Origin of the sequence: Prevotella sp. HJM029 (genome assembly GCF_000599605.1) — a bacterium.
In the GTDB taxonomy this organism is placed as follows: domain Bacteria; phylum Bacteroidota; class Bacteroidia; order Bacteroidales; family Bacteroidaceae; genus Prevotella.
The window spans coordinates 1-57,671 of sequence record NZ_KK082677.1; the positions used below are offsets into that span (position 1 = coordinate 1).

Consider the following 57,671-nt stretch of genomic DNA (forward strand, 5'->3'; position numbering starts at 1 on the left):
ATCCCATTACGCCCACACCAGGCACACGTGCTGTTGTGGCATGGACGCGTGGCCGTTTCTCCTCGACAGGTATGAATGGCACGTCGCAAACGGCTATGACCAACCAGTGGTTTGACAGCGAGCCCACGCAAGGCGACGGGACACTCGATAACCTTCACCGCTGGACCTGGCAAAAGCCATGGGGACGTTTCTTCGCCGTTTATCCCGAAGTGACTAACTCCTACAGCAAGATAGCACTCTCGCCAGCAGGCCATCTGCCCACACCTTATGTGGATTTTGAGGTCGAGGCCAACGTGCAAAACATGAAGGACTTGATGATTGCACGCTCAAACGATGCGCAATATGTGTCGCAGGGCGATGCACCAGCCACGAGTTTGCAATTTCAACACGCCCTCACGGCTGTGAAATTCTCGGTGGGCGACAACCTTTCGTTGGGCACCATCACCAAGATTGAAATCACAGGTGCACTCAGCAAAGGCCGCTACACCATGTCGGATGCGCCCATAACACAAGGCACATGGACTTATCCCTCCACCGATCGTTCACAAGTTAACAGCCTCGATGGCGTGAGCATTGCCGTGTCACAGACCCCTAATGCAGCCATTGCAGGCACAGATGGTCGCAACTACACGTTCTACATGCTGCCCCAGCAATTGGATGGGCAAAACGTGAAGGCGATGATTTACTACACTACGCCCGACAACAAAAAGCATAAGCTCACCATTCGTCTCAAAGGACAATGGGAAGCTGGCACCACCAGCGAATATAAACTCTCGCAGAGCAACTCCAACTGGCAGTATCACTTCACGGTGACCAACGACAATTTAGAGTTTGCTTATAACGAAGCTACGCCCAAAGCCTTCCAGGTAACCAGCTGGCGTGAAAACGGAGCCGTCAAACAACCCGTAGCTTGGAAGGTAACAAAAATGGAGGTGATGAACCCCGATACCGAGCTGTGGGAAGATTTAAACATGACTCGCCCTGCATGGCTCACCAATTTAATCACAGAAGGATTGGGTGATGCCAATGGTGCGGCTCAGGCTTGCAACACCACAGTTCAGCCCGAAGCGCTCATCGATAAGAAAGCCATTTATAACCAAGAATTGAAAGCTGCACCCGAAGTGGGAAGCCCAACGAGATATTGGAACTTAGCCAATCCCATCGATGGTGGCGACCTCAACATCGAAACAGCCAACTGCTATGTTATCTCTGCACCAGGCTATTATCGCATACCTTTGGCTTATGGTAATGGTGTGAAAGCCAGCACGGGTATAGAAGGAATCAATGGTACCAGTGTCAACAAATTCTCTTATCTCTATAATGGTATGCGTCCATTTCCTGCCGTTCCTGCAAAGTTAGCAGTGATGGAACATCTCGTAGACCACGAGGACAAACTCATCACAAGCCCTTACATCAACGAGCAGATGGCACCCTCAGCAACCTATCCTGCGAGAGCCACTACACCGGTAACCTATGCCAATTATTCATGGAGCGACATACCCAGCCCCATCGAAGGCAATGCGAGTGAACCTAATGGTGCATTCACCATTCAAGGCTCGGGCAAAAACATGTTTATCGCTTTCCACGTAACGCGTGAGAACATCCAGAGTGGTAACCTCACCATCAATGTGCGCAATGCGGGCTATACCGTGATGTGGTCCTATCACTTGTGGTTTGCACAAAAGAAAGACGTGCAGCCCGTCACCATCAAGCTCCATTCTGGTGCCTATTACAAAATCATGCGCCGTGCATTGGGCAACCGCTACGTTGACTGGCGTGAAACGAGCTATTTGGACGACCGCAAGGTGCGGCTCACGCTCAAGCCCAACATAGGCAATGCCAATCATCCCAGTGTAGCTTATGTTACCATCACACACAAGGCCGAAATCATTCGCGACTTCAGCCCCATGCTCTATCAGTTTGGTCGCAAAGACCCCTTCCCCGGACACGGACAATATGTCACTTGGAACACAACTCATACCTATGGTGGTCGCACGGTGGGTTATGGTGCGCTCTTCCCCTGGGAGATGTTCCCCATGGTCAACACAGCTTCCGGTACGGGCAACGAGTGGGGATGGACCAAGGATACATCTTATCTCAACCTGTGGTCGATGAACAACTGCGAAGCATCATTCAATGGCAACGAAGTGATTAAAACCATCTACGACCCCTGTCCTGCAGGTTTCGAGATGCCCGTATCACTGGCCTTCACTGGCTTCACCACAACAGGTGAGAACTCTAACACGCCATCCGAATACAATGTGCGCCGCTATCGAGGCTGGCACAATGGTTGGTTCTTCAAAACGGCCGATGCACAAACCCCATTGCTCTACATCGGCACAACAGGAGCCGTAGCCCACTCTTCGGGTACGTTCATTCCAGCCACATTCGGAACCTATTGGACAGCCATTCCATTGAGTGGCAACACAGGTTGTGACTTTGTAATCAACGAAAATTCCATTATGCCCAAAGGCAACGACCATGCCGCTATGGCCTATGCCATTTGGCCAGCCTACGAGCGTCCCAACAAGCATGGCGCTACCAACGACCGCATGCAAAGCGGTGGCGTAATTCGCTGGTAATGTGCAGGCAAAAAGAATATGATTTACGACAAAATATAAACGACAATGAAAAGAAATATCATACAAACGATTTCCTTTGCTGTAGCAGCGCTGTTTTTAACAGCCTGCGGCAGCGACGACAACCTGTCGCCCAGCACCACGGAAACAGGCACTATCGACAAATCGAAATACACAACATTCACCTCGGTGAACGAGGGCATGACGCGTTCTCACTACATCTTGAACCACAGCCTCAACACCGGAGCCGACATTTGGTGGCAACCCGGCGACAAGTTGTGGCTCTATATCTTAGACAACTTGCGCATCGGTAGCGTCACCAGCAATCTCACCAACGTTTCGGCTTCGGCTGAATTCTATTTCACCTACGACTTCGATCAGCCCCATTATAAAGTCAACTACTTGGGCAACCAAAACAGCACCGATGGCTATTTCGTTACGTTCGGTGAATACCAGTGGCAATATCCACCCAACAACACCGACCACCTGCAGAATGTTGGCGATTGCGCAGAAGGCACAGCTACACGCGTGGCACAAGGACAATACAAGGTAACCATGCACCGCTTGCCTGCCTACCTTTGCATCATGCCCTATTGCTCTGACCCCGACCTCCGCACGGGCGCCATCCTCAAAGGCGTAACCATCACGGCCGACAACGCCCTGCGCGGAAAGTTTGATGTGGGACGCTATGGACTCTTCGACAGAACCCACGCCGAAAACTTAGGCAACAACATCAACATGGTGCTCAATGGCGGAAACGGATTCCCAGTAGACAACGCCACAGAAGACCAAAACCGCAATGCCATCTTCACCGTGATGCTGCCGGGCTGGCACACGCTCACGCTGACCTTCGAGTTCACATCGCCCAAAATCCCCGGCCAGACATTGCGAGCCGTCAAAACACTCGACAACATCGACTATCATCCCAACACGATAACCGACATTGTTGCCGACGTGGCCAACTATTATAATGCTGACAACAATTTGATTGGCGATGGTGGAACGATTGCATTTTCAAAGAAACAAACAGGTGTCATAGTACGTGCACACAAAGATTGGGGAACATTGTTCAACAAAAAAAGTAAATAACATATGAAAAGAAATATAGGTTTATGGGCAACGGCCGCACTACTCTTTTGTAGCTGTGCCAACGATGTGAGCGAAAGCACTACCCAACCAATTGATGAAAGCCAATACACCACCTTTATGGCACAAGATGGTGGGCTCACACGAAATCCACATATATGGGATAACAACAACAACACGTGGACACCCCACTGGCAGCAAGATGACCGCTTGTGGCTCCACGTTTCTGAAAATGATCGCATAGGCAGTGTAGGCAACAACATTGCAGCAGGTGCAGTAGTGCAGCAAGCTAAGTTCTATTTCCCTGCAGGCTACAACAATCCCACCTATGGCGTGCACTATTTGGGACACCCCTCACGCACCGATGGTCGCTATGTCACCATTCATCCATCACAATGGCAAGCTTATGCCTACAACAACGACCACATTCGCTACGTGGGCGATTGTGCCTTTGGCACGGCCTATCGCAATGCAGCCAAAGCTGGTGTTTACGATGTGAAGTTCACTCGCTTGCCCGCTTACCTTTGCATCACGCCCTATTGCTCAGACGAGTCGATACGCAATGGCGCAATGTTAAAGATGGTTCGCATCTATTCTGACAATGCTATTACAGGAAAATTTGACATTGCTCAGCATGGTCTCGACACGAACTTTGCCACAGACTTAGGCACCTACATTGAATCGGGCTTAGGTGTAGGCAATGCAGGATTCCCTGTAAATAATGCCTCTATCAACAAATCCTTAAATGCCATCTTCATTGTGATGGTTCCTGGCGTACATACGCTCACGTTTGAATTTCAATTCACTTCGCCACAACAAGCAGGACTTATCACTCTTAAGAAGACTATAGATGCATATGATTATCGCCCCAATACTATGACAAATATTGTGGCAAATCTCACAACATCCTTCGATGCAGAGAACTTAATCATTGAGGCAGGTGGCAGTATTGCTACTGCGAAGAAACAAGGGAGCATACAAGTACAGGAAGATAAGGATTGGGATGGTTCATTCTAATTATAAGCATAAAGATTATAAACAATGAAAAAATATATATTTTCAATAGCAGCTTTTGCAGCCTTTTCTGTGTTGCTTAGCAGCTGTATCAATGATGCTGGGACTGATATTCAGCAAAAGGAAATAGAAAAAGGAGATACAGCACACTATACTGCTTTTGTTACCCAGGAGGCAACTCCAACCCGTGTAGCGATTACAGACCATGTACCCGAACGAGGCGCTGTGGTTAAATGGCAAACTGATGATAAAATATGGCTCTATTTGTCAGATACCTATCGTCTCGGAAGTTCGTTCAATAATGTCACAACACCATCGACACGCGCGAAATTCTATTTTGAGCCTGGTCTTGGTAACGCATCTTACAAAGTAAACTATTGCGGCCATACCACGCGCACCGATGGCCGCTATGTCACCATCCATCCCTTGCAATGGCAAGGCGTAGCTAACAACACCGACCACTTGCAATATGTGGGTGACTGCGCCGAAGGCACGGCTAATCGAACAGCAAGTGGGACTTATTCTGTGCAATTGCGACGCCTACCTGCTTATTTGTGCATCATGCCCTATTGTACAAATGAGTTGATTAGACCAGGGGCAAAGGTTACTAAGATTGTAGTGCGCTCTGACAATGCCATCACTGGTACGTTTGATATCGCTAAATATGGTCTTAATATGGCATATGTTAGCAATCCAGGCTATACGATTGAGAACGGACTAAATAACGGCAATGGTTTCTCATTAGAAAACAATGCACCCAACCAAGCGCTCAGCGCCGCCTATATTGTGATGGCTCCTGGTGTGCATACCCTTTCGATTGATTATTATTACACATCGCCACAAACACCTGTGCAACTCAAACTCACTAAGAATATGGCGGCACGCAACTATCTGCCCAATACTATAACTGACATCTATGCGAATTTAGACCAGTTGGCATATGAACCAAAATTCTATATGTGGGATGCACGAGAGAATGTTGCTGTTGATAGATATACGCCTATAGATTGGCCTACTATCAATACTGATTTACGCTGGTGTAACGAACAAACTGGAAGTGCAACTCAATCAGCAAGTACTGCTCCAAATATCAACCAGGCACAATGGTATCTCAATAGCGATATCTATTTTGATTCCAACACCACTTGGACTTATCAAGGAATAGTACATTATGGTGGAATCTGGCTGAAAAAATTATCTGTTCAGGCTGCTCAACGTGGAGTAGATGTAAACAATTGGCGTTGGTCTTTCGAGGATGGGAAAAATTATATTGATGAAATGGCTGCAGGGAGACAACCCTACATACAAGGATCTGTCAGTTATGGCGGCAATGCCCATAGTGGAATGATTCAATTGGGAAAACCGAGCAGCCCTCAAAGTGGATATAAAGGAGATAACGAAGCCTATTATATGTTCATACCTGCAGTAAGGCTATTCAGAAAGGACGGCAACCCATCTTATTACTCGTTAAATGGTCAACAAGAATGTGGTTATTGGATTGGAAATTCAAAAGGAGATATGGCCTTTTACCTGAAATATTTTTGGGAAAATAATAGTAATAGTGGTTATGGCAGACATTCAAATTTCGGATCAACTTTATCAATAACTACAACAGATAAAAAGACAACAATAATGCCTATATTCCAAGTGCAATAAGCATCTCTGTTTTGCTATTGACTTTCAAAATATCCTGATAGGCCATTCCCTATCAGGATATTTTGTATAGCGGGTGTAATCGAGGCGAGCCGATGGCGCACAACATGGCTTGATGGGCATTGCCGAATGTGCTATCGCGCTGAGGTTGATGGCTGGAAAACAGATGGGCAATGCCTCGGCCAACCACCACAAGGCGAATGGGCGTTTGGGCGGCGGGGTTGCTGGCATATTCAACCACGGAGCACGTTTAGGCGGAGGCGTCGCCGAATGGGCTCATCCCCAAAAACAAGTTGGAATTGCCCTCGCTCGCGATAACCAACTCTCGTTATCGCGAAAAATACCCTCGCCCGCGATAACCAACTCTCGTTATCGCGAAAATTACCCTCGCTCACGATAACCAACGCTCGTTATCGCGAAAAATACCCTCGCCCGCGATAACCAACGCTCGTTATCGCGAAAATTACCCTCGCCCGCGATAACTACCTCTCGTTATCGCGAAAATTGCCCTCGCTCGCGATAACCAACGCTCGTTATCGCGAAAAATGCCCTCGCCCGCGATAACCAACCCTCGTTATCGTGAAAATTGCCCTCGCCCGCGATAACCAACACTCGTTATCGCGAAAATTGCCCTCGCTCGCGATGTTATGTGCACGAGGATAAAAAAAAATTGCAATTTTTTGGCTCGATTTTTGGTTTTGTGCGCAGAAAAGCATACTTTTACATCGCCTTGGATTCGGATACAGAGCAAAAACTAATCTCATTGCACATCTGATACAAGACAATTTATTAGCGTCGCTATTGGCGCATAACTTTTTTATGTTTAACTGATGAAAGACAAAAATTTACAAAACCCCCGCTACGTGCGGGTGAACGCCGGTATTACAACACATACCAGTGCGATGCACACAGAGTTGCATCAACGTCTTTACGCTCTGGTTTCGGAGCCCGACAAAGTGAAACTGCACCTCACCGAGGAGCTGTTGAAAAGTTGGCGCGCGCTGATTGACCAAGAGCTCGATTTGAACCATGCGCAACGGGCTTCGGAGGTGACGGCTCAGCTGCAGCAATTGGACGAAGAGCGCGATGGGCTCCTCACCCAGCTCTTTTCAGCCATTCGCAGCAATGCCCATTCGCCCATCAAGGCGTTGCGCGAGCCGGGCGAGAAGCTGTTGCCGCTGGTTGGCTCCTACAAGGGCATTCAAAGCGAGCAGTTGGAGGCCGAGAGCGCGCATGTGGACGGGCTGCTGATGGATTTGGCCAAGTTGCCCACGCAGACAGCGGCTTTGGGGCTCACGGTGATTATCGATGCCTTGAAAACCAACAGCACCCAATTTGGCGAGCTTAGCAAACAACGGGTGGTGAGCCAGAGCAAACGCACGGTGTCGTCGATGAAGCAGGTGCGCCCCATGACCGACGAGGCTTTCTATGAGGTGCGCAGCAACATCGAGGCAGCCTATATCTTTGCTACCGATGATGCCGACCGCAAACTGATTGCAGCGTTGGTGAAGGCCATCAATCTGCTGATTGAGAGCTATTCAACCAATCGCAAATCGAGCAAAGCGCAATTGGGCATTGCCAAGCAAATGGAGTTGGAGAACAACCACAAACTCATCGACCCCTTGTTGCCCAAATTGGCAGCTTCGGCAGGCTATGGCTCAGACGACCTGAGTTTCACTGGGCGCACAAACACGGCCAACAAGGAAACGCGCTACGAAGTGTTGACCAGCAGCACGGGCAAAAAGCAATGGGCGCGACTTGTGGGCGGCGAACTGATGTTGGTGAAGACGCGGACGAGCGGAAAAGGCAACGGCTCGGCCAAGGTGAAACCCAAAAAGAACGAGAAGCCCACCGACGAGAACACGGCGCCGAAAGAGGAGCCTAAATCGAAGGACGAAGGGCAGGGTTCGGCCACGGTGACGCCGAAATCATAACAATTTTTTATTTCCATATTGATATCAAGGGGGGTGGAAATGCGCGATGCATTTCTGCCCCTCGCTTTGTTTCACCGCGCAGACCAGCGCAGCCTTCGTGAGGCATTGTGCGTGGCCATTTTGCGGTTGGACGGCATCCAGATGAGGAATGATGGAAAGAAATGGGACGATGTGGGCGATAGTTGGCCAAAATGCACTACTTTTGCAAGCAAAATAGCAATTGACAACGATGACAGAGAACGAAATTTTGATGGTGAATGCGTTGGAGACAGCGTTGCAACACACGTTGGAGCGGTTGTCTCCCGACCGTGTGTTTGTGCTGACCGATGCCAACACCCATCGGCTATGCTGGCCGCGTGTGGCTTCGGTGTCCGCACTACAAACCGCAACTCCCTTGACGATTGAGGCAGGCGATGACCACAAAAATCTCGCTACGCTCACACAGGTGTGGACGGCGCTGAGCGAGCAGGGAGCCACGCGCCATTCGTGTTTGGTGAACGTGGGCGGTGGCATGGTGACCGATTTGGGTGGGTTTGCCGCCAGCACCTTTAAACGTGGCATTGCTTTTGTCAATCTGCCCACTACCCTTTTGGCTATGGTCGATGCCTCGGTTGGCGGGAAGACGGGCATCAACTTCATGGGTTTGAAAAACGAAATCGGTGCGTTTTGTGAGCCCCGGGCCGTGCTCATCGACAGCCGGTTTCTTGCTACGTTGGATGCGCGCAACCTGCGTTCGGGCTATGCCGAGATGCTCAAACATGCGCTCATTGCCCAGCCCGAGAAGTTGCATGCGCTGTTGTCGTTTGATTTAGAGCAGCCCCATTTGACACGCTTGCCACCGCTGATTGAGGCTTCGATAGCGGTGAAGAAACGCGTTGTGGAGCAGGATGTGCGTGAACAGGGGCTGCGCAAGGTGCTCAACTTTGGCCACACCATGGGGCATGCTTTCGAGAGTTTTGCCATGCGCCGCACGCCCATTTTGCATGGCTACGCGGTGGCCTATGGCATGCTGTGCGAGCTCTATCTGTCGCACATCAAATGCGGATTTCCACTTCAAGAGCTGCGCCAAGTGGTGCAATTCATTCGCGAGCACTATGGACAGCTGCCCATCAGTTGCGACGACTACGATGAGTTGCTGCAATGGATGTTGCATGACAAGAAAAACACCCACAACCGCATCAATTTTACATTGCTACGTGCAGTGGGTGACTATCAACTTGACCAAACGGCCACTGAAGCCGAAATCAAAGCGGCATTAGACTTTTTTCGCGAGGGTTAGCAATGCGGTGCGCGCCACCTTGCCCGTGGGCGTGATTGGCAACACATCGGCATGCACAAAAACATGGGGTTGCCAATATTTGGGAAGCTGCGCAACACAAATGGCTTTCACCTGCTCTAAATCTGTCGCTGTGGTGACCAGCACCACGACCTCGCCAAACTTTTCGTCAGCGCGTTTGGTGATAGCAAAAGGCGCTTCGAGCCATGGCTGTAAACGTTGCTCAATGGCTTCGGCCTGCAACTTAATTCCGCCACTACAAATGACATTATCGCGTCGCCCCAAAATGCGGAAACAGCCATCCTGCCGCAAGGTGGCGATATCGTGCGTGTGTAAAGCGCCATCGTGCACAGCGGGAGCATCGATGACCAAACAATCATGTTCATCGAGCGACACCTTCACACCGGGCATCGGCTGATACCACAACGAAGCACAAGCGCCATTGACGCGGCGCAAAGCCACATGAGACAGGGTCTCGGTCATGCCATAACTGCTCCAAATCGCATTGGGAAAGCTCTGCAATTGGGCTTCGAGCTGCGCATCGATTGCACCTCCACCGATGATGACATGGGTGAAACGTTGTAATTGCTCGCGCTCGGCTGGCACTTGCAACGAATTATAAACTTGTAAAGGCACCATGGCTGCTAACGAGGCTCGTGCTTGCGACACCGCAGCGCCATGCAAAGGATGACCCGATGGTGGTACTTGTATGAGCTGCAACTGGCGTTCGAGACTGCGCACCACCATCATTTTGCCAGCAATATAATCGACCGACATACAGAGAAAAGCGCCATCGCCAGGCTGCAGACCTAAGAAATCGCAGGTGGCGCGTGCCGAATTACGCATGTGCTGTTTCAAAACATACATGGGCTTCGGCGTGCCTGTGGTGCCACTTGTATGCACCCAGATTCCCTCAGAATTGCTATGCCAATCGGCTAAAAAATCGTCAACCGTCATTTTTTATCTTTCAGGAGAAAACCACAACTGCTCGCCACGCACCTGCAACGGCACATCAACATTATCGGTAAATAGCTGCCCCGTGCCTAATCCTTGAGGTAGAGCAATGGCTGAACCATAGCTATGCGCACAAAATTGTGCTATGGCATTGAGCCCCACATTGCTTTCTAAAGCACTGGTCATCCAGGTGTCAATGTGACGTGCTTGCGCCAAAGAAATCCATTCTTTCGTACCATACATTCCACCATGCAGCGAAGGTTTCAGCACCAGATAATGGGGCTGAATGGTATCCAACAAAGTCGTTTTCATCTGCAGTGTGTTCACGCCTATCAATTCTTCGTCTAAGGCAATGGGAATAGGCGACGCTTTGCACAACTGCGCCATTGCCTGCCATTGACCTTGCCGAATGGGCTGCTCTATGGAATGCAGATCATAGGGTGCCAGTTGCTCTAACCGTTGCAAAGCATCTGTGGCACTGAAAGCACCATTGGCATCGACGCGTATTTCAATTTCCTTTGCCGAATAACGCGCACGAATGCGAGCCAGCAATGCTAACTCTTGTTCGAAATCGATGGCGCCAATTTTAAATTTGATGCAATGAAAACCTTGCGACAATTTTTCTGCAAGTCGTTGCAACATCTCATCATAACGCCCCATCCACACTAACCCATTCATGGTGATGCCCTCCATGCCATGCGCAAAGGGTGTGTCGAATAGCTGCCAACTTCCTGCAGCATGGAGTTGTGCCCACGCTGTCTCAATACCAAACAGCATACTGGGATAAGATTGCAGCAAAGCATAAGGAATGCGCTTGGTTTGTGTAACCAACTGACAAAATTGTGCTAAAAGTGCTGGATAATGAACCACATCATCGCACGACAGACGTGGCAACGGAGCACACTCACCCACGCCCTTGCAATGGGGTTTCTCCGTGTCATATAGCGTTACGAAATAGCTCTTACGCTCGGTGTAGACTCCACGTGACGTTCCTGCAGGTTGCTTAAAATGGAATGTACGTGGCTGAATCTCAAACTGCAACATTAGGGAAACAGTGGATATTGATCAAAATCGGGCTTTCGCTTCTCCAAAAAGGCACGTCCGCCCTCTTGCGCTTCATCCATTGTATAATAAAGCATTGTTGCATCACCAGCCAGTTCTTGTATTCCAGCTTGTCCATCGAGTTCAGCATTCAGGCCAGCCTTAATCATACGCAATGCCAATGGACTTCTCTCCATCATCACTTCAGCCCACTCCACACAAGCATCTTCAAGCTGCTCAAAAGGAACAACTCGATTCACCATGCCCATAGCTTCGGCCTCGCGTGCCGTATATTGTTTACAAAGGAACCATATCTCGCGTGCTTTCTTTTGCCCAACCATGCGCGCAAGATAGCTTGCTCCAAAACCAGCATCGAAGGAACCCACTTTAGGTCCAGTTTGCCCAAAGATAGCATTTTCACTGGCTATAGTAAGGTCGCACATCACATGCAACACGTGCCCACCACCGATGGCATAACCATTGACCATAGCAATGACGGGCTTGGGCAAACGGCGTATCTGCATCTGCACATCTAACACGTTAAGACGTGGCACACCATCACTGCCAACATAGCCACCACGGCCTTTAACGTGCATATCTCCTCCCGCACAAAAAGCCTTGTCGCCTGCCCCTGTCAAAAGCACTATGCGGATGTCTTGGCATTCACGACAATAACTAAAGGCCTGGCTCATTTCCCAGGTAGTCAGAGGGGTAAAGGCGTTTCGATAGCGTTCTCGATTAATGGTAATCTTGGCTATGTGATGAAAACTTTCAAATAAAATCTCTTTAAAGTTGAAGCCTGCTATCGGCTTCCATTCTCGTTTTTCCATCCTTATTTCATATTAAAAATTTCTTTTACATCTGCAGACACAAGCGTTTGGAAAAAAGATTCATATGCTCGCATATCATCTTCGGCCTTGGTAAAGACTTCCAAAAGTACTGGACGCTCACGCTTCTGAGTTAACAGGATAGGCAACATTGCCAGACTATCAGCAGAAGAAGTCGCAGCATAATAATCCACGTGGCAAGCCATGCAAATACCTTTTGCCGAGGTTTGGTGAACACCCATTACAAACTTTTCGCGTGCTTCACTTTGACGAAGTCCTTCAAACTTACTAAAGATGGCACCACCACCATTATTAAGTAATAGGATACGTAGGTTGCCACGAAGGTTTTGATTCCACAACGCATTTTGATCATAGAAAAAACTGAGGTCGCCGATGATGCAAAACACGTTTTCCTCTGTGCCCAACGATTGACCAGCAGCCGTTGACAAGCTACCTTCAATGCCATTAACACCACGATTGCAATAGATAAAGTGTCGTGCATAAAGACAACCTATACGCACCGCCATGCTGTTGCCATAGTGCACCACAGGCACACCCGGCAGTTCACTCAACAACTGTTCAAAATAGCGAATGACCTGCATGGATGAATAATGGGGTGAAAAGCTGTTGACATGATTCATTGCATGCACATTCAATGCTTGCCATGACTGCCGCCAAGTAACATCTCTACCCCAAACTAAAGCTTTAAGAATGGCACAGGGGGTAGCCTGAACTACCCCACGAAGATTTTGAAACGTGTCATAAATATCGCCTTCTTCATTTACCACCCAGCACGAAGCGTTAACAGCCCGTCGCAGAAAGGCTTTCAATTGCTTACTCACCAATGTCCCACCCACATAAAGTATAAAATCGGGAAGGGCGATATCAGCAGTTTCGGCTAAAGCCATCAAGGCATCTATTGGCGCTTCGATAGTACTACTTGAAAGCGGTTCACATAGCACCACAATGCCCTGAGACTGTAAATGAGCAACGACTGCATCCCAGTCTGCCGAAAAGGCTAATTGCCCCATGACCACGACTGGTCGCAAAGCACGATGGAGTTCTGCTTGCAATGGCTGACAAATTGCTGACTGCAAAGTGGGAGTACAAAGCGAGATAGAACGCTCTTCGGGCAATTCTGAAACAGCAAAATCATAGAGTGGCTCGTCGATATGAAGATTGATGTGCACAGGCGCACCACTACCCTGCTGTGCTTTGATCAGCGCTTCATTGAGGCACCGATTACAAAACCAATAGTCTTCTGCCGTATGGGGGGTAGAGATATCGACGGCACATCGCACAAAATGAGAAAGACTTCCCTGCTGCTGTAATGTTTGTCCATCCTGCTGTCCTATCCATGCTACAGGACGATCTGCAGAAATTAAAATTAATGGTACATGCTGATGCCATGCTTCGGCAATAGCAGGTAGCACATTAAGCAGTGCCGTACCACTGGTAACACAGATAACCACTGGCTCATGAAGCATTAAGCTTAACCCTAAAGCATAGAAACCTGCACTGCGTTCATCAGTAACAGAATAACAATGCAAGATAGCACATGCATTAAGATTATGAACTATTGGGGCATTACGGCTACCTGGGCAAAGCACAGCATATTTTACTTGATGTGCTACAAGTAAGCTCGTGAGACAATTAATATGTTCCTGATTGGAGTACATTCAACATTGTGTTTAATTTCAATTCTGTTTCGTTCCATTCACTTTGCTCATTGGATGCCGTCAGCAATCCTCCACCAGCATAGAGTATACAACGATTATCGAGCAGTTGCATACACCGCAAAGAAACAAAAAAATGGGTTGTTTTCCACACATTCAGTGGACCTGTAAACCCACTATAATAGGCACGATGGAGATGTTCTTCGCGCAAGATAAAGTCTTGTGCCAATGCCTTAGGCATACCACACACGGCTGGTGTTGGATGTAAATCGGCTATCACATTACCCAAATTAACCTGTGGTTTTAACACAAAGAGAAAGTCTGTGCAACGATGATAGAGCTGTGCTGCTTGTCGTACATAAGGCATAGACCGTTGCAATTGTACAACATGAGGCTGTAAACAAGTTTCTATATAATCGGCGACAAGACGTTGTTCCAAACAATTCTTCTCAGCCCATGGTCCACTATGATCCATTGTTCCCGCTAAAGCCATAGTATACCATTGATCCCCTACAGGTCGTTTTGCCAACAAAGTTTCTGGTGTGGCCATGAGCCATGTCCCGCTTTGAGGCGTAGAAACTAAAGAGACAAATGCATGTGGATAGAGGGTACAAGCGTGATAAAACAAAGCGACGGAATCGATTGAGTCAGAAAGCTCAACCTGAAGCTGCCGTGCCAATACCAACTTCTTCAATATCCCTGTCTCCAACGCAGCATGAAAACGCTGGAAATCGTCATGATAAGAAGCATCTTCTACTTGTTGTTTTACTACTGATATTGTTGGCTTAAGTACAGGCTTAATAGGACAAACTTGTACAAAATCAGCAGCTATCACTAAAAGTGGATAGGTAGAAGAAATATGGAACGGAGCTAAGATATAGCCCGACATTGATGCATCTAACTGCGTATAAGATGAGAGCTCATATGGAGCACGATTCGACTTAACACAAATGCATTGCGACTGCCCTGGCAGACGATAGTAAGCAAAACTACTCATTTGCGAGGAGCAGAAGATTTCATAATGTAATTCGTTACGTGTACGGTGGAGATAAGCTCGTCGCTTGAATTCACGATATCAATATGCCACTCATGCAATGTGTTGCCTTGAAATTGCAAACGCGCATGTGCTGTAACTGTATCTCCTTCACGAACAGCTCGCATATGATTACCACTTACTTGTATACCCACACAAATCTTTCCTGGACATAAAGCTAAACTACCCACGCCTGCTAAATTCTCAGCTAAAGCTAAAGATGCCCCTCCAGAGAGAAAACCAAAGGGCTGCGTATTACGCCCGTCAACTTTCATCATGGCCTTGCACGTATCGGGCTCTGGTGTTGAAAAAAATTCCATACCCAAAGTGTTAGACAGACCATCATAACGATGAACAAGTGATTTAAGCTTCTCTATATCCATACTACTAATCTTTTAAGTTTAATAATCTTGTTCGTAATCTTTTGCCAACCCACCAGTGCTGGTTTCCTTATATAAAGAAGGAAGATCATGTCCTGTTTGCTTCATTACATTTACGACGCGATCAAAACTCACACGATGGTTACCATCACTAAAAGAAGCATAAAGTTGCGCATCAAGCGCACGAGTTGCAGCAAAAGCATTGCGTTCAATACAAGGAATCTGTACCAAACCGCAAACAGGGTCACAGGTCATTCCTAAATGGTGTTCAAGTCCCATCTCAGCAGCATACTCTATTTGCGAAGGGCTACCACCAAACAACTGACAAGCTGCAGCTGATGCCATGGCACATGCTACGCCCACTTCGCCTTGACAGCCCACTTCAGCACCGCTGATAGAGGCATTCTGCTTAACCACATTACCAAAAAGTCCTGCTGTCGCTAATGCTTTGATAATACGGTCATCGGAAAAATGATGAGCAGTATGCAAATGATATAAAACTGCAGGTAGCACACCACAAGCACCACATGTAGGAGCCGTTACGATAGTCCCTCCTGAAGCGTTTTCCTCACTTGCAGCCAAAGCATAAGCATAAACAAGGCCACGACTCTGTAATGAAGGCTTATAACCTGTAGCTTTGACATAATAGGTGGCAGCCTTGCGAGGTAAATGTAAAGGACCTGGCAGCACACCCTCATGATTTAAACCTGCCTCGACAGCATTGCGCATGACATTCCACACCTCAGATAAAAAGTCCCAAATCTCAGTTCCTTCGCATTGTCCAACATACTCCCAATAGCAACTACCATTCACTTTACACCATTGCATAATCTCGCGGAGTGAATTCAAAGCATAAATATCATTACCTTCAAAACAATCGCCCATCCCTTTTCCTTCAGACAATGCTCCACCACCAACACTATAAACTGTCCAATCATCTTTCTCTACGCCTTTTTCATCAAGCGCAACGAATCTCATGCCATTAGGATGAAAAGGCAAAAAGGTTTGAGGCTGCCAGGCAATCTCTACAGGAGCAATGGGAGATAAAACATCTTCTATTGCAACGTCGGTCATATGTCCTTTCCCTGTTGCGGCAAGCGACCCATACAAGGTTACCTGAAAAGATGCTACATCAGTAGTACGCGCTGCGAACATCTGTGCAGCTCGCTGTGGCCCCATGGTGTGACTGCTCGATGGTCCTTTTCCAATACGAAAGAGTTCTCTTATCGATTCCATACACTATCTTTTTAAAAGCAAAAAAGCCCCACAAATCACTGATTTGTAGGGTCTTCTATTGTAGTCGGTACGAGAATCGAACTCGTATGCCAAGATTGAGAATCTTGTATCCTAACCGTTAGATGAACCGACCATATCTTTTGCAAAAGCACAACTCTTCAGAATGCGGAAGGAGGGGGATTCGAACCCCCGGTACGAGAACTCGCACGGCAGTTTAGCAAACTGCTGGTTTCAGCCACTCACCCATCCTTCCAAGATTAGGCTCCATTCTGATTGCCAAGCATCATTTTTAAATGCTTTGCAAAGGTAGAATTATTTTTGCACTTCTCCAAAACTTTTCAAGTTTTTTTTCCAAGAAGAATATTATACTATTATGTACTATAAGATTATAAGATAGGAATGCAAAGAAAATTAAAAAGGAATAGCCCATTTATATATTAAATTAGATTACCATCTATACCTTATTATGCCACAATACACCTCATTTTTGCGGCAAAAATATAATATATTTCTTCACCCTTACCTATGCATAGTGCAATATAGGGAGCTATCATTACTCAAAGAAAATCCTCCCCCGAACAACCTCCTGCTCACAATTAGATTTTAATTTGGTAATCTTTATATTGGCAATGAGTTCATCCTCATGCCCCACATAAAGATTTAACTCATCTCCTTCAAAACTTTCTGCCACATATGCGATCTCAAATCTTTTTACCCGATGTTTATTATGCCAACTTATTGGCCACAAATTAAGCATGTGTTCCATATATTTCATGCTATTAACATGACCATTCATATCTATATCACTATAATTCATCACCACAGATTTCAACCTTTCACCTTTCGTTGTAATTTTCAATCTTCCACCAGGTGCAATAGGAACATGCTTGTCCCTGTCAACATAATTCATTATCCGTCCGTTATTTATCTTGAGTATATCAACAGGTTGTCTTGTGTCTGTATCGATTAAAGCCCAAATACTATGCGCATTAGCACAAACATTTCCATTAATATCAATGACCCTAAAATTACGACTCGTAAAATAACGCATTACATTATCCACCCATGTTTCTATCGCAAACCCCTCATAAACATCTGGCAAATGAGAGATTTCCAAATTGAAACGCGATAGTACCCAGGTCTTATGTAAATCATTCAATACCCGAACACCATAACCACGCTCATTAGAATGGAGATCAGCTGCATTCAACAACTGATTGCATAAATGAGGCAAAAACAAATGATAAGAATTATCACAATGAAAAGGTTCCGCTTGAAAAGCATATCGCCCAACCGCTCTTAAAATCTCATCTTCCATCACAGATAAATTTATCTTGTAGACAGTATATGACACCAAAATTATTCGGCGTCAACAGCTACACTTATATATATAAAAGCCCAATGATCTTTAGACCATTGGGCTCCATATTTAATTTAAATTCTATTTCAAGATTACTTTACAAATACAACTGCGAGGCGGTTAGAAGTAGCACCTTGTACACCCTTACCATCAGCCTTTTCAACAGTTACACCCTTATTCTTAAGATAATTAGCAACAACATTTGCACGATCTTGAGAAAGTTTCTTGTTGAGTGAGCTTGAACCTTCAGGAGAAGCTGTACCAATGATTTGTACCTTTGTACCTTGAGCAATACCATCAAGAACCTTCTTAGCGTCGCTTGTAAGGTTAGACTTGCCTTGAGCAAATGTTACGAACAAAGGATTGATATCGCCATTTCCTGCTGCAGGAACTTCCTTAACAACTTCGCGAACAACCTCTTTTGGTTTCTTTGCCAACTGATCACGCAAATCACTGATTTGTGAGTTAAGTGCGTCGATCTCGTTTTGATCACGAGGAGTAACAATCTTGAAGTTATGTGTACCATTAGAAGTCTTGAACTTGTAAACCAAACCAGCGTTCAATTGAACAAAGCTGTGGTTAGCATTGTATTGAAGACCATCGTTAGCAAGATTGCGGCTAACAACATCTGTTCTATCATTCAAACCATAAATAATTGCTGGTTCTACATAGAACTGCCAAGCCTTATCTGCACCAAAGTTAAATGCTAAATCCAAAGCCAACTTATTTGTCAAATTGTTGTGGTATGTTGTTGCTTTGTAGTTAGCATCATTACCAAAGAGGTGACCCCAACCAAGACCAGCAACAGCAATAACCTCAAATGGACGAGGCTGGCCTTTGTAACCACCAAACCAGTTGCTCAAGTTAACAGTACCTAAAAGGCTGGTGTTAACGAAGCGAACGATTGTACCTGTTGATACCCAAGGCTTATTTGAGAAATAAGCATTACCCTCAACAGCCAAACCAAATACTGGAGTGAACCAGCGACCAATGCGAAGTCCTGCGTTTGGATCTAAGCCCTTCATCCAAGCGTGTCCTTTTGTTTTTGTTGCAACACCGCCGTTGATACCAACATAGATGTTATCAAATGTTTTGCTCTCCTGTACAGTTTGTGCAGAAGCTGAAACTGCCATTACAGCAGCAGCAAACAATAAACCTAACTTTTTCATGTCTCTCTAAAACTTAATTAATAATTATTGTTTTTAATCTTTTCCTAAAATTATGGGTGCAAAGTAATTAAAAATTATCGGAAACACCAAACTTTTATTCGATAATTTATGCTAAAAGGCAGAAAAAAAGGCGAAAGTCAACTCTTCTCTACCCGTTTCTTTATAAAAGAAGAATGCTTTATTCCCCTCCTTAGTTCCTATTCTACAACTTTTTTGTAATTTAGCACCATGAAAAGAATCATTCTCATTACAGGAGGTCAACGCTCTGGGAAAAGTGCCTATGCTGAGCAATTAGCCTTGTCACTTGATGCACATCCTATTTACATCGCTACAGCACACATTTGGGATGAAGAGTTTAGATTGCGCGTTATCCAGCATCAAAGGCGGCGCGGTAGGCAATGGGAGAACATTGAGGAGGAACGCCAGCTATCTAAACATTGCATATATAATAAGGTGTGCGTCATCGATTGTCTTACGCTATGGTACACGAATTTTTTCTATGGTGATGGGAAAAACACTGCAGAAGAAATAGATGTTCAAGAGGTTTTGCACAATTTAAAAGATGAATTTGATCGTTTCACCCGACAAGAGGCGACATTTATCTTTGTAACAAACGAAATCGGAAGCGGCGGCGTAAGCGACCATCTTCTGCAACGGAAATTCACCGATTTGGAAGGCTGGATGAACCAATATGTAGCGCAACGCGCTGACGAAGTGATACTGATGGTCGCAGGAATCCCCGTAAAAATAAAATAAATGATGCACACCTTTCATATAACAGCTCCGAATGGGGAGCTACGAGAAGCATTGCAACAAAAGATTGACTCTCTCAACAAACCCAAAGGAGCAATGGGGCGTTTAGAGGACTTGGCTTTGCAGATTGGATTGATTCAAGGTGCGCTATCCCCGACTTTAGCGCATCCATGCCACCTGCTTTTCGGCGCCGATCACGGCATTGCAATCGAAAACGTATCGGCGTCTCCACAAGAAGTCACTTGGCAACAAATGATAAACTTCACACATGGCGGCGGCGGTGTGAACATGTTTTGTCGACAACACCACGTAGAGTTATTCCTCATCGATGTAGGCGTAGCACACGACCTATCAAGCTACCCAATGATTCTCTCGCGAAAAATAGCATGTGGAACGAAGAACTTTCTCCATGGGCCGGCAATGACAGCCGAGCAATACGAACAAGCATTACAAACCGGAGCCGACATGGTTGACATTTGCGCACAAAAGGGATGCAACATTCTCTCCATCGGAGAAATGGGCATTGCCAACACCAGTGCAGCAAGTTTATGGATGAGCATCTTTACAAAAACACCTTTATGCGATTGCATCGGAGCTGGCTCGGGACTTAACGAGGCAGGAATAGCCCATAAAAACAAGATTCTGATGGAAGCGCTGCACCATTTCCACACACAACATCTTCCCGCGACAGCCGCACTCGCTTATTTCGGGGGCTTTGAAATGGTTGCCGCCGTAGGCGCGATGTTGCGCGCAGCAGAACAGAAAATGGTGATTCTCATCGATGGCTTCATCATGACAGCCTGCCTGTTGGCCGCCACACACATCCATAAAAACGTGCGCCACTATGCCATTTTCACCCATTGCAGCGAAGAGAAAGGCCATCGTTTGCTGCTCCAGCATTTGCGCGCCCGCCCCTTATTGTCGCTCGGCCTGCGCTTAGGCGAAGGAACAGGAGCGCTCTGCTGCTACCCCATCGTGGAGTCGGCCGTGCGCATGCTCAACGAGATGAACAACTTCGACAACGCTCACATCACCAAATATTTTTAACCCATGCAACTCCCGATACATCCCACCACGACATGGAAAGACAAGCTCTTTGCGGCGCTCATCTTCTTCACACGCCTGCCCTTTTGGCGCATCTATCAGCCGCAGAAAGAAGCCTATGCGCACGTCGTTGAACTGTGGCCGCTCACGGGGTGGCTCACCGCGACGCTCACCGCAGCCACCATGTATGGTTGCGCGCAAATCATGCCCACCACCACAGCCATCATCTTGGCCTTCGTCATGCGGCTGTTGCTCACGGGTGCGCTGCACGAAGACGGCTTGGCCGACTTTCTCGATGGTTTCGGAGCGGGGCGGAACGACGCGCAACAAACACTCCGCGTGATGAAAGACAGCCACATCGGCACCTATGGCGTGCTGGGGCTCATCCTTTACGTTGCCCTGCTCTTCACCACATTGTCGCAACTGCCCATCACCATCGCCGCGTTAGTGGTGCTCGCCGCCGACCCCTTCGCTAAGATGATGGCCGCACAAATCACCCAAATGCTGCCCTATGCGCGAACAGCCGAGCAAGCCAAAAACAAAGTAATCTACCGCGCAATGTCCACCAAAGGCAAACTGCTACTGGCCATCCAAGGTCTGCTGCCGCTCATTCCGCTATGCTGGTATGTCGGGCTGCCCTACGAATGCCTCGTTCTCCCCGGCATCGTTTTCTACATGCTCTACCAACTCATGCGCCGCAAAATCAACGGCTACACCGGCGACTGCTGCGGCGCCCTGTTCCTCATCGTCGAACTGAGTTTCGTGCTCAGCTTCGTCGTTTTCTACTACCAGAACAACCCTTTTGCAACATGAAAATAACCCTCGTGCGCCACACGCGCGTGGCCCTTCCCCAAGGCACCTGCTATGGATGGAGCGATGTGCCCGTTGCGGATAGTTTTGAAGCCGAAGCCAAACAAACGCTCCGGAACCTGAAAGCCCACGAGCCTTTCGATGCCGTCTTCTCCTCGCCACTGCAGCGCGCACGCCAGCTGGCGGCCTTTTGTGGTTTTCCTGATGCCACGCTCGACGAGCGCCTGAAAGAGATGAATATGGGCGAATGGGAACTGCAACGCTATGACGACCTGCCTGCCCGCGACCCTTACATCCTCGAATGGTATGAAAACTACCTCACTTTGCCCACCCCGAAGGGTGAGAGTTTTCCGCAGTTGTATGCTCGCGTGACCAACTTTCTCGAAGAGGTGGCGCGCCGCCCCTACAAACACATCGCCATCTTCGCCCATGGAGGAGTCTTGGCCTGCGCCGCCATCTACGCCCGTGCCATTTCCCCGGCAGAAGCCTTTGCCCACATCACCCCCTTCGGTGGCATCGAAACCATCGACATTCCGCCCCAGCGACAATAAGCCAACCCGTCGGCGAACCATTCGTCAGCAGCCTTAGGACACGGAGCCACGCGAGAAATGGTAGGGGCGGCGCCTGTGTGCCCGCCCGAACGTCCGCGCAGCGGCGTTTTCATCCGCAAAGAGTACGTCCCCACCCACAAATGAGGTGTTTCCATGCGTTGAAATGTTTGTATATTACGCATGATGCACACCTGCTAACGATGGATGCGCCCTTGCAGGGCGACACGGGCGGGCACACAGGCGCCGCCCCTACCAACCTCCATCAAACCCTTCTGCCGCGCAACCTTTTTCGATTTAGTCCATCGGCGAACTGTTCGCCGGCAACCTTTTTTCGTTTTAGTCCGTCGGCGAACTATTCGCCAGCAACCTTTTCTCGATTTAGTCCGTCGGCGAACTATTCGCCGGCAACCTTTTCTCGTTTTAGTCCGTCGGCAAACTGTTCGCCAGCGTACTTCTCTTGTTTTTGTCCGTCGGCGAACTATTCGCCGGCATACTTTTCTCATTTTTGTCCATCGGCAAACTGTTCGCTGGCAACCTTTTTCGATTTAGTCCGTCGGCAAACTGTTCGCTGGCAACCTTTTCTCGTTTTTGTCCATCGGCGGAGCCTCTTCCGGCAATCATTTCTTGTTTTAGTCCGTCGGCGGAGCCTCTTCCGCCAACCTTTTCACGTTTTAGTCCATCGGCGGAGGTTCTTCCGTCAACCTTTGCCCATGAAACACGAAAAGTAATGCCGTTTATGAAAGGTTTACAGCTATTTTTCGTAATTTTGCAGCCGATTGTTTCAATAACACGTAAAAGATAAATCATTCAAGCATGGAACTTGCAAGTAAATATGATCCCCAAGCAGTTGAGGCGAAATGGTATGAATATTGGCTCAACAACAAACTCTTCAGTAGCAAACCCGATGGACGCGAACCCTACACGGTGGTGATTCCGCCACCCAATGTGACGGGTGTGCTGCACATGGGCCACATGCTCAACAACACCATCCAGGATATTTTGGTGCGCCGCGCCCGCATGGAAGGCAAAAATGCCTGCTGGGTGCCGGGAACCGACCATGCCAGTATTGCTACCGAGGCCAAGGTGGTGGCGCGCTTAGCCGAACAAGGCATTCAGAAGACCAATCTCACCCGCGAAGATTTCTTGAAACATGCGTGGGACTGGACACACGAGCATGGCGGTATCATTTTGAAGCAACTGCGCAAGTTGGGCTGCTCGTGCGATTGGGATCGCACTGCCTTCACCATGGATGAGGCACGCAGCGAAGGAGTGATAAAAGTGTTCTGCGACCTCTACAACAAGGGGCTCATCTACCGCGGCGTGCGCATGGTGAACTGGGATCCACAGGCACAGACGGCGCTCTCCGACGAGGAGGTTATCTACAAGGAAGAGCATTCGAAACTCTATTATTTGAAATATCGTGTGGTGGAAAGCGATTGCCAGCGCGTGGACGAGGGCAACGTCATCCATCAAGATGCGCAGGGCTATTATGCCGTCGTGGCCACCACGCGCCCCGAGACCATCATGGGCGACTCGGCCATGTGCATCAACCCCAACGATGCGAAAAACACGTGGCTGAAAGGCAAGCACGTCATTGTGCCCTTGGTGAACCGCGAAATTCCCGTCATCGAAGACGATTACGTGGATGTGGAATTTGGAACCGGCTGCTTGAAGGTGACACCTGCCCACGACATCAACGACCATGCCTTGGGCTTGAAGCATGGCTTGGCAACCATCGACATTTTCAACGACAACGGCACCATCAGCGAGGCGGCCGGCCTCTATGTGGGCATGGATCGCATGGATGTGCGCCGCCGCATAGCCAAAGACCTCGAGGCTGCAGGACTGATGGAGAAGGTGGAAGATTATAACAACAAGGTGGGCTTCTCTGAGCGCACCAACGTGCCCATCGAACCGAAACTCTCCACGCAGTGGTTCCTTCGCATGCAGCACTTTGCCGACTTGGCTTTGGAACCGGTCATGAGCGACGACATCGAATTCTACCCCAAGAAATATAAAAACACCTACCGCCATTGGCTCGAAAACATCAAGGATTGGTGCATCTCGCGTCAGCTTTGGTGGGGGCATCGCATTCCGGCCTATTACTTCACCGCGACCGATGGCAAGCGTTCTTTCGTCGTTGCTCCAACCGCTGAAGAGGCTTTGGCTAAAGCGCAAGCGCAGAACGGCAAGCTCACGGCAGCCGACTTAGAACAGGAGAGCGACTGCTTAGACACGTGGTTCTCGTCGTGGTTGTGGCCCATCTCGGTGTTCGATGGCATCAACCATCCCGACAACGAAGAAGTGCGTTATTATTACCCCACGTCCGACCTCGTAACCGGTCCCGACATTATCTTCTTCTGGGTGGCACGCATGATCATGGCCGGTTATGAATATCGCCGGACCTATCCGTTCAAACACGTTTATTTCACGGGCATTGTGCGTGACAAATTGGGTCGCAAGATGAGCAAGAGTCTTGGCAATTCACCCGATCCCATTGCTCTGATTGAAAAGTATGGCGCCGATGGTGTGCGCATGGGTATGATGCTCAGCGCGCCCGCAGGCAACGACATTCTCTTCGACGAATCGCTGTGTGAGCAAGGGCGCAATTTCAACAATAAGATATGGAATGCCTTCCGCTTGGTGAAAGGCTGGAAGACGGCGCCCGTGGAACAACCCAAAGCCAACGAGCAGGCGGTGGAATGGTTTGCAGCAAAGCTCAAGCAAAGTCATGCCGAGCTGCAAGCACAATTCAAGCAATATCGTATTTCGGAAGCGTTGATGACCGTCTACAAACTCTTTTGGGACGAGTTCTCGAGCTGGTATTTGGAAATGGTGAAGCCCGCTTATGTCAATGGTGAGGCGCAACCCATCGACCAAACCACCTACGATGCCACCATCGCTTTCTTCGACGACTTGCTCAAGATGTTGCATCCCTTTATGCCTTTCATCACCGAGGAGTTGTGGCAACACATCACCGACCGCAAGGAGGGCGAAAGCATCATGCGGGCAACGTTGCAGATGGATGCTCCGACCGCGCACGACGAGCAACTCATGGCCGATATTGAGCAAGTGAAACTCATGGTGAGCGGTGTGCGCACCGTGCGCAACCAAAAGAACATCGCGCCCAAAGAGCCGCTCACGCTGATTGCCATTGGCGACAATAAAATGCAAGCCTATAACAGCATCATCAGTAAGATGGCCAACCTCGAAGCCATCGATGTGGCCAAGGAGAAACCTGCCGACGCCAGCAGCTTCATGGTGGGCACCGATGAATATGCCGTTCCGTTGGGCAATCTCATCGATGTGGCGGCTGAAATCGACAAGGCCGAGAAGGAATTGCAACACTTGGAGGGCTTCCTGATGGGCATTCGCAAGAAATTATCCAACGACAACTTCGTGGCACATGCGCCCGAGGCTGTTGTGGCACGCGAACGCAAGAAGGAGAGCGACTCGGTGGAGAAGATTGCGGCACTGAAGCAAACCATTGCCGAGCTCAAGAAGAAATAACAACAGGGGGTGCCCACTGTGGTACCCCTCAACACATTCGCCGCATGACTCCATGGTCTTGCAGCTCAAAGGATAACGACAAATTAAAACAACGACATGACATCCCTACAACTTCATCCCACGAAATGGCTCACCGCCCTACTCGTGCTCATGGCAACGAGCTGGCTTTCGGCCTGTCACGACGACATTCCCGACGATCTCGCAAGAACGCGCACAGCTACGCCGCAAGAGCGCACCATCATCATGTATTTGCCTTATTCGGGCAGTGGCTACAACAACCTCTACTCGTTTTTCGAGCAAAACATTCGTGACGTGGAGCAGAGCATCAAGCAGGCGGGTGGATTGGGCACCAACAACCTCTATGTGGTGATTGCCGACAATTCGCCCAACCGTGTCTACCTTTACCGCATTCGCATGGAAGGCACCGAATGTGTGCACGACACCATCAAGCGCTACGATCACCCACGACTCATGGATGCACAATGGGTTACGCGTGTCATCAACGATGTGAAAAGCATCTCTGAAACTCCCAAATATGCCATGCTCGTGGGATGCCATGGCGAGGGATGGCTGCCTCCAAAGAACAATGTGACACGAGCTAAAACACGTTGGTTTGGCGGACCAGGCTACGCTATTAGCATCGCAGACTTCGCCCAAGGCATTGAGCAAACAGGTATCAAGTTAGAATATCTGCTCTTCGACGATTGCTATCTCTCGTGCGCTGAAGTAGCTTACGATTTGCGTAACGCCACCAACATGCTTATCGCCTCAACCAGCGAAGTGATGGCCGATGGTATGCCCTATGCCGAAGTATTTCAATACCTCTCCTCACCACAACCAAATTTCGGTCAGCTCGTCAACAACTACATTGCTCATTATCAAAGGCAAAGCTACCCCTACGCCACCATCGGCGTCATCAACACGCAATACATTCAGTCCATGGCGCAACTGATGAAGCAAGTGAATGCCACCTACACGTGGAATACCGCTAACAACCATCAGTTGCAAGATTTAGATGGTGACCACTTTGTGCCTACCGTTTATTTTGATTTTGGAAGCTATGCCCGCGCACTCTTTGGCAGCAATCTGGCACTCTACAGCCAATACCAAACACTCATGGCGCAGTTGGTGTCCTATAAAGGTAACACCGCTTACATCTACAATGCCAGTGGCACAACTACTCGAGTCAACGAGTTTAGCGGTATCACCATCAGCGACCCATCGGCCAACACTGGCCAATACGGCTATAATGTAGCCTTGCTCAAAACGCAAACGGCGTGGTGGGCAGCCTCGCATTAAATGTTCGGTTACAATAGCACTAAAGCACAAAAAAGCAGACATCCTTTTAGCGGATACCTGCTTTTTTAATGCTGTTTGGTCTCAAAGGGTTAGAATAAACGCTCTGGATAAACGCCTTCATCAACCAACTTCTTGATTTTTTCGACTACACTTGGACGATCGGCCGCATAGGTGACGCCAAACCATTTACTGGTGGTGTCGAGCACCTTCACAGTGGCTGTTCCATCGACAATGAGTTTGTTGACCATCAGAGGAATGAAATATTCCGACTTGAGGTTTTGCATGTTCTTCGCATCGGCAAGGAATGCTTTGAAATCGGCTTCGCTATGGTCGAAATAGTCGGGTGTGAAGCCCCACACGTTCATCGAAACGGGCGTGTTGTCGGCAATGCCCACCCATTGGCCTTGCTCGTCCTTATATTCGATGGTTGTGCCGTGGCGTTCAACCTCGGTGCGCTCCACAACCGTTGTGAGATTGCCCTGCGCGTCGGTTGCACACACACCACGTGCCACAGTGCCGTTGTCGCTCAACGTGTTGCCCACGCGGAAACCCACCATGGCATAGCGGTTGCGGCTGCCCTCGGGCAGTGAACTGAGGAATTTGCCCATCACCATGAAGCTGTCGCGGTTGTAGAAATCGTCGCAGTTGATGACGCAGAAAGGCTCTTTAATCACATCCTTGGCCATGAGCACGGCATGGTTGGTGCCCCAGGGTTTCTCGCGACCTTCGGGAACACGGAAACCTTCGGGCAACGCATCAATGCTTTGAAAAACCAATTCGGCAGGAATATGCCCTTCATATTTCGACAACACCTTTTGACGAAACTCGTCTTCAAAGTCTTTGCGAATGACGAACACAATTTTGCCAAATCCTGCCTGAATGGCATCGTAAATAGAATAATCCATGATGGTTTCACCGTTAGGACCTAAACCATCGAGCTGCTTGAGCCCGCCGTAACGGCTGCCCATGCCTGCAGCTAAAAGTAATAATGTTGGTTTCATTTGATGATATTGAAAAGTTTTAATATTGACGCAAATGTACGGCTTTTTGCCGAGAATAACAGCCTGTTTGCTTTATTTTCTTCGCGGCAACAGCAATTAGAAAGGCAATCCAATGGCGAAATGTAAGCTTTGAGCATCATGGAAATGGCTGATATTGTAAAAACCATTTTTGAAAGGCACGTGCAGTCCTACACCCCAGTCAATGCGCAACACGAAGAAGTCAAGATCGTAGCGTAAACCGATGCCCGTACCTAAAGCCAACTCGCGCAATGCATTTTGGAATTTAAACTTACCTCCAGGTCGATGGGCATCTTCGTGCAAAATCCATACATTTCCTGCATCAAGGAACATGGCTCCATAAAGCTTGCCAAACAACCGCGGCCGATATTCTAAATTGGCCAAGAGCTTGAGGTCGCCCGTCTGATCCAAATAAGAAATGGTGGCACTGGTGGGCAAATAGGAACCTGGTCCAACACTGCGTGTGGTGAACGCACGAACGCTATTGGCACCGCCCACATAGAACTGCTCGCTCCGAGGTGCACCCGACGAGTTCCCATACGACCAAATAATTCCTGTCCCAACATGTGCTACCACCTGAGATTTATCGGCTACGCGCCAGGTTTTTCGGTACTCAGCCTCGAGCTTTAGAAACTGTGCGTAGGGATTCTTAAACATTTCTTTATCTTTAGTGCTCCACTTCTTTCCTGCTGCCATATACCCCAACGACAGCACATTTCCAGCTTCACTCGCCGTCACCTGAAACCAAATGGGGTTATAAAGCTGTTTCGGACTGGTGTAGAGGTAGCTGTAACGGAATTTCGGAATAAACTGATCGCGCATAGACACCTGCAAATAGGGAGTGGAGCTCAACAAGGAAACGAACTGTGGCGTGCGTGACGACATGTAGGCATATTCAATACTTAGTGGCGTCCATTGGTGCATAGAGGTGGCTGAAGTTTGAAAGGTATAAGTGAGCTCGCCCGAAACAATGTGGCGCTTGAAATAGCCTCCACGACGAACCACTACGGACGAGGCCTTGAGCAAGGTGGTAGGCACGGTATAGAAATGCCGATGATGCAACATACCAGGGAAAACAAAACGCGGAATCTCCAACGAAGCATCGCCACCATATTCGTAGGTGTGGGTGCGATCGGATGCTCCACTCGGCGCATGTCCCGTCTGCCATTCATAAGACCCCTTGAGATTAATATCCAACTTTTCACCACCCCGAAAGGCATTGCGCTTAGTAAAGCCTAAAATTAATCCAGGCCCCATGCGCCCACTCGTTCGACCCGAATAGTTGGTCTCAACATACACATCATATTTCTTATCAAATAGGCAATTCACCGCTAAGTCCAACGTGTCACACCAAGCTGTAGAGTCACGTGGGGTGAATTGGAAATCAACAAAGCTAAATAAACCATTACTCGAAATCTTGTCTGAGGATTCCATGTACTTGTCATAGCTAAAAACTTCATTGGGGCGCAATTGCAAATCGTGGAGAATAATGCGCGGACGAATGGGCGAACGCTTACCATTGAAATGCACCTGCATCTTCTTCACCTCCTCCGTATTGCTGAGCGACTCCATAAACTGTTTTCTCAAATTCAAATCGACACGACCGATATACCATTTACGCAATGCTCGGACTGGAACAGAATCTGCCAACTGAAACTTCAGCTGCACTTTCGTTGGGACGCGCAACGTGTCGGCTAAATAAGAGGCATAGGCTGGTTGATAATAATAGTAACCATTATTACGCAAAAGATTACTAATGCGCGTTCGCTCAGCTTCAAGTGCACTAGCATCAAAAGCATCACCACGTTTAATCTTTCGATCTGCATGCGTTGCTACCAGCAAACTATCAATCATAGCCGGGAACTTTTCATAAGCGATGCTATCCAAAGTAAATAATGGTCCAAAATTAATCTGATAGCCAATCTTTGCCTCCTTAGGATTACTTTGTGTGAGGGTTTCATATTGTACACTGCCCCGAAAATAGCCATGAGATTGGAGAACCAACTGTCCTACCGATGCTCGTAACGCAGGATTCACCCAACTCATGAGCACAGGTCGTTTACCAAATGACTTTGCAATCCATTTCCCTAATGGGGTCGTGGAAGTTGAAAAGGCATTCCATATCCAAAGAGAGTAAGGGAATGGAGTACGATAATAGGAACTACCCAACAAAGCACCATTTGGTGCACAAGCCAAAGCCGCCTCTAACTCATCACGTGTAGCCATGAAATGGTCATCTCGCTGCTGAACGATATAATCAATTTTATCCAATCCCGCATATAATTGATCTCCATCGGGGACATATTTCGTCGTTGAACAGCCCACAAGGAGTAGCCCTATCAAAGCCCAAGCAATACTTGATTTCTTATTTCTCATTCTCTTCTTTTCCATCTTTTTTCGATTGATTTTGCAATACAGGATTCTCCTCCTTGGGCTCTTTAAAACGCAACAAATCACTGAAATGTGATAACTTGCGCCGCCAAATGAAACCTGCACCATAAATGCCCGTATTACCTTCAAGCCAATCATAACTATCACGATCATAGAACAAACGCAAATATTGCGTAGAAGCCTCATTCAGACGATATTCAAACGACACATTACTAAATATATTCTCATTCTGATTGGGTACATCGCTTCCCGAAGAAACCTTTCCACCGACGATGATGCGCAAACGATTGTTCCAAAAGCGCTTGGCAAATTTAAACGAATAGTCAGTGTGCTGCCGACCAGTCGCATCCATCGTGTTGTCCATACCAAAACTCAAATCCAAGGTGCGCAAAGCATTACCCGCAATACCATTAATCTGACTTTGCAAGAATGAACTGAGTGCTGAGTTCATTGAGAAGCCTCGCGTGTTACCATCTACAAGATACATCCCCGTGGTTAACATTGTCACTGCCACTTTCCCGCGTGCCTCTGTCCCCATCGTATTCAGTTGGTTTTGCACTTCCAAATCTTCGGATGCATCAATGATAAAGGCCAATCCCATATCTTTCAATGTTTTCGTCAATTTCACACCGCAGTCGAAATCGACACTGCGCCCCACACCACCACTACTCGAGACCGTGGCTTTCATGGCTTCAGTAGCTGTGATATTGAGTCGCGGATTCATGGGATCGCCATTGAATTCCACATAACTGCCATCGTGGATGGTGAAAGTCTTCAACGGAATCACAGGCAAAGAATATTTCATTTCGCCGTTATTCAACGTATAACGCCCACGCAACCGAAGATTGTCTACAGCATTATATTGCATGCGCAAGGTACCTCCACCCGTTAAATCAAGATAGTTTGACTTATCGGAGTTAAGTGCACAGAGCACATGAGCAGCTTCATCAATACCTAATACCACATCCATATTAAATCCATTGAGTTCTGGACGCTTCACCACTTGAGCCTTTTTATCCGTAAAATCAGTGAATTTCACCAAGCCCTCTAACTTGTCATCCGTACTGATGGGTGAATCGCGTAGCACATAGGTTAAATCTGATGCGCCCAACACATCTACTTTACCACGCATCAAAAGATTATCCAACGGGCCACTCAACGAACCAATAATATTCACAAACGCTTTACCATAGGCCTCCGACTGCGCACTCTCCTTGGCATCTATCACCAAGAAATTAGAAGCCTGCATGCGCACGTTCATGTTCATATTCGACGGATTAGAAAAATCAATATAGCCAGCCATCACCAATGGACTGTCGTTATGAGCATACATCTGGAAGTTCTCTAATAATAGCCGACTATTTGTAATCGTCACAGGGTCGTTATCAAAGCGCAATTCAACACCATAAGGCTGACTCACCAAATAGGCTGAATCAAGATAAACTTCGCCCTGCACCTTTGGCTTATTCAGCGTTCCTTTCACGCTAACCCGTCCTTCAGCAAAGCCTCTAAAGCCTACGATTTGCTTAGGAATAAAACCATTTACAATGCTCAGCGGAAGCCGCTCTAAATTGCATTGTGCATCCAAAGCACCACCTCCACGCGCATGATAAGTTCCACTCAACGTAGCTATTTCACGACCATTTTGCGTAAGCGTTCCGTCAATTGAATGCGTACCATCGTCAGAAGGCATATACACAAATTCTGCACCAATATCGCCCATGGCACAATGTTGGTAAACGAGTTTATCAATCGTCATATCCGAAGATACAGAAAGCTCGTGCTTCGTTTGGATGATATGGTAGTCGCCATTCATAATTCCCGAGACATCGGGCGCATAAGGAAGCACCGACAATAGGCCATGGAGATTGAAATTCTGCAACGAGATGGTGAGGTCTTGCAACACATCATGATTATCATCGTTCGTATAAACTTGCACACCCATTCCATCCCTCGATTGCAACTTCAAATTGGCCGAAACACGCCGATCATTCCCCAAGAACACATAATTGCTATCGTTCACCGAAAAAGTTTTATAGCCCAAGATGGGCGCACCATGCTGCAAACTGAAACGCAATCCATGTGGCTCCATTTCGGCATTCAGCGACACATCTATTCCCAATCGGTTTTGCGCATCATAAACCCGAGGGCGGATGAAGGTTCCGCGTGCATTCAGCTGCCCATCGACCACACCACGGAAAACATACTGCGGATTATGTTTATTATTAATAACCTCTGCATGATAAGTGAACTCGTCATGGTCCGATCGAAAATGCACTTTAGCTGTATCAAGTTGTATGCTATCGACAATGAGCGAATCGATACGCACATCGCCGTTGAGTCCCGTTTCGCGTGACGAAACCATATTAATATTGGCACGCGCAAACTGATAGCCATACTTATTGAGCAAATGAACAAAGAAATTATCTTGCCCTGTCTGCAACACAAGTGTGGCATTGGGTAGGCGCTCACGCAAGGCTACCTGACTAATGATTCGTTTCTTGAATTGGCGCTGCAACTCGTTCACAATACCTTGCGTCTGCGCCAACAGCTGTTCGTAATGGCTCTGGCCATCTAAAGCCAAACGAAAGTCACCACTATTTATCACAGCATGCGTAGAACTCGGAAGTGAACGAATGTCCAAACTAATGTCGCCTGGCCGATAAATCTTGTGATTATCGATAAGGGTAATGTCGTTTACAACACCTTGCACCAAATGCTGCTTCTTAAAGTCAGACATTACGTCAACATGAGCACAAAGAGACATTGAGAAGGGTGTTTTGAAAAAGCCAAGATGATAGAGATTGACGGCTGTTAAATCGGCTGAAATAGTACCTTTAAATTCGCGTGGATTCATTAACGCATCGAGCTGAACAGAGCCTTTGGCCAACGCATTATGGCTGTTGAGAACGGCATGTGCCCTACCCTTTTCGATCACCACATCGGCAGCCAAACGATTGAGCTGATAGCGGTTGTATCTGAAATCGACGACATGTGCCTTAGCCTTCAAATGCGTGCGCGGCGAAAGCATATCAAATCCTGCTCCTGCTACCACCACATCGCCCGTGAAAGCATGAAGGCCTTTTTGGCGAACGAAGTTTTGGACAGGGAAACGAAGCGCCATCAGATTGGCACGATAGGCCTGTCGCCGAACATCAAACGCCACATTGCCACGAAGGCTACCCAAACCGCTGCGAAGCGTGAACTGAGAGGCGTAGCGCGAAGCACGCACCGACACATTGCCTTGCAAGGCCATGCCATTGGGCAACGAAACATGGCGTGCAAGCTGGGGATTGAATTTCACGAGCAACGAATTGAGCTGATAGGTGTTGAGTTTCAGACGCACATCGGCACGCAACTTCTCGGGCGTATCGACATGATAGAGTTGCCCCGAAGTCTGCAAGGCAAAATGGGGCGACATGCGGAGCGACAGCCTGCGCAACGCAACATGGCGCAAATTGCCCACGGCATCGACAGCAAAACGCAGCGGCTGCGGCGGAACAGCCCGCCACACATGCTTGGGGATGTAGGCTGCAAAAGGTTGCAAATCGCGCTTGCTGATGGCACCCTCCCCCTTCAGCATCATGCGTCCAGGCTGTTGCGCCGCAAAGGTGTTGAACGGAAACGCGAGCTGCGCTTGCAGTTGCGAAGCACCTAACTTAAGCCACAAATCGGGCAAACGAAGCTGCTCGCCATCGAGCTGCACATGCCCACGAAGCTGCGTCACCTGCAGCCCACTCTGCTCTCGGAAGGCCGCATGACGCACACTGAGCGATAGATGGGGAGCGGCAAACAACAACGAATCGATGCCGAGACCTACCGAAGTGAGCTGCACATGCTGGTAGTCAAAGCCCTTGACAGAGGGAGCATAAGGCCGTAAATAGGACATCTGCCCACCGCGCCAATCAAAATGTTGCACCGCATAGCGCGCTTTATCTAAATCAAAATCGCCACCACGAGCCGTCACCTCATCCAACTGCACGCCCACGCGCATACTGTCGCCTGGCATGTGCACCAGCACGTCGGACTGCAAAATGCGCAGGTTGTGCACCTTGATCTTCCAAAAATTCTGGCTCTTTGTAGTATCCTCCTTCGCCGTGTCATTGAGCGCCACATCCACCCTTGCCCCTTTCAGCAACGCCGCATTTACCACGAGATTTTGCCGTGCTAAATCGATGCCACGAGCACGAACCACCAAACGCTCGAAATGTCCCTGCACGCGAGCTTGACGAATGAAATGCATGGTGTTGAGCGTCACGTCGTGCAACGCCAGTTCACTGACATCCACCTGCTTGTCAAACAGTGGCCACAGCGCTACATCGGCCACCACACTGCGCGCCATCAGCACCGTGTCGCGCACCTGTGGAAGCGAATCGTTGGGCTGCAAAGCTTGAACATGCTCCAAACGCAAATCGAGCGGAAAAGCCAAGCGCACATAGCCCACCGTCACCTGCATGCCCATCTTCTCTGAAGCATAAGCTGCCGCTTGCCGCACCGCCCAGTTTTGAAATGGCGGGAAATAGAACAGGGCCGCCAGCAGGCAAAAAGCAAGGATGGGGGTTGCGACCACTATGGCTGTCCACTTTATTTTTTTTCTCATATACGCCGCTCGTGCATCAAATATTTCGTTTTAAAAATCTTCATTTCGGCATTCTGGGGGTGCTCCAAGCGCTTGGCATTGAGCACCTGGGTGTAGAGAAAGAACCGTCTACTACGCTTCTAACGCCACCCGCGCGAAATGCGTTGCGAAAATAAAATAAATATGTGGATTTTGCAAATTATAAGCCAACAAATGTGCTTTTGTCTGCGAGTGCTTCGCAGGACAACGGGATTTTTATTTCTCGTTGGAACGACCCCCAAAACCTACGGGAATTTTTTTTCTCGTTGGAACGACCCCCAAAACCTATGGGAAATTTTTTTTCTCATTGGAACGACCCTCAAAACCTACGGGAAATTTTTTTTTCTCGTTGGAACGACCCCCAAAACCTACGGGAATTTTTTTTCTCGTTGGAACGACCCTCAAAACCTACGGGAAATTTTTTTTCTCGTTGGAACGCCCCCCAAAACCTACGGGAAATTTTTTTTCTCGTTGGAACGACCCTCGAAACCTACGGGAAATTTTTTTTCTCGTTGGAACGACCCTCAAAACCTACGGGAAATTTTTTTTCTCGTTGGAACGACCCTCGAAACCTACGGGAATTTTTTTTTCTCATGCAAAACACCCTCAAGTGAAACGAATGTGAGTCAACATGGGTAACCATCGATCTCATCGACATTGAAATTCAACGTCTGGGACGCATAAAAAGTGGGCTGCGAAGGGATTTGCGCAAAGCAAAGGCAGCAATATTTTGCAAGCTGTGTTTTTTTTGCTACATTTGCAATGCTTTTTCGCACGCCGCGCACGGCCTATGCCTCCGAGATGGGCGAAAACAGCCTCACAACGAGCAGAAATTTCAACTTAAATAAAGCAAAGAATATGAAAAAGAAAATGATGACGTTGTTGCTGGCCATGGCCGCAACATTAGGTGCACACGCACAATTCGAGGCAAGAAAAGTTTATGCTGGCGCATCGCTCACAGGACTCAACTTGAGCTACAGCGGTTCGAGCGACCTGAACGTAGGCATGCAGGCCAAATTGGGCTATTTCCCAGTCGACAATGCCATGCTCTTGGCCGACATCGACGTGCAAGCCAGTGCCAGCAAATTGGTGCCCAACCGATTTATGATTGGTGGCGGCGGCCGTTACTATATCATTCAAAACGGCCTTTATTTGGGCGCGAACGCCAAATTCGTGCACACCAAGAACTACAACGATTTCATGCCAGGCGTGGAGCTGGGCTATGCGCTTTTCCTCAGTGAAACAGTGACCATCGAGCCTGCACTCTACTACGATCAGAGCCTCAAGAACCACAAAGACTACTCCACCATGGGACTAAAAGTGGGCATCGGCGTTTATCTGTAAAACGAAATATGAACGAACAATATCCTTCAGCCTTATTAGAAAAAGCTGTAGGCGAATTTGCAAAGCTACCAGGCATAGGGCGCAAGTCGGCCCTTCGCCTGGTGCTTCATCTTTTGCGCCAAAGCGATGACGAGGTGGATGGACTTAGTCAGGCGCTCACCACGATGAAGCATGGCATCAAGCATTGTCGCGTGTGCCACAACATCAGCGACACCGACATTTGCCCCATCTGCGCCGATGAACGACGCGACAGCACCATCATCTGCGTGGTGGAAAATATCCAAGACGTGATGGCCATCGAAAAGACACAGCAGTTCCACGGCCGCTATCATGTGTTGGGAGGCATCATCTCGCCCATGGATGGACTCGGGCCAGCCGACCTCGAAATTGATAGCTTGGTGGAGCGCGTCAGTCAAGGGGGCGTGAAAGAAATTATTCTTGCGCTGAGTTCAACGATGGAGGGCGACACCACCAATTTCTATATCTCGCGCAAGTTGCAGCCTTTCGATGTGCAGCTGAGCATCATTGCGCGCGGCATTTCAGTGGGCGACGAATTGGAATATACCGACGAGGTGACGCTCGGACGCTCAATCCTCAACCGCACCCCTTTTAAATAACCATTCTTTTTTACGTTCAAATGAAAACATTACGCACACAATTCATCATCGTCATAGCACTCACCCTACTGTGGATTGTCCTCAACGAAAACGATATCTTTGAATGGGTGGGCACGGCACATCGCTTCGTAGCCGCCGAATTTCTGTGTGTCACACTCATGGAACTGCTCACCATCTGCAGCATTCCCGTGGCACTGCGCCTGTTTAAATTCCGATGGGTACAGCAACACATCAATCGCCAACCTACCACCGCGCAACGCAACTACCATCGCTGGGCATTGATGCGCCAAAGCTGGTTGCTGCTGCTACTCGTGGCCAACGCCACGCTCTACTACCCATTTATGAACGTGGCATTTGGTTATATGGGCATCATTCTCGGCCTCGCGCTACTGTTCGTCTTCCCCACCGAGGAGCGCTATCAAAGCGAATACAAAATGCTGACACAAACCAACGAGCCAGAAAAATAACCCTCGCGCAACATGCTGTTATCGGTCGTCATCGTCAACTACAACGTGAAGTTCTATTTAGCGCAATGCCTGTGGGCGCTTCAGCAGACGTGTGGCGTTGCAAGTATGGAAATCATTGTTGTAGACAACCATTCGACCGACGGCAGTATGGCTTTTCTCAAACCGCGTTTCCCCAACGTTCGTTTCATCCCTTGCCAGCACAACTTAGGCTTCGCCAAAGCCAACAACATCGGCATCCGCCAGAGCCAAGGCGAATATGTGTTGCTGCTCAATCCCGACACTTTCGTGGGCGAGCACACATTGGCCGACGCATTGGCCTTCATGCAAACGCATCCGCAAGCTGGATGTGCCGGATTTCGCATGCGCAAAGCCGATGGCAGCGTGGCAAAGGAAAGTCGCCGTGGCATCCCGACACCGCTCACAGCTGCCTACAAAATGATAGGCTTACACCGGCTGTTCCCACATCATCACCGCTTTGCTCACTACTATTTAGGCCATCTTCCTTGGAATGAGGCGGCACAAATCGAAGTGGTCAGCGGTGCATGTATGTTGCTTCGACGCAAAGCCTTGCTACAAGTGGGTCTGCTCGATGAAGATTATTTTATGTATGGCGAAGACATTGAACTCAGCTATCAGCTACTGAGATTCGGGTGGCAGAACTGGTATCTCCCACTCGATATCCTCCATTATAAAGGAAAAAGCACCGCCCACACATCCTTTCGCTACGTGCATGTGTTCTATAAAGCCATGCTCATCTTTTTGCGTAAGCATTATGCCCGAACAACTTGGGTGATTAGACTACCCATACAGCTGCTCATCCTTGCAAAAGCGTGCATCGCCATGTTGCAGACAGCCAGACATTATATCAGCAAATATTTCAATCTTTTCCCTGCAAAAAGGGAGCAAAAGAGCTATCTTTTCATCGGTAAAAAAGATATGATTGCCAAATGTAAAATGTTTGCAACAGCCAATGCGCTGCATGCTCAATTCATAGAACAAAGCGCAGATGCGCCGTATATAAAAGTCATCGATAGTAAGAATGAAAGCAAGAAGCAAGTTATTGTGGTTTATGACACACAATGCTTCACCTACGACACCATTTTGCAACAGATGCATCGGCTGCAACAGCTTGGCTATATGCTTGGAACTTTCAGCAACCATATCCTTCTTACCCAAGACGAAGCTATGAATACTATATAAATTGCACTAAAATAAAGATTGTATGACAAGACAAGTGAGATTAAGGGCTATGGAACCCGAAGATTTAGAGTTGCTTTACAAAATAGAAAATGACACTGACCTTTGGCCTATCGGTGCCACCAATGTGCCCTACTCGCGCTATGTACTCCACGACTACATTGCACAAGCTTCAGCCGATATTTATACTGATAAGCAGGTGAGGCTCATCATTGAAACAGATAGTCATCACGCCATTGGTCTCATTGACCTCGTGAACTTCAACCCACAACACAGCAGAGCCGAATTAGGAATTATCATCAAGAAAGACTATCAGCATCAAGGATGGGGTACCTTGGCACTACAGCAACTCATCACCCATGCCACAACAACCCTTCACTTGCACCAAATCTATGCAGTTGTTGCTGAAACTAACATCGTCTGCTACAACTTACTATTGAAACAAGGATTTAAAAACAATGCAATATTACAACAATGGCTCCGCACAGACAAAGGCTACCTAAACGCCCTGCTCATGCAACTTTTTTTAGAAAAAATATAGCAAAAGTTTTGGAGGAATAAAATATTATACTACCTTTGCAACCGCAATTCAGAATGAGTTTCCAAATCTTTTTGGTGCGTTAGTTCAGTTGGTTAGAATGCCTGCCTGTCACGCAGGAGGTCACGAGTTCGAGTCTCGTACGCACCGCAACTCATTCTCATTGCACCTTTTGGTGCGTTAGTTCAGTTGGTTAGAATGCCTGCCTGTCACGCAGGAGGTCACGAGTTCGAGTCTCGTACGCACCGCAACTCATAGTGATAGCTATGAGTTTTTTTGTATCATACCAAAAGAAGGAAAACCGCGATACGATATTTTCTTATGTCCTTTAAAATTTAAAAAGTGTGTAAGTTCAACATAATTCTTATCTTTGCATTAAGTAATAAAAAACAACAAGAATATGGAACTTACACAAGGACAAATTTCAGAAATTATTTCGAATTACACAAGTAGCAGTGAAGGTTTGAGACCTCTGCAAAAACAATATAGCCTGCTTATACCTCTACTAAAAAATAGGGGACAGCTTACATCACTGCAAACTCATCCCCTTCAAAAATTAGAGAGTTATAAAAAAAAATCGTTTATGCAATATCGTTATTTATAATATTCATTTTTACTTGCGGCCAATGTATTCTGCATTAAAGAACATATCGTCATAGGGCCAACCCCACCCGGAACGGGCGTGATGTAAGAACATTTGGGGGCTACTGCATCGAAACAGACATCGCCCGAGAGACGAAAACCACTTTTACGCGTAGCATCAGCTACACGCGTAGTGCCTACATCAATCACCACAGCACCCTCTTTCACCATATCGCCCGTTACAAAACCTGGCTGACCAGTGGCAGCAATAATAATATCAGCCTGGCGACACTCTGCTGCAATATCTTGCGTGTGGCTATGACAAATGGTTACCGTAGCATCGCCATAAGCTTTCTGAGCCATCAATTGTGCCATTGGCTTACCTACAATGTTACTACGCCCCAACACAAAACATTTCTTCCCACTGGTCTTGATTCGATAACGATGCAACAGTGTCATGATGCCCAATGGTGTGGCAGAGATAAAGCAAGGCAAACCTATAGCCATCCGACCAACATTAATGGGATGGAAACCATCTACATCTTTACGATAGTCAATGGCCATAATAATCTTTTGCTCATCAATATGCGGCGGCAATGGTAACTGCACGATAAAGCCATCGACAGTAGCATCATGGTTGAGTTTATCAATACAACGAAGCAACTCGTCTTCGGTCACATCAACTTCGTAGCGAATAAGGGTCGACAAGAAACCACATTGCTCACAAGCCAGAACCTTATTGCGCACATACGTTTCGGAGCCTCCATCGTGACCAACAAGGATGGCAGCCAAATGAGGGCGTTTGCCACCTTGCGCAACAATGTTTTGAACTTCAGCCGCTATCTCAGCCTTGATTTCGGCTGCCGTTGCCTTCCCATCAATAATCTGCATCCGATTCTTTATTACTTGATTGTTACTCTGCTTTCAGAAACCTTGTGACATAATCATTTAGGCATTCCCGGAAGCTTCATTCCTTTCATGCGGCTCATCATCCCTGCCATTTGGTTTCCAGTCACCATCTTCATCATTTTTCGTGTCTGATCGAATTGCTTAATGAGTTTATTCACCTCTTGGATGTTGGTGCCCGATCCCTTAGCTATGCGTTGACGACGACTGGTGTTAAGAATTTCGGGATTGGTGCGTTCCTTGGGCGTCATGCTTCGGATGATAGCTTCAATGCTCACAAAAGCGTTGTCATCAATATCCACATCCTTGATAGCCTTGCCAACCCCAGGTATCATGCTGGCTAAATCTTTTAAATTACCCATCTTTTTGATTTGCTCAATTTGTCCCAAGAAATCATTAAAATCAAACTTGTTTTTCTGTATCTTGCGTTGCAATCGTTTAGCTTCTTCCTCGTCAAATTGCTCTTGCGCACGTTCTACAAGCGAGACAATATCACCCATGCCCAAGATGCGGTCGGCCATACGGTTGGGGTGGAACACATCCAAAGCTTCCATCTTCTCACCTGTTCCGACAAACTTGATAGGTTTGGTAACGATTGTGCGGATAGAAAGAGCCGCACCACCACGTGTATCGCCATCTAATTTCGTTAGAATCACGCCATCGAAATCTAAGCGGTCGTTAAATTCTTTTGCGGTGTTGACAGCATCTTGTCCTGTCATAGCATCCACCACGAATAGTGTTTCTGAAGGATGCAACGATTCTTTCAGTGAAGCAATCTCGTTCATCATCTCTTCATCAACAGCCAAACGACCTGCTGTGTCGACAATCACCACATCGTTTCCTTTTGCTTTTGCCTCTTGAATGGCATGCTGGGCGATGGCTACAACATCTTTATTCTCGGGTTCGGCATAGACTGGAACTTGAATCTGCTCACCAACAACCTTCAACTGCTCAATGGCCGCTGGACGATAAACGTCACAAGCCACCAGTAAAGGTTTCTTATTTCGTTTTGACTTAAGCAAGTTAGCCAGCTTTCCGCTGAAGGTTGTTTTACCAGAACCTTGCAAACCACTCATGAGAATAATGGCAGGATGACCATCTAAGTTAATATCAACAGCCTCACCTCCCATCAAGTCGGCCAGTTCATCATGGACTATCTTCACCATTAACTGGCCTGGCTTCACAGCCGTAAGCACATTCATCCCCAATGCCTTCTCTTTCACTTTATCTGTGAAGTTCTTTGCCACTTTAAAGTTCACGTCGGCATCAAGTAAGGCTCTTCGCACATCCTTCAACGTAGAGGCAACATTAATCTCGGTAATTTGCCCCTCACCTTTCAATATTTTGAATGAGCGCTCTAATCTATCGCTTAAATTCTCAAACATATCTTTTATTTTTTTATAATTCTCTTTGTACTGAATTCGCTCTATCACACATCAAAAAGCTAATTCGGCTATAGTTGTTGCAAAAATACATAATAAGGTGGAGATTAGCGAAAGTGCATTTTGTTATTTAAAAAAAATTAAGGTTACTTGATTTATCCCAAATAAGATGGACTTAATCGGGAAGCCAGAAGTGCGCTACTAAAGGCAGGTGATCGCTAAACCCCGCAGAGTAACGGCGCCCATAATAGGTGCGGAAAGGTCGCACACCTCCATAACTATCATCAGTAGTCAACAGGAAAGGGGCATCCATCACTTGGCATTGACGGAAATAAGGCTTAAAGGTTTCGCTACACAGGATATGGTCTAAGCTGTCCCAAACGCCTTTATATTTATAGGTGCCTTTCGCACCATGCGTTCCTTTTGCATCGGCAGAGACATCAACCAACTGGTGACGCAAAAGATATTGAAGATTTTCATCCTGCGCATAATCATTGAAATCGCCTAAAACGAGAATTTTATTCGCGGCGGAATGAAGGCGAATGGAGTCGACCACCGCAACGATTTGTTGTGCCACTGCCCGACGATTGGGTCGCGTGATGCGTTCGCCTCCACTGCGACTCGGAGCATGAACAACCAAGAGATGCAGCGTGTCGCCCGACAACAATTCACCGGCGGCATAAAGCAAATCGCGCGTGGGACGCATGCCCTGGATGGGGTTCACACGCACCGCATGCCACCTCAACAAGCGAAACGAATAGGGCGAATAGAGCAGTGCCACATTGATGCCTCGCTCATCGGGCGAGTGCGTGATGAGATAGTTGTAATGTGCCTGACGGAAAGGCGAACGCTTCGTCAAATCACGCATCACCGAATCGTTTTCAACTTCACACAACGCGATAACATCGGGCAACTGCCACGCCTTTTCCTCGCCACCACAAGCCATTAGGGTTTGCCCCACATGCCGCAGCTTCGTCCAATAGCGCGCAGTGGTCCAATGATACGCGCCGTTAGGCAAAAACTCGGTATCGCGCTTGGGCGGCTGATGCTGCGTGTCGAAAAGGTTTTCACAGTTCCATTCCACCACCGTGAAAAGCCCTAAAAGGATGGAGATAAAGTTGAGCATGCCCATTGACGTTGGATTTAAGGTTTCACTTCGCCATTGATGACTTGCAGTTGTTGGCGCACACTCTCTTCATGAATATGCTCAAACACTTCGGCCGCGAATTGCGCGCTCATGCCACACAAACGGGCCTGCTCGCCGCGCTTTTCCAAGATTTCATTGTAACGATTGGTTTGCAACACGGCCAAATTCTGCTCCTTTTTATACATGCCAATCTGACGGCAAACCTGCATGCGCTGTGCCAAGAGCATCATGAGCTGATTGTCGATGTCGTCAATCTGCGCGCGCAGCGGTCGCAAACCCTCGTCCACAGCTCGCGTGCTACGCACCACCAAGGTTTGCAAAATCTGTTTCAGCGTATCGGGCGTCACCTGCTGTTGCGCATCGCTCCACGCCTCCTGCGGGTGGCAATGGCTCTCAACAATCAAGCCGTCGAAACCCAAATCCAAGGCCTGCTGACTCAACGGCGCAATGAAGTCACGGCGTCCGCCAATGTGGCTGGGATCGCAAATGAGGGGTAACTGGGGTATGCGACGGCGCAACTCAATCGCGATTTGCCACATGGGCAGATTGCGATATGCTTTCTTTCCATAGCTCGAGAAACCACGCAGGATGGCACCCAGGCGCGTGATGCCCGCACGATTGAGCCGTTGCAAGGCACCAATCCACAATTCTAAGTCGGGATTAACAGGATTTTTCACCAACACAGGCACATCCACACCACGCAAACTATCGGCCAAAGCCTGCATGGCAAAGGGATTGGCCACAGTGCGCGCACCCACCCACAACACATCAATGCCATGCTGCAGACACAGTGCCACATGCTCGGGCGTTGCCACTTCGGTGGCCGTGAGCATGCCCGTCTGCGCTTTCACCTGCTGCAACCATGGCAGCGCCACCTCACCCACGCCTTCAAAGCCCCCGGGTTTGGTGCGTGGTTTCCAAACGCCTGCCCTAAATATGCGGCAACCACAAGCTGCCAAATCACGGGCTGTAGCGAGCACTTGCTGTTCGGTTTCGGCCGAACAGGGACCTGCTATCACGCACACCGACTGCTGACCGCCGCTGGGCAAATGAAGGGAAGTTAAATGTAGTTCTGTCATCATTTCATTGCTTTAAAAACGCTCTTTGCATCTCGAGACTAAAACCGAATGGCAAAGCCCAGCCTTTTGCGGCTACACTTCGCAACCTTCTGTGGAGATTGCAAGCGTTTTATCGTTGCAAAAGTAGGCATTTTCTGGGGTTCAACCAAACCCACAACCACTTTCCCCACCCGCTTCACCCTTATTCTATTCTATCATCTTCAATGTGCATGCAAAAGCGTCTATTCCCGACAGCCTATCCCACTTTTATGCAGCGGCAAACTATTCGCCACGACTATAAACTCATTTTTATGCAGCGGCAAACTATTCGCCGCGACTATAAACTCTTTTTTGTGCAGCGGAAAGCCCCTCGCCGCGACTATAATTCTTTTTAGTGCAGCGGAAAGCACCTCGCCGCGACTATAATTCTTTTTAGTGCAGCGGCGAGCACCTCGCCGCGACTATAAACTCTTTTTTGTGCAGCGGAAAGCACCTCGCCGCGACTATAAACTCATTTTAGTGCAGCGGAAAGCACCTCGCCACGACTATAAACTCATTTTAGTGCAGCGGCAAACTATTCGCCGGCAACCTTTGGGCCTCCCACCCCATTTGGCTTGCGTTTGGCGGCTCATCATCCATAAAAAACTGCAAAAATCAAGAGTGAACACCCATTCCTCTCCCACTTTTTATTACTTTTGCACAAAACAAGACGCATTCAACATTCAAAATATGACGAAAAAATTGTCCTTGCTGCTGCTGTTGCTGCTGTTGCTGCTGCCAGCCCATGCTGTGCTCAAAGAGGGTAACTTAGAAAGCACACTCGCTATTCTTCGCACCGAACTTACCAACTATCACGCCAACTTAGAACGGGAAGTGGGCGCCATGAAAGAGCAGCAAAAAGCGGTTCAAGACATGTTGTTCAACGTGATAGCTCGAAGCAACCAAAACGCGCTGATGCTCTATTCGCAAAAGCCCGAATATGTGTTTGACTTGGCTTATGCCTGCCACGAAGCCACCGAGCAATATGAAGATTTTAAGCAAAACCTGCTACCCTTCCGGCAATTCATCGACCAAAATAAGTCAGAGATTGCACGCTACGACAATCTCATCAACACGCTCAGCTCCATGAACGTGGCCAATCTAAGTTCCAAGGCGCGCCTTGACAAAGGTGTGTGCCTGACACTGGCCATCAACATTCGCCACACCTTGAGCGACAACAGCAAGCAATTCACCGATTACATTGGTTATTATGACTCGCTCGAGAAGCAATTGCAAGCACTCAACGATTACGCCAACCAATGTTATCGCGAAATCCAATACTCGATTTTCAACAATGCCGGACAGAACTATTTCAGCGTGCTCAAACAGCTGCCCGAGAACCTGCAAGAGTCGAAACAAGCCGTGCAAAGCAAATACTTTGAGAAGACCAAGGTGCGCTCGCAATGGGACGGGCGTTACATCGTCACCCTCTTCAGCCTCATTGCTTTCTATGGGCTCATCGCCGCTGCCGTTAATTTCTTCATCGCACGCTATCTCATGCCCAAGCGATTGCGCCGACCTGCCATCATCGCACGACGAAAATATATTGTCATGGCCACATCGGCTATCACGTTGGCTGTGATTTTCGGCGTCATTCGCTTCTTCTCCTCGCAACATTTTATTGTCATGGCCAGTGGCTTGCTCGTGGGCTACACATGGCTGATGGCCGTCACCTTAGTTTCGCTACTGCTGCGTTTAGGTGGACGCCAAATAAAAAGCGCGTTCTATCTCTATGCGCCTCTCATGGGCATGAGCCTTAGCGTGATTATCTTCCGCATTGTGCTCATCCCCGACAATTTAGTGAATCTATTGCTGCCTCCCATGCTACTCGTCTTCACCTTGTGGCAATGGTTGGTCATTCGCCACCACACACGCCACGTTCCCCAGAGCGACACGCTACTTTCCTATGCGTCGCTATTGGTCTTTGGACTATCCTTGCTCGCTTCATGGATGGGCTACACGCTGCTCAGCGTGCAAGTGCTCATTTGGTGGATGATGCAACTCACGTGTATCCTCACCATCACTTGTCTGCGTGGCTGGCTCAAAGCCTGGGGCATTAAACATCGCATGAGAGAGCGAAAAATCACTAAGACCTGGAGCTTTAACCTTGTTTATCAAGTCGTGCTACCCGTGCTTGCCATTGCTTCGTTTCTCTTAGCCATTTATTGGGCTGCCGATGTGTTTAATCTCAGCGATAAAATCTGGGACATCTATCGCCATGCTTATATCAACACCAAATGGTTCGCAGCCAGCATCCTCGCCGTAGCCGAAGTGGTGTCGCTCTATTTCGTATTCAAATATCTCAACCATAGCATAAAAGCGGTCTTAAAACTCCACTTCGAACGCTCCGACATCAGCACAGCGGCCAGCCGTTTCACCATGGCTAAGAATGTTGTTCAAGTGGCTGTCTGGGGCATTTGGACCATTTGCTCTTTAGCCGTTTTCCACATCGATAACACTTGGCTTGTAGTTGTTTCGGGCGGTTTTTCAACTGGTGTGGGTTTTGCCATGAAAGATATTCTCGAAAACATTTATTACGGCATCTCGCTCATGGCGGGTCGTATAAAGGTGGGCGACTATATCATTTGCGATGGCATCCGCGGTCGTGTGAGCTCCATCAGCTACACTTCTACAACTATCGAGGCCAACGATGGCTCGGTCATTTCCTTCCAAAACAGCCAGCTACTCACCAAGAACTATAAGAACATGACGAAAAACCATGGCTACGAGGTCGCTGTTTTAGAAGTGGGTGTGGCCTATGGCAACAACCTCAAACAAGTGAGAGAGCTCTTGCAGAAGAACATTCTCAAGTTGCCTTGCGTTGACGTCACCCGCGGTGTAACAGTGATGGTGAAAGAATTAGCCGATAGCGCCGTGACACTCAAAATCGTAGCATGGGTGTCCGTGCTGACTCAGGCCATCGATTGCAGTCGCATTCTGGAATGTGCATACGACACACTCAACGCCAACAACATTGAAATTCCTTTCCCACAACAAGATATTCACATCATCAACAACGAAACAAGTCAAAATTAAAACAAACAACAAGACATCTGAAAAGCCTTCAAAAAACAGTAGAGATTATCGATAAATTGATGGGAGAATGCCTTGTAAAAGCTATAGAATAAGGAGGAAAAGTTTGCGCTTTTCTTCCTTTTTATGTAATTTTGCACACCAAGTAAAAACGTTTATGCTTATGCAACCCATCTTCATAGCTGGCCCTTGCGTGATTGAATCCGCAGAAATTTTAGATATCGTCGCTTGCAAATTGGTTGAAATCAACAACAAATTGGGCACTGATATCATCTTTAAATCCTCTTTTGACAAAGCCAACCGCACATCGCTCCGCTCATTCCGAGGTCCGGGATTGACACGCGGTTTGCAAATGTTGGCCGACATCAAAACAAAATATGGCTTGAAACTGCTCACCGACATTCACGAGAGCTATCAAGCAGAAGCCGCCGGCGAAGTGTGTGACGTGCTGCAAATTCCGGCATTCCTTTGTCGCCAAACCGATTTACTTGTTGCTGCAGCCCGAACTGGGAAGACGGTGAACATCAAAAAAGCACAATTCCTAAGTGGCAAAGATATGCGCTATCCTGTGGAGAAAGCCATGGAGAGTGGCGCTAAGGAGGTGTGGCTCACCGAACGTGGTAATAGTTTTGGCTACAATAATTTGGTAGTTGATTTCCGTAACATTCCCGACATGAAAGCTTTCGTCCCCACTGTGATAATGGACTGCACACATAGTGTACAACGCCCCGGAGCCGGGAATGGTTCAACGAGTGGCGATCGCAAATTTGTGCCTGCCATGGCGCTTGCAGCAAAGGCCTTTGGGGCAACGGGCTATTTCTTCGAAGTGCATCCCGACCCCGACCATGGATTAAGCGATGGCCCCAACATGCTGCAACTCGACAACTTGCAAGGACTCATTGAAAAACTATTGTAAAATGGAGCAAGATAACGATATACAGACACGCATCAAACAAGCCTGCCAATGGGGCATTCAAGCGCTTAAAGAAGAAGCCGAAGCCATTCACGAACTCATTCCACTAGTAGACGAGAACTTCACTAAAGCCGTGGAGATGATGTATGCTTGCCACGGAAAAATCATCGTGACAGGTGTCGGAAAGAGTGGAAATATCGGTGCAAAGATTGCAGCCACACTGGCTTCGACTGGGACACCCGCCTTTTTCATCAATCCTTTAGATGTATATCATGGTGATTTGGGCGTAATGACCGCTGACGACGTTGTACTGGCACTGAGCAACTCGGGGCAAACCGATGAATTGTTGCGGTTTATTCCGATGGTGCTCCATATGAACATTCCCATCATTTCGATGACGGCCAACCCGCAATCGCTGCTGGCAAAATATAGCAATGCACACATTCAAGTGCGGGTAAAAAAGGAAGCATGTCCACTTAATTTGGCACCAACCAGCAGCACGACAGCTGCTTTGGCCATGGGCGATGCTTTAGCCATAGCACTGATGCAGGTGCGTAACTTCCGCCCACAGGACTTCGCCCAATTTCATCCTGGTGGTGAGCTGGGCAAACGATTGCTCATGACGGCAGGCGACGTGATGCGCACAGAGGACTTGCCCATCATTCCACAAGACATGCACTTGGGCGAAGCTATCATCTGCGTGAGTAAAGGCCAATTAGGTTTGGGCGTTGCTTTAGAAGACAATAAAGTGATTGGGCTCATCACCGATGGTGACATTCGTCGTGCCATGGAACGCTGGCAAGCAGAATTTTTCAACCACACCGTGAGCGACATCATGACACGCACGCCAAAACACGTGTTGCCCACCACCAAAATCACCGAAATCCAAGCTATCATGCATCGACATAAAATTCACACGGTGCTTGTAACTGACGAACAAAAACATTTGCTTGGCGTAGTTGATCACTATGCCTGCATGTTGTAATAAAACTCTTTTCCACAATTTGAAATCTATACTGCTCATCATCAGTTTGCTTTTGTGCTTCACTTTACAAAGTGCAGCACAATCAGCCGACACGCTCGTCAAGCGCGATTTAACAAACCATGGCATCCGTTTCACCCACAACAACACCGTGGTATTGCTTCCTTCAGGACAAGAGAAGTTCGACGATATGTTTCGCGCCATTCGTCAAGCCAAGAAAAGTATCCATTTAGAATATTTCAACTTTCGCAACGACTCCATCGCCAACCTGCTCTTTAGCCTCTTAGAAGAACGGGCACGAGTTGGTGTAGAAGTGCGCGCCTTGTTTGATGCTTTTGGCAATTCCTCCAATAATCGCCCACTCAAACGACAGCATCTTGACACCATACGTGCAAAAGGAATCGAAATCTACGAATTCGACCCTATTACTTTCCCGTGGATTAACCACGTCTTTGCACGCGACCACCGCAAGATTGTGGTCATCGATGGCTCCGTGGCTTATACAGGTGGCATGAATGTAGCCGATTACTACATCAAAGGCACTGAAGCTGTGGGTGAATGGCACGACATGCATTGCCGCATAGAAGGTGACGCGGTGAACACGCTCCAACAGATTTTCCTCAATATTTGGAATAAAACTACAGGGCAACATATCGGTGGAGCACAATATTTCCGTGGTGGAAAGTTGCAGCCCAACGAATTTCAAGGACTCAAGCCTGACGCGTGTGCAAGCAAAGGACACAAGCAGGTAGGTATCATCAATCGCGAACCCCACACCAGCAATAAGATTATTCGACAATTCTATCTCTCGGCCATCAATCATGCCCGCGATAGCATTAAAATCATTAACCCCTACTTCACCCTCAACCACAAACTGAAACAAGCGCTCAAGCGCGCTGCAGCCCGAGGCGTGAAAGTCGATATTATGTTGAGTGTGCGTAGCGATATCCCACTAACTCCTGACTGCGGTTTCTACAATGCCCACAAACTCATGAAACGAGGTTGCCACATTTGGCTCTATGAACCAGGATTCCATCACACCAAAATCATCACCGTCGACGGACAACTGTGCACCGTCGGCAGTGCTAATCTCAATGCACGAAGCCTGAGTTGGGACTATGAAGAAAATGCTGTAATCCTCGACTCTTGCACCACAAAGCAGTTGGATGACCTTTTCAATCGCGAAAAGAAAGATAGTTTCTATCTCACCGAAGAAAAATGGAAACAATGGCGAACACCATGGCAACGCTTCCGCGGATTCATAGGTCATGTGATTGCTCCCTTTTTATAAAAACAATTGAACAAAAAAATGAGCGAAAACAATCTGCATTCCACTGGGCACATGCCACCTCATGCTGCAATGCGCCCCAAAATAGCCATCATTGACAATAATGTGTTGGCAACTATTGGGCTAAAAAATCTGCTACAAAACGTGATTCCTATTGCCGACATCGAAACCTTTTTCAACCTCAATGAACTTGAAGCTGCCGGAGCACAACAATTCATGCACTTTTTCGTGGCCATGAAAATTATGCTCGAAAATCGTCAATTCTTCCTCGCCAATCGACAAAAAACCATTGTGCTCACTACAGAACAAAGCTACGAACACAAAGTGATGGAGTTTAAAACACTCTGCATCAGCACCAGCGAAGAGCAACTTGTGAAAGCTATTCTGCAATTAGAGCAATATGGACATCCAGGCGGAAAGAATTTACCCGAAATGCCCAAAGCACTCAAAACCAAACTGCTCACCGATCGCGAAATCGAAGTTCTTGCACTCATCGCGCAAGGATTCATCAACAAAGAAATTGGTAGTCAGCTTAATATTAGCCTAACGACGGTCATCAGTCATCGCAAAAACATCACCGAGAAGCTCGGTATGAAAAGTGTCAGTGCCCTCACCATCTATGCCGTCATGCATGGTTATGTGGACATCAATAAGATTTAAGCCCTTTCAATACCGCGTCATTAAACGCTCTGGCATATACCAACACCTGGAGGACTTTTATAGATAATGTTCAATCCAGTGGGAGAGGATTGTTTTCAAACAAGCGGTCGCCACCAGACGAACAAACATTTTTATCAAAAACATGCGGTCGCCACCAGACGAACAAGCATTTTTATCAAAAACAGACGAGTGCCACCAGACGAACAAGCATTAACGACAGATGAGAAGCAAAACACATTTCGGACAGTAAATGCCACTTGTTCTATGCACATAAAGTTGCACTATCACAAGGCAAGCAAGCCACAAAAAAGCGGAGAACTTCTGCTGAAATTCTCCGCTTTGTTAAGTAGAATGAGATTTATTTTGCGTAAGCAATAGAACGCGTTTCGCGTATCACAGTAATCTTCACCTGTCCAGGATAAGTCATCTCATTCTGTATTTTCGTTGCAATTTCGTCACTGAGTTTGGTGCTCTCCTCATCAGTCATCTTGTCAGCGCCTACAATCACACGCAACTCTCGTCCAGCCTGAATAGCATAGGTTTTCGTCACACCTGGATAGCTCATCGCTATCGCCTCGAGGTCATTGAGACGCTTGATATAGGCTTCGACAATCTCGCGACGCGCACCAGGACGTGCACCCGAAATGGCATCACACACTTGCACAATGGGTGCCAACAACGTAGTCATCTCTTCCTCATCGTGGTGCGCGGCAATAGCGTTACATATTTCGGGTTTTTCTTTATATTTCTCGGCTATTTTCGCACCATACAAAGCATGGGGCAATTCGCTTTCTTCGTCGGGCACCTTACCTATGTCGTGCAACAGACCTGCGCGCTTAGCCTTTTTGGGATTAAGCCCCAACTCACTGGCCATGACAGCACAGAGGTTAGCCGTTTCGCGGGCATGCTGTAACAAGTTTTGACCATAACTCGACCGGTATTTCATCTTTCCAACGATGCGGATGAGTTCGGGATGAAGTCCATGAATACCCAAGTCGATTGCTGTGCGTTTTCCCGTTTCTATGACTTCATTGTCGAGTTGTTTTTTCACTTTGGCTACAACTTCCTCAATACGCGCGGGATGGATTCGCCCATCAGCAACCAATTGGTGGAGCGCCAAACGGCAGACTTCGCGGCGAATAGGATCGAAAGCACTGATGACAATGGCTTCGGGTGTGTCATCGACAACGATTTCAACACCTGTAGCAGCCTCTAATGCACGAATATTACGCCCCTCGCGACCAATAATCCGTCCCTTCACTTCATCGTTCTCAATGTGGAACACACTCACCGAGTTTTCAATAGCCGTTTCGGTAGCTACGCGCTGAATGGTTTGAATCACAATCTTCTTGGCTTGCTGATTGGCGTTAAGCTTGGCTTCGTCCATAATTTCGTTGACATAGCTGGCAGCATCCAACTTAGCTTGATCCTTCAAGCTCTCCACCAATCGGCTTTTCGCCTCCTCGGCACTCAGTCCAGAGAGTTCTTCGAGCTTGGCCTGCTCTTGCTTTTGCATTTTCTCCACTTCTTGTTGCTTAAGCCTCAAAAGCTTCATTTCATTATCAATGCGCAGCTGCTCTTGATCCACCTCCTGCTTGCGACGCCCCAATTCTTCTTGGCGTTGGTTGAGGGTAATCTCGCGCTGCTTCAATCGATTCTCATTTTGCTGAATCTTCTGATTGCGCTGCTGCACCTCTTTTTCAAGCTCACTCTTTTTGTTTAGGAACTTCTCTTTTACTTCCAGAAGTTTCTTTTCTTTCAACACTTCAGCCTCTTTATTGGCAGCTGCCACCATCTCATTGTATTTTCCTTTAATCACATAGCGGAAAATGCTATATCCTGCAGCGCCACCAATACAAAGCGCTATGCAGGCTGTTATAATTGTTAGAAACATGTATGATTTATTTTTTATGAATATGCTTAACTTCTATGCTAACGCCGCCTCGACCTCAGAAGTAAGCTGGTGAAGAAGTTTATTAAAAGGAGCAGTGTCGTTGCGTCGAGCCTCACGCGCATATTGAAATGCTATATTAATGAGCGCCATATAAAGCAATTGCTCTCGACCTATTTGACCCTTATATTTCTCTGCATAGACATTCATCGTGTCGGTAATAACCTTTGCCGCCTCACGGTATAAGGCTTCATCCTCCCGCAACACCGTTAGCGGGATTTCGTTATCATAGACATGCAATGTGATACGCAGTGTTTTATTCTTCTCGTCAGCCATACTTTACAACTGTTCACTGAGCAGCGTAATACATTTATTGACGTCGCGAATGAGCTTCTGCAACCGTTTTTGAGCACTTTCGACATCGCCGTCGGTCACTTCGAGCATCCTCGCAGTCTTTAATCGTTCATAGTCCTTCTGGGCTTTCGCCAATTGCATTTGAAGTGTTTCATTCTCTTCCCTACACGCCATCAGACGAGACTCAAGCGCCGCATACTCTACTTTTAATGTATCATATTGGAGAATGAGCTGGCGAATGCGAGTAGAAAACAAATTTAACTTCTCTTCGATTGCGTCCATAGAACTACAATTTAGCCGCAAATTTAACGATTTAGATTGGAACAGCCAAATCTTGTTTTAAGTTTTGCCCCGCGTAACGTCCCATGTGGCACGCCGCCAAGAACAACCATAAAAACCCATGAAATGGTGTGCGCAATCTGTAAGAAACTATTTTTTTGCCGCGGCATCATCTTTCACACGCGGTTCCTTTTTGCTCAATAGCACCACTTGGAACACGAAATCGGTCATCCATTTAGACGAAAATCCTAACCGCTTTTGATACTGGCGCACGTGCAAGACGGTTTTCATCACCCCCGGGTCGGTGAAATCGTTCTTGGTCAGCACGTCGTTGATGGTCTTCTCCGTCATAGTATAGAGTGCTTTCTTCATGAACGACGGCAGACGCAACTTCAATTTCATCAGGTTGCCAATGAGCATCATCAAATCCTGACAGAAGGCTTGGAATTGAGCCATATAAGGCTGCACGTCCTGCAATTTGCGGCAGTTTTTACGAATGCTCGCATCCACTTCGCGAAAGAAATTATCGTTGGTGCCATAAATCTCACGCATCATCTTTTCACATTGTTTGCGCTCACCCAATCCCAACTTGTTGTTGAGCGTGGGCACATGCAGTGTGGTTTTAAACGTGCGCAACTCGGGAAGCATCCCCAAATTATTAATACCCAAGTTGGATGCGAGCGATGCTTCAAAATAAACACTGATGAGCATCATATAGTCTTCCATCCCGCCCGCCTTGGGGGCAGCTTCCTTTCTCTTGAGAATATTAGAAAAAAATCCCATTTTTTGTCTCGTTATGATTCTAAGTTATGTTTCAAATTCAATGTTTGCGCAAAGGTACAACATTTCACGCGATTGACCTAATTTTTACATACGAAAGGCCGTCGAAACGCACCTTTTAATCCTTCATTTCGTGCAAACCACCCTCAGTTAGCACGAATGTAAGTTTACACGCGTGCAAACCACCCCCAGTTGGAACGAATGTAAGTTTACACGCGTACAAACGACCCTCAGGTGGAACGAATGTAAGTTTACACGCGTGCAAACGACCCTCGGGTGGAACGAATGTAAGTTTACACGCGTGCAAACACCCCCCGGTTGGAACGAATGTAAGTTTACACGCGTGCAAACGACCCCCATGCTCAACCATTTTACAAGTCAAATCGCTTGCACAAACGAGGAAAATGCTTATATTTGCAACCGATAAACTACATCTGGCAATTTGAAAACCATTTTTGATTATCTTAGACCATTCACAAATAAAAAATCAATCACGATGAATATCTTTTTTATAAGAGCGCTGCTGTGTTGCATCGGCATGGGAGTTTCCCTGTTTGCAAGCGGGCAATGCAAGCTCAACGGAACCATTTTAGATGAGCATGGGCAAGGAGCAGATGCTGCCACCGTGATGCTCATCGCCCAACCCAACAACGTTCTCGTCGGAACCACGCTCACCGACCGCGACGGGCATTTCTCGTTCGCCGCGCAGCAAGGCCACTTCCTGCTCTACATACGAATGTTGGGCTACAAAGAGGTGAAGCAGGACATCGCGGTGGGCGAAGACACCACGATAGCTGATATCCGCTTGGTGCCCGACGAAATCCATCTGAAGGATGTTGTAGTAACTGCCCGCAAGTCGCGTCCGATAACCAGTGTGTCGAATGGAAAAATACGCCTCAATGTGGCGCAATCCTATCTTGCAGACATCGGCAACGCCATTGATGTCTTAAAACATTCTCCCGGCGTTTCGGTCAACAACAAGGGCGATATCTCCTTAGCAACGCTCGGCGGCACCGCCATCTATGTGAATGGAAAGAAATTAATGCTGCAAGGCGACGAACTGACGGCCTACCTCCGCGCGCTGCCTTCCTCAAAAATTGCACACATAGAGACGGCGCCCAATCCGAATGCAAGTTTCGAAGCCGATGGAGCTGGCGGCATCATCAATATCGTTTTGAAGACGGCTGCAAAATCGGGCATCTTCCTAACCGCCTCAAACGGCCTCTCTTACTGGGAAAACCTAAAGCAAAACACCGACCTCGCCTTCGCCTACAACACGAACAAGTGGCAATTAGGTCTTAACTACAACCACAGCCTGGGGCATTATGCCATGGATTATGGTTACGAAAAGATGCAGCAGGGCGACAAAAGCCAGTCTTCGACGGTGGACACCGACAAGCGAAACACCTTCGCAGCGGGCATCGATTTTTCCTGGCAACCCAGTAATAAAAGCCAATGGCTTGTTAATAGTTCGGTGAGCATGCTGGCCGGTCCTGGTCTAACGCAAACCACCACCTATGTCTACCGAGGTACATCGCTGTTGGACGGCACACTGAAAGCAAGCAACGATTACAAGAAGCAACGGCAAGTGCGCTACAACAACAGCCTAAGCTATCGCTATCAACCCACCAAAGAGCATTCCTTGTCGTTCACGGCCGACTGGACACATTTTGACGGCACCGCACACTGCGAACAGCCCAATCACTATTTTTCGGCAGCCAATACCCTCATTCGCTCCGACCAGTTCTATTCGCAGCCCGACAAAACGATTGACATCTACGCCCTGCTGGCCGACTATAAGTTTCATCCGAACGAACAAGACGAATGGCTCGCGGGGCTTAAAACGTCGCTCATCAAAAGCGACAACGATTTCCTTTTTAAAAAGAACGGAGCGACCGACCCGCAGCGCTCAAATCATTTCTACTACAACGAAAAGAACCTCGAGGGCTATCTGCAATACGCCCATGCGTGGCAGAAAGTGACGTTGAGCGCGGGCATGCGCATAGAATATATGCACACGCACAACCAGCTGAACGCTTATCGGCAGCAAACGACCGAAGAAAATCATCGTTCGAAACTGCAGCTGTTCCCCAATTTGTCGGCTACCTACACCATCGACGAGAAAAATAAAGTGGCGCTATTCTACAGCCGGCGGCAAGACAAACCGCGCTACGAGGATCTCAACCCCTTTGAATATCTGCTCGACGAACTCTCCTATTGGAAAGGAAATCCGTTCCTGAAACCTCAAATCAGCCACAAAATAACGTTGAATTACACCCGCGGAAATCTGTCGATGAACCTATATTACAACCAGCTCGACGACTATTTCACCGCGCTGACCGATGTTTTCGACCACAACAAAACCATCATGACGACGAAGAACATCGGCAAGCAGCAACAAATGGGCGCAGAAGCCATCTTCTCAAAACGCCTCACCGCCTGGTGGGACTTCAACACCAACCTGGGATGCTACTACTTCATCAACAAGTTGGATTACGAAACCTATCGGCAACACTACAAACGCCCGTCGTGCAGCCTGTCGATGAGTAACACCCTGTTTCTGCCTTGGGGCATCAATACCGAAATCTCGGGGCGCTATCACTCCAAACGTCAGGGCGGGAGCTATGAAGTGAGCCGCGCAACGGGCAGCATCGATCTGGGGCTCAACAAAAGTTGGCACGATGGGCGCATGCGGCTATCGCTGTTGATGACCGATATTTTGCACTCCGAACGCTGGGATAGCTACGGCACAAAGGACGCCCTGCACCTTGTGTCATGGGGCTATGGGGAGAGCCGCAAAATAGTGTTGCGCTTCAGTTACAGCTTTGGCAAACAGCAACTCAACAAGGTGGAGAAAACCCTTGAAGAGTTGGAACGGCTATGAATATTGCGCGGCAGCAAAGCAAAAATCCCCCAAAAATATCTTTTTCGCGATGGATACGATCTCGCACACAACGAAAAAATACATTTTCTTGACGTATGCAACCCTACGACAACGAAA

The 57,671-nt window shown here is 47.8% G+C and carries 47 protein-coding genes and 4 tRNA genes; 28 read left to right on the top strand and 23 right to left on the bottom strand.

The features are described 5' to 3' along the window. From X919_RS0112995 to aroB, 7 genes are all read left to right on the top strand, one after another. Window positions 1-2,582, top strand: a 2,582-nt coding sequence (locus X919_RS0112995; protein WP_028900477.1) for a fimbrillin family protein, incomplete at its 5' end; no start/stop codon positions are given. A 45-nt stretch (window positions 2,583-2,627) separates the two neighbouring features. After that, complete coding sequence (locus X919_RS0113000) at window positions 2,628-3,668, top strand: hypothetical protein (RefSeq protein ID WP_028900478.1); 1,041 nt, start codon at window positions 2,628-2,630, stop codon at window positions 3,666-3,668. A gap of 3 nt (window positions 3,669-3,671) precedes the next feature. Beyond that, window positions 3,672-4,682: a hypothetical protein gene (locus X919_RS0113005; RefSeq protein WP_028900479.1), complete on the top strand. Its 1,011-nt coding sequence runs from the start codon at window positions 3,672-3,674 to the stop codon at window positions 4,680-4,682. 24 nt (window positions 4,683-4,706) lie between these two features. Then, window positions 4,707-6,335: a hypothetical protein gene (locus X919_RS0113010; protein WP_028900480.1), complete on the top strand. Its 1,629-nt coding sequence runs from the start codon at window positions 4,707-4,709 to the stop codon at window positions 6,333-6,335. Between the two features lie 112 nt (window positions 6,336-6,447). Next, window positions 6,448-6,732 carry a hypothetical protein gene (locus X919_RS0113015; protein WP_155949733.1) on the top strand — a complete coding sequence of 95 codons (285 nt, stop codon included), beginning with the start codon at window positions 6,448-6,450 and terminating at the stop codon, window positions 6,730-6,732. Window positions 6,733-7,162: 430 nt separating this feature from the next. Beyond that, window positions 7,163-8,266: a DUF6261 family protein gene (locus tag X919_RS15730; protein WP_051502542.1), complete on the top strand. Its 1,104-nt coding sequence runs from the start codon at window positions 7,163-7,165 to the stop codon at window positions 8,264-8,266. 229 nt (window positions 8,267-8,495) lie between these two features. After that, window positions 8,496-9,545 carry a 3-dehydroquinate synthase gene (gene aroB / locus X919_RS0113025; protein WP_028900482.1) on the top strand — a complete coding sequence of 350 codons (1,050 nt, stop codon included), beginning with the start codon at window positions 8,496-8,498 and terminating at the stop codon, window positions 9,543-9,545. Here the strand turns inward: aroB and X919_RS0113030 are convergent. The 11 genes from X919_RS0113030 to X919_RS0113080 form a co-directional block, all read right to left on the bottom strand. Then, complete coding sequence (locus X919_RS0113030) at window positions 9,522-10,499, bottom strand: AMP-binding protein (protein ID WP_028900483.1); 978 nt, start codon at window positions 10,497-10,499, stop codon at window positions 9,522-9,524. The genes aroB and X919_RS0113030 overlap by 24 nt on opposite strands. Window positions 10,500-10,502: 3 nt before the next feature. Continuing rightward, window positions 10,503-11,540 (bottom strand): o-succinylbenzoate synthase, encoded by a 1,038-nt coding sequence (locus X919_RS0113035; RefSeq protein WP_028900484.1) that lies wholly within the window; start codon window positions 11,538-11,540, stop codon window positions 10,503-10,505. Further along, window positions 11,540-12,367 carry a 1,4-dihydroxy-2-naphthoyl-CoA synthase gene (menB, locus tag X919_RS0113040; protein WP_028900485.1) on the bottom strand — a complete coding sequence of 276 codons (828 nt, stop codon included), beginning with the start codon at window positions 12,365-12,367 and terminating at the stop codon, window positions 11,540-11,542. Before menB ends, X919_RS0113035 begins: the two co-directional genes overlap by 1 nt. Before the next feature lie 2 nt (window positions 12,368-12,369). Beyond that, window positions 12,370-14,043: a 2-succinyl-5-enolpyruvyl-6-hydroxy-3-cyclohexene-1-carboxylic-acid synthase gene (menD, locus tag X919_RS0113045; protein WP_028900486.1), complete on the bottom strand. Its 1,674-nt coding sequence runs from the start codon at window positions 14,041-14,043 to the stop codon at window positions 12,370-12,372. Beyond that, window positions 14,018-15,037, bottom strand: coding sequence for a chorismate-binding protein (locus tag X919_RS0113050; RefSeq protein ID WP_028900487.1), 1,020 nt, complete (start codon window positions 15,035-15,037; stop codon window positions 14,018-14,020). The genes menD and X919_RS0113050 overlap by 26 nt, the downstream gene beginning before the upstream one ends. Further along, window positions 15,034-15,456: a PaaI family thioesterase gene (locus tag X919_RS0113055; protein ID WP_028900488.1), complete on the bottom strand. Its 423-nt coding sequence runs from the start codon at window positions 15,454-15,456 to the stop codon at window positions 15,034-15,036. The genes X919_RS0113050 and X919_RS0113055 overlap by 4 nt, the downstream gene beginning before the upstream one ends. An 18-nt stretch (window positions 15,457-15,474) precedes the next feature. Next, a complete protein-coding gene (locus tag X919_RS0113060) occupies window positions 15,475-16,689 on the bottom strand; it encodes an L-serine ammonia-lyase (protein ID WP_028900489.1) in 1,215 nt (404 codons plus the stop codon). 61 nt (window positions 16,690-16,750) lie between these two features. Then, window positions 16,751-16,822 (bottom strand) — tRNA-Glu (locus tag X919_RS0113065). 33 nt (window positions 16,823-16,855) lie between these two features. Continuing rightward, window positions 16,856-16,942: transfer RNA gene (locus X919_RS0113070), tRNA-Ser, on the bottom strand. A gap of 300 nt (window positions 16,943-17,242) precedes the next feature. Then, the gene (locus tag X919_RS0113075) at window positions 17,243-18,007 is read right to left on the bottom strand and encodes an acyl-[acyl-carrier-protein] thioesterase (RefSeq protein ID WP_028900490.1); all 765 of its coding nucleotides are present in this window, start codon (window positions 18,005-18,007) and stop codon (window positions 17,243-17,245) included. 134 nt (window positions 18,008-18,141) lie between these two features. Continuing rightward, window positions 18,142-19,218: an OmpA family protein gene (locus tag X919_RS0113080; RefSeq protein ID WP_028900491.1), complete on the bottom strand. Its 1,077-nt coding sequence runs from the start codon at window positions 19,216-19,218 to the stop codon at window positions 18,142-18,144. A gap of 228 nt (window positions 19,219-19,446) precedes the next feature. Here X919_RS0113080 and X919_RS0113085 point away from each other — a divergent pair, with 228 nt between their 5' ends. From X919_RS0113085 to cobC, 4 genes are read left to right on the top strand one after another with little or no spacing between them, the layout of a single operon-like run. Further along, window positions 19,447-19,974, top strand: a complete 528-nt coding sequence (locus tag X919_RS0113085; protein WP_028900492.1) for a bifunctional adenosylcobinamide kinase/adenosylcobinamide-phosphate guanylyltransferase — start codon at window positions 19,447-19,449, stop codon at window positions 19,972-19,974. 3 nt (window positions 19,975-19,977) lie between these two features. Next, entirely contained in the window at window positions 19,978-21,018 is a 1,041-nt protein-coding gene (cobT, locus tag X919_RS0113090) for a nicotinate-nucleotide--dimethylbenzimidazole phosphoribosyltransferase (RefSeq protein WP_028900493.1), read from the top strand. 3 nt (window positions 21,019-21,021) lie between these two features. Then, on the top strand, window positions 21,022-21,828 hold the full coding sequence (locus X919_RS0113095; protein ID WP_028900494.1) for an adenosylcobinamide-GDP ribazoletransferase: 807 nt from the start codon (window positions 21,022-21,024) through the stop codon (window positions 21,826-21,828). After that, window positions 21,825-22,376 (top strand): alpha-ribazole phosphatase, encoded by a 552-nt coding sequence (gene cobC / locus X919_RS0113100; protein ID WP_028900495.1) that lies wholly within the window; start codon window positions 21,825-21,827, stop codon window positions 22,374-22,376. The genes X919_RS0113095 and cobC overlap by 4 nt, the downstream gene beginning before the upstream one ends. A gap of 420 nt (window positions 22,377-22,796) precedes the next feature. On the opposite strand, the gene X919_RS17335 is transcribed toward cobC, so the two are convergent. Then, window positions 22,797-23,183 carry a hypothetical protein gene (locus tag X919_RS17335; protein WP_028900496.1) on the bottom strand — a complete coding sequence of 129 codons (387 nt, stop codon included), beginning with the start codon at window positions 23,181-23,183 and terminating at the stop codon, window positions 22,797-22,799. A 6-nt stretch (window positions 23,184-23,189) separates the two neighbouring features. Between X919_RS17335 and X919_RS0113110 the strand changes: the two genes are divergently transcribed. After that, entirely contained in the window at window positions 23,190-25,886 is a 2,697-nt protein-coding gene (locus tag X919_RS0113110) for a valine--tRNA ligase (protein WP_028900497.1), read from the top strand. A 96-nt stretch (window positions 25,887-25,982) separates the two neighbouring features. Continuing rightward, window positions 25,983-27,185, top strand: a complete 1,203-nt coding sequence (locus X919_RS0113115; protein ID WP_028900498.1) for a clostripain-related cysteine peptidase — start codon at window positions 25,983-25,985, stop codon at window positions 27,183-27,185. Window positions 27,186-27,274: 89 nt separating this feature from the next. On the opposite strand, the gene X919_RS0113120 is transcribed toward X919_RS0113115, so the two are convergent. The 3 genes from X919_RS0113120 to X919_RS0113130 form a co-directional block, all read right to left on the bottom strand. After that, on the bottom strand, window positions 27,275-28,186 hold the full coding sequence (locus X919_RS0113120; RefSeq protein ID WP_028900499.1) for a glycosyltransferase family protein: 912 nt from the start codon (window positions 28,184-28,186) through the stop codon (window positions 27,275-27,277). 96 nt (window positions 28,187-28,282) lie between these two features. After that, the gene (locus tag X919_RS0113125; RefSeq protein ID WP_036918076.1) at window positions 28,283-30,595 is read right to left on the bottom strand and encodes a translocation and assembly module lipoprotein TamL; all 2,313 of its coding nucleotides are present in this window, start codon (window positions 30,593-30,595) and stop codon (window positions 28,283-28,285) included. Further along, window positions 30,570-35,195 (bottom strand): translocation/assembly module TamB domain-containing protein, encoded by a 4,626-nt coding sequence (locus X919_RS0113130; protein ID WP_028900501.1) that lies wholly within the window; start codon window positions 35,193-35,195, stop codon window positions 30,570-30,572. Before X919_RS0113130 ends, X919_RS0113125 begins: the two co-directional genes overlap by 26 nt. Window positions 35,196-36,071: 876 nt before the next feature. Between X919_RS0113130 and X919_RS0113140 the strand changes: the two genes are divergently transcribed. The 8 genes from X919_RS0113140 (at window position 36,072) to X919_RS0113175 (ending at window position 39,980) form a co-directional block, all read left to right on the top strand. Further along, window positions 36,072-36,557, top strand: coding sequence for a membrane protein (locus X919_RS0113140; protein ID WP_028900503.1), 486 nt, complete (start codon window positions 36,072-36,074; stop codon window positions 36,555-36,557). Window positions 36,558-36,565: 8 nt separating this feature from the next. Beyond that, the gene (gene recR / locus X919_RS0113145) at window positions 36,566-37,174 is read left to right on the top strand and encodes a recombination mediator RecR (RefSeq protein WP_028900504.1); all 609 of its coding nucleotides are present in this window, start codon (window positions 36,566-36,568) and stop codon (window positions 37,172-37,174) included. Window positions 37,175-37,194: 20 nt separating this feature from the next. Further along, on the top strand, window positions 37,195-37,641 hold the full coding sequence (locus X919_RS0113150; RefSeq protein WP_028900505.1) for a hypothetical protein: 447 nt from the start codon (window positions 37,195-37,197) through the stop codon (window positions 37,639-37,641). A gap of 12 nt (window positions 37,642-37,653) precedes the next feature. Next, window positions 37,654-38,841, top strand: a complete 1,188-nt coding sequence (locus X919_RS0113155; RefSeq protein ID WP_028900506.1) for a glycosyltransferase family 2 protein — start codon at window positions 37,654-37,656, stop codon at window positions 38,839-38,841. 22 nt (window positions 38,842-38,863) lie between these two features. Continuing rightward, entirely contained in the window at window positions 38,864-39,379 is a 516-nt protein-coding gene (locus X919_RS0113160; RefSeq protein ID WP_028900507.1) for a GNAT family N-acetyltransferase, read from the top strand. Between the two features lie 73 nt (window positions 39,380-39,452). Beyond that, a tRNA-Asp gene (locus X919_RS0113165) sits at window positions 39,453-39,526 on the top strand. A gap of 24 nt (window positions 39,527-39,550) precedes the next feature. Then, a tRNA-Asp gene (locus X919_RS0113170) sits at window positions 39,551-39,624 on the top strand. 152 nt (window positions 39,625-39,776) lie between these two features. Further along, window positions 39,777-39,980, top strand: a complete 204-nt coding sequence (locus X919_RS0113175) for a hypothetical protein (protein ID WP_028900508.1) — start codon at window positions 39,777-39,779, stop codon at window positions 39,978-39,980. On the opposite strand, the gene folD is transcribed toward X919_RS0113175, so the two are convergent. From folD to X919_RS0113195, 4 genes are all read right to left on the bottom strand, one after another. Further along, window positions 39,971-40,849, bottom strand: coding sequence for a bifunctional methylenetetrahydrofolate dehydrogenase/methenyltetrahydrofolate cyclohydrolase FolD (folD, locus tag X919_RS0113180; protein ID WP_028900509.1), 879 nt, complete (start codon window positions 40,847-40,849; stop codon window positions 39,971-39,973). The two genes, X919_RS0113175 and folD, sit on opposite strands and share 10 nt — an antisense overlap. Window positions 40,850-40,902: 53 nt before the next feature. Then, window positions 40,903-42,249: a signal recognition particle protein gene (gene ffh, locus X919_RS0113185; protein WP_028900510.1), complete on the bottom strand. Its 1,347-nt coding sequence runs from the start codon at window positions 42,247-42,249 to the stop codon at window positions 40,903-40,905. 172 nt (window positions 42,250-42,421) lie between these two features. Continuing rightward, window positions 42,422-43,378, bottom strand: a complete 957-nt coding sequence (locus X919_RS0113190; RefSeq protein ID WP_081759477.1) for an endonuclease/exonuclease/phosphatase family protein — start codon at window positions 43,376-43,378, stop codon at window positions 42,422-42,424. Window positions 43,379-43,389: 11 nt separating this feature from the next. Continuing rightward, window positions 43,390-44,472, bottom strand: a complete 1,083-nt coding sequence (locus tag X919_RS0113195) for a bifunctional 3-deoxy-7-phosphoheptulonate synthase/chorismate mutase type II (protein ID WP_028900512.1) — start codon at window positions 44,470-44,472, stop codon at window positions 43,390-43,392. A 209-nt stretch (window positions 44,473-44,681) separates the two neighbouring features. On the opposite strand from X919_RS0113195, the gene X919_RS16735 reads away from it, so the two are divergent. The 6 genes from X919_RS16735 to X919_RS0113230 all read left to right on the top strand — a co-directional run bounded on the left by X919_RS16735 (window position 44,682) and on the right by X919_RS0113230 (window position 51,366). Then, window positions 44,682-44,846, top strand: coding sequence for a hypothetical protein (locus X919_RS16735; protein WP_155949734.1), 165 nt, complete (start codon window positions 44,682-44,684; stop codon window positions 44,844-44,846). 334 nt (window positions 44,847-45,180) lie between these two features. Then, window positions 45,181-47,526 (top strand): mechanosensitive ion channel domain-containing protein, encoded by a 2,346-nt coding sequence (locus tag X919_RS0113210; protein WP_028900513.1) that lies wholly within the window; start codon window positions 45,181-45,183, stop codon window positions 47,524-47,526. Between the two features lie 160 nt (window positions 47,527-47,686). Continuing rightward, window positions 47,687-48,439, top strand: coding sequence for a 3-deoxy-8-phosphooctulonate synthase (kdsA, locus tag X919_RS0113215; protein WP_028900514.1), 753 nt, complete (start codon window positions 47,687-47,689; stop codon window positions 48,437-48,439). A gap of 1 nt (window position 48,440) precedes the next feature. After that, window positions 48,441-49,421 carry a KpsF/GutQ family sugar-phosphate isomerase gene (locus X919_RS0113220; protein ID WP_028900515.1) on the top strand — a complete coding sequence of 327 codons (981 nt, stop codon included), beginning with the start codon at window positions 48,441-48,443 and terminating at the stop codon, window positions 49,419-49,421. A gap of 19 nt (window positions 49,422-49,440) precedes the next feature. After that, window positions 49,441-50,709, top strand: coding sequence for a cardiolipin synthase (gene cls, locus X919_RS0113225; protein WP_028900516.1), 1,269 nt, complete (start codon window positions 49,441-49,443; stop codon window positions 50,707-50,709). 18 nt (window positions 50,710-50,727) lie between these two features. Continuing rightward, entirely contained in the window at window positions 50,728-51,366 is a 639-nt protein-coding gene (locus X919_RS0113230) for a response regulator transcription factor (RefSeq protein ID WP_036918079.1), read from the top strand. Window positions 51,367-51,724: 358 nt separating this feature from the next. On the opposite strand, the gene rny is transcribed toward X919_RS0113230, so the two are convergent. From rny to X919_RS0113255, 4 genes are all read right to left on the bottom strand, one after another. Continuing rightward, window positions 51,725-53,260 carry a ribonuclease Y gene (gene rny, locus X919_RS0113240; protein ID WP_028900519.1) on the bottom strand — a complete coding sequence of 512 codons (1,536 nt, stop codon included), beginning with the start codon at window positions 53,258-53,260 and terminating at the stop codon, window positions 51,725-51,727. 33 nt (window positions 53,261-53,293) lie between these two features. Next, window positions 53,294-53,593, bottom strand: a complete 300-nt coding sequence (locus X919_RS0113245; protein ID WP_028900520.1) for a cell division protein ZapA — start codon at window positions 53,591-53,593, stop codon at window positions 53,294-53,296. A 3-nt stretch (window positions 53,594-53,596) separates the two neighbouring features. Next, window positions 53,597-53,893 carry a hypothetical protein gene (locus X919_RS0113250; RefSeq protein ID WP_028900521.1) on the bottom strand — a complete coding sequence of 99 codons (297 nt, stop codon included), beginning with the start codon at window positions 53,891-53,893 and terminating at the stop codon, window positions 53,597-53,599. A 147-nt stretch (window positions 53,894-54,040) separates the two neighbouring features. After that, on the bottom strand, window positions 54,041-54,673 hold the full coding sequence (locus tag X919_RS0113255) for a hypothetical protein (RefSeq protein ID WP_028900522.1): 633 nt from the start codon (window positions 54,671-54,673) through the stop codon (window positions 54,041-54,043). A gap of 493 nt (window positions 54,674-55,166) precedes the next feature. Between X919_RS0113255 and X919_RS0113265 the strand changes: the two genes are divergently transcribed. Next, on the top strand, window positions 55,167-57,554 hold the full coding sequence (locus X919_RS0113265) for an outer membrane beta-barrel family protein (protein WP_028900524.1): 2,388 nt from the start codon (window positions 55,167-55,169) through the stop codon (window positions 57,552-57,554). Window positions 57,555-57,671: the final 117 nt, after the last annotated feature.

Coding starts and splice junctions, on each gene's coding strand:
- X919_RS0113000 (WP_028900478.1), top strand. CDS start 2,628: ATGAAAAGAAATATCATACAAACGATTTCCTTTGCTGTAGCAGCGCTG.
- X919_RS0113005 (WP_028900479.1), top strand. CDS start 3,672: ATGAAAAGAAATATAGGTTTATGGGCAACGGCCGCACTACTCTTTTGT.
- X919_RS0113010 (WP_028900480.1), top strand. CDS start 4,707: ATGAAAAAATATATATTTTCAATAGCAGCTTTTGCAGCCTTTTCTGTG.
- X919_RS0113015 (WP_155949733.1), top strand. CDS start 6,448: ATGGGCATTGCCGAATGTGCTATCGCGCTGAGGTTGATGGCTGGAAAA.
- X919_RS15730 (WP_051502542.1), top strand. CDS start 7,163: ATGAAAGACAAAAATTTACAAAACCCCCGCTACGTGCGGGTGAACGCC.
- aroB (WP_028900482.1), top strand. CDS start 8,496: ATGACAGAGAACGAAATTTTGATGGTGAATGCGTTGGAGACAGCGTTG.
- X919_RS0113030 (WP_028900483.1), bottom strand. CDS start 10,499: ATGACGGTTGACGATTTTTTAGCCGATTGGCATAGCAATTCTGAGGGA.
- X919_RS0113035 (WP_028900484.1), bottom strand. CDS start 11,540: ATGTTGCAGTTTGAGATTCAGCCACGTACATTCCATTTTAAGCAACCT.
- menB (WP_028900485.1), bottom strand. CDS start 12,367: ATGGAAAAACGAGAATGGAAGCCGATAGCAGGCTTCAACTTTAAAGAG.
- menD (WP_028900486.1), bottom strand. CDS start 14,043: ATGTACTCCAATCAGGAACATATTAATTGTCTCACGAGCTTACTTGTA.
- X919_RS0113050 (WP_028900487.1), bottom strand. CDS start 15,037: ATGAGTAGTTTTGCTTACTATCGTCTGCCAGGGCAGTCGCAATGCATT.
- X919_RS0113055 (WP_028900488.1), bottom strand. CDS start 15,456: ATGGATATAGAGAAGCTTAAATCACTTGTTCATCGTTATGATGGTCTG.
- X919_RS0113060 (WP_028900489.1), bottom strand. CDS start 16,689: ATGGAATCGATAAGAGAACTCTTTCGTATTGGAAAAGGACCATCGAGC.
- X919_RS0113075 (WP_028900490.1), bottom strand. CDS start 18,007: ATGGAAGATGAGATTTTAAGAGCGGTTGGGCGATATGCTTTTCAAGCG.
- X919_RS0113080 (WP_028900491.1), bottom strand. CDS start 19,218: ATGAAAAAGTTAGGTTTATTGTTTGCTGCTGCTGTAATGGCAGTTTCA.
- X919_RS0113085 (WP_028900492.1), top strand. CDS start 19,447: ATGAAAAGAATCATTCTCATTACAGGAGGTCAACGCTCTGGGAAAAGT.
- cobT (WP_028900493.1), top strand. CDS start 19,978: ATGCACACCTTTCATATAACAGCTCCGAATGGGGAGCTACGAGAAGCA.
- X919_RS0113095 (WP_028900494.1), top strand. CDS start 21,022: ATGCAACTCCCGATACATCCCACCACGACATGGAAAGACAAGCTCTTT.
- cobC (WP_028900495.1), top strand. CDS start 21,825: ATGAAAATAACCCTCGTGCGCCACACGCGCGTGGCCCTTCCCCAAGGC.
- X919_RS17335 (WP_028900496.1), bottom strand. CDS start 23,183: ATGATTTATCTTTTACGTGTTATTGAAACAATCGGCTGCAAAATTACG.
- X919_RS0113110 (WP_028900497.1), top strand. CDS start 23,190: ATGGAACTTGCAAGTAAATATGATCCCCAAGCAGTTGAGGCGAAATGG.
- X919_RS0113115 (WP_028900498.1), top strand. CDS start 25,983: ATGACATCCCTACAACTTCATCCCACGAAATGGCTCACCGCCCTACTC.
- X919_RS0113120 (WP_028900499.1), bottom strand. CDS start 28,186: ATGAAACCAACATTATTACTTTTAGCTGCAGGCATGGGCAGCCGTTAC.
- X919_RS0113125 (WP_036918076.1), bottom strand. CDS start 30,595: ATGGAAAAGAAGAGAATGAGAAATAAGAAATCAAGTATTGCTTGGGCT.
- X919_RS0113130 (WP_028900501.1), bottom strand. CDS start 35,195: ATGAGAAAAAAAATAAAGTGGACAGCCATAGTGGTCGCAACCCCCATC.
- X919_RS0113140 (WP_028900503.1), top strand. CDS start 36,072: ATGAAAAAGAAAATGATGACGTTGTTGCTGGCCATGGCCGCAACATTA.
- recR (WP_028900504.1), top strand. CDS start 36,566: ATGAACGAACAATATCCTTCAGCCTTATTAGAAAAAGCTGTAGGCGAA.
- X919_RS0113150 (WP_028900505.1), top strand. CDS start 37,195: ATGAAAACATTACGCACACAATTCATCATCGTCATAGCACTCACCCTA.
- X919_RS0113155 (WP_028900506.1), top strand. CDS start 37,654: ATGCTGTTATCGGTCGTCATCGTCAACTACAACGTGAAGTTCTATTTA.
- X919_RS0113160 (WP_028900507.1), top strand. CDS start 38,864: ATGACAAGACAAGTGAGATTAAGGGCTATGGAACCCGAAGATTTAGAG.
- X919_RS0113175 (WP_028900508.1), top strand. CDS start 39,777: ATGGAACTTACACAAGGACAAATTTCAGAAATTATTTCGAATTACACA.
- folD (WP_028900509.1), bottom strand. CDS start 40,849: ATGCAGATTATTGATGGGAAGGCAACGGCAGCCGAAATCAAGGCTGAG.
- ffh (WP_028900510.1), bottom strand. CDS start 42,249: ATGTTTGAGAATTTAAGCGATAGATTAGAGCGCTCATTCAAAATATTG.
- X919_RS0113190 (WP_081759477.1), bottom strand. CDS start 43,378: ATGGGCATGCTCAACTTTATCTCCATCCTTTTAGGGCTTTTCACGGTG.
- X919_RS0113195 (WP_028900512.1), bottom strand. CDS start 44,472: ATGACAGAACTACATTTAACTTCCCTTCATTTGCCCAGCGGCGGTCAG.
- X919_RS16735 (WP_155949734.1), top strand. CDS start 44,682: ATGCAAAAGCGTCTATTCCCGACAGCCTATCCCACTTTTATGCAGCGG.
- X919_RS0113210 (WP_028900513.1), top strand. CDS start 45,181: ATGACGAAAAAATTGTCCTTGCTGCTGCTGTTGCTGCTGTTGCTGCTG.
- kdsA (WP_028900514.1), top strand. CDS start 47,687: ATGCAACCCATCTTCATAGCTGGCCCTTGCGTGATTGAATCCGCAGAA.
- X919_RS0113220 (WP_028900515.1), top strand. CDS start 48,441: ATGGAGCAAGATAACGATATACAGACACGCATCAAACAAGCCTGCCAA.
- X919_RS0113230 (WP_036918079.1), top strand. CDS start 50,728: ATGAGCGAAAACAATCTGCATTCCACTGGGCACATGCCACCTCATGCT.
- rny (WP_028900519.1), bottom strand. CDS start 53,260: ATGTTTCTAACAATTATAACAGCCTGCATAGCGCTTTGTATTGGTGGC.
- X919_RS0113245 (WP_028900520.1), bottom strand. CDS start 53,593: ATGGCTGACGAGAAGAATAAAACACTGCGTATCACATTGCATGTCTAT.
- X919_RS0113250 (WP_028900521.1), bottom strand. CDS start 53,893: ATGGACGCAATCGAAGAGAAGTTAAATTTGTTTTCTACTCGCATTCGC.
- X919_RS0113255 (WP_028900522.1), bottom strand. CDS start 54,673: ATGGGATTTTTTTCTAATATTCTCAAGAGAAAGGAAGCTGCCCCCAAG.
- X919_RS0113265 (WP_028900524.1), top strand. CDS start 55,167: ATGAATATCTTTTTTATAAGAGCGCTGCTGTGTTGCATCGGCATGGGA.